Annotated in this window: 58 protein-coding genes, 1 other RNA gene and 2 pseudogenes (1 of these 61 only partly in view); 44 read left to right on the top strand and 17 right to left on the bottom strand. The window is 41.7% G+C overall.

Annotated features, from left to right (window positions below; translation table 11 throughout):
* Positions 1–445: the 3' portion of a CPBP family intramembrane metalloprotease gene (locus tag EEL30_24220; protein QDX95124.1), read on the top strand. The gene continues 272 nt to the left of window position 1, outside the view; 445 of the gene's 717 nt are visible here — the last part of the coding sequence; its start codon lies beyond the left edge, outside the window; the stop codon is at positions 443–445.
* 76 nt (positions 446–521) lie between these two features.
* Here EEL30_24220 and EEL30_24215 read toward each other — a convergent pair whose 3' ends face one another.
* Positions 522–1,055: a DUF309 domain-containing protein gene (locus EEL30_24215; GenBank protein QDX95123.1), complete on the bottom strand. Its 534-nt coding sequence runs from the start codon at positions 1,053–1,055 to the stop codon at positions 522–524.
* A 99-nt stretch (positions 1,056–1,154) separates the two neighbouring features.
* On the opposite strand from EEL30_24215, the gene EEL30_24210 reads away from it, so the two are divergent.
* A complete protein-coding gene (locus EEL30_24210) occupies positions 1,155–1,394 on the top strand; it encodes a hypothetical protein (GenBank protein ID QDX95122.1) in 240 nt (79 codons plus the stop codon).
* Between the two features lie 109 nt (positions 1,395–1,503).
* On the opposite strand, the gene EEL30_24205 is transcribed toward EEL30_24210, so the two are convergent.
* Positions 1,504–1,674: a YjzC family protein gene (locus tag EEL30_24205; GenBank protein ID QDX95121.1), complete on the bottom strand. Its 171-nt coding sequence runs from the start codon at positions 1,672–1,674 to the stop codon at positions 1,504–1,506.
* 190 nt (positions 1,675–1,864) lie between these two features.
* Between EEL30_24205 and EEL30_24200 the strand changes: the two genes are divergently transcribed.
* Together EEL30_24200 and ssrS are read left to right on the top strand one after the other, a co-directional pair.
* Positions 1,865–2,104, top strand: a complete 240-nt coding sequence (locus EEL30_24200) for a hypothetical protein (protein ID QDX95120.1) — start codon at positions 1,865–1,867, stop codon at positions 2,102–2,104.
* Between the two features lie 248 nt (positions 2,105–2,352).
* Positions 2,353–2,544: non-coding RNA, 6S RNA (gene ssrS / locus EEL30_24195), on the top strand.
* Between the two features lie 67 nt (positions 2,545–2,611).
* Here the strand turns inward: ssrS and EEL30_24190 are convergent.
* Together EEL30_24190 and EEL30_24185 are read right to left on the bottom strand one after the other, a co-directional pair.
* The gene (locus EEL30_24190; protein ID QDX95119.1) at positions 2,612–3,112 is read right to left on the bottom strand and encodes a hypothetical protein; all 501 of its coding nucleotides are present in this window, start codon (positions 3,110–3,112) and stop codon (positions 2,612–2,614) included.
* Positions 3,113–3,238: 126 nt separating this feature from the next.
* On the bottom strand, positions 3,239–4,969 hold the full coding sequence (locus tag EEL30_24185) for a fibronectin/fibrinogen-binding protein (GenBank protein ID QDX95118.1): 1,731 nt from the start codon (positions 4,967–4,969) through the stop codon (positions 3,239–3,241).
* 171 nt (positions 4,970–5,140) lie between these two features.
* Between EEL30_24185 and EEL30_24180 the strand changes: the two genes are divergently transcribed.
* From EEL30_24180 to spoVM, 19 genes are all read left to right on the top strand, one after another.
* The gene (locus EEL30_24180) at positions 5,141–6,019 is read left to right on the top strand and encodes a YicC family protein (protein ID QDX95117.1); all 879 of its coding nucleotides are present in this window, start codon (positions 5,141–5,143) and stop codon (positions 6,017–6,019) included.
* Positions 6,020–6,037: 18 nt separating this feature from the next.
* Positions 6,038–6,298: a DUF370 domain-containing protein gene (locus EEL30_24175; protein ID QDX95116.1), complete on the top strand. Its 261-nt coding sequence runs from the start codon at positions 6,038–6,040 to the stop codon at positions 6,296–6,298.
* 22 nt (positions 6,299–6,320) lie between these two features.
* The gene (locus EEL30_24170; GenBank protein QDX95873.1) at positions 6,321–6,935 is read left to right on the top strand and encodes a guanylate kinase; all 615 of its coding nucleotides are present in this window, start codon (positions 6,321–6,323) and stop codon (positions 6,933–6,935) included.
* Positions 6,936–6,938: 3 nt separating this feature from the next.
* Positions 6,939–7,142: a DNA-directed RNA polymerase subunit omega gene (locus EEL30_24165; GenBank protein ID QDX95115.1), complete on the top strand. Its 204-nt coding sequence runs from the start codon at positions 6,939–6,941 to the stop codon at positions 7,140–7,142.
* 331 nt (positions 7,143–7,473) lie between these two features.
* Positions 7,474–8,730, top strand: a complete 1,257-nt coding sequence (gene coaBC, locus EEL30_24160) for a bifunctional phosphopantothenoylcysteine decarboxylase/phosphopantothenate--cysteine ligase CoaBC (GenBank protein QDX95114.1) — start codon at positions 7,474–7,476, stop codon at positions 8,728–8,730.
* A 6-nt stretch (positions 8,731–8,736) separates the two neighbouring features.
* Positions 8,737–11,205, top strand: a complete 2,469-nt coding sequence (priA, locus tag EEL30_24155) for a primosomal protein N' (protein QDX95113.1) — start codon at positions 8,737–8,739, stop codon at positions 11,203–11,205.
* Between the two features lie 49 nt (positions 11,206–11,254).
* Positions 11,255–11,734 carry a peptide deformylase gene (gene def, locus EEL30_24150; protein ID QDX95112.1) on the top strand — a complete coding sequence of 160 codons (480 nt, stop codon included), beginning with the start codon at positions 11,255–11,257 and terminating at the stop codon, positions 11,732–11,734.
* Between the two features lie 4 nt (positions 11,735–11,738).
* Positions 11,739–12,692, top strand: a complete 954-nt coding sequence (locus EEL30_24145) for a methionyl-tRNA formyltransferase (protein ID QDX95111.1) — start codon at positions 11,739–11,741, stop codon at positions 12,690–12,692.
* Positions 12,693–12,696: 4 nt separating this feature from the next.
* Entirely contained in the window at positions 12,697–14,058 is a 1,362-nt protein-coding gene (gene rsmB, locus EEL30_24140) for a 16S rRNA (cytosine(967)-C(5))-methyltransferase RsmB (protein ID QDX95110.1), read from the top strand.
* A 199-nt stretch (positions 14,059–14,257) separates the two neighbouring features.
* Positions 14,258–15,328, top strand: coding sequence for a 23S rRNA (adenine(2503)-C(2))-methyltransferase RlmN (rlmN, locus tag EEL30_24135; GenBank protein QDX95109.1), 1,071 nt, complete (start codon positions 14,258–14,260; stop codon positions 15,326–15,328).
* A gap of 7 nt (positions 15,329–15,335) precedes the next feature.
* The gene (locus tag EEL30_24130) at positions 15,336–16,124 is read left to right on the top strand and encodes a Stp1/IreP family PP2C-type Ser/Thr phosphatase (GenBank protein ID QDX95108.1); all 789 of its coding nucleotides are present in this window, start codon (positions 15,336–15,338) and stop codon (positions 16,122–16,124) included.
* Positions 16,106–18,118 (top strand): Stk1 family PASTA domain-containing Ser/Thr kinase, encoded by a 2,013-nt coding sequence (gene pknB / locus EEL30_24125; protein QDX95107.1) that lies wholly within the window; start codon positions 16,106–16,108, stop codon positions 18,116–18,118. The genes EEL30_24130 and pknB overlap by 19 nt, the downstream gene beginning before the upstream one ends.
* Positions 18,119–18,136: 18 nt before the next feature.
* Positions 18,137–19,036 (top strand): ribosome small subunit-dependent GTPase A, encoded by a 900-nt coding sequence (gene rsgA, locus EEL30_24120; protein QDX95106.1) that lies wholly within the window; start codon positions 18,137–18,139, stop codon positions 19,034–19,036.
* On the top strand, positions 19,030–19,677 hold the full coding sequence (locus EEL30_24115) for a ribulose-phosphate 3-epimerase (protein QDX95105.1): 648 nt from the start codon (positions 19,030–19,032) through the stop codon (positions 19,675–19,677). The genes rsgA and EEL30_24115 overlap by 7 nt, the downstream gene beginning before the upstream one ends.
* Positions 19,678–20,463: 786 nt before the next feature.
* Complete coding sequence (locus EEL30_24110) at positions 20,464–21,276, top strand: ABC transporter substrate-binding protein (GenBank protein ID QDX95104.1); 813 nt, start codon at positions 20,464–20,466, stop codon at positions 21,274–21,276.
* A gap of 65 nt (positions 21,277–21,341) precedes the next feature.
* Complete coding sequence (locus tag EEL30_24105) at positions 21,342–22,013, top strand: amino acid ABC transporter permease (protein ID QDX95103.1); 672 nt, start codon at positions 21,342–21,344, stop codon at positions 22,011–22,013.
* The gene (locus EEL30_24100; protein ID QDX95102.1) at positions 22,006–22,728 is read left to right on the top strand and encodes an amino acid ABC transporter ATP-binding protein; all 723 of its coding nucleotides are present in this window, start codon (positions 22,006–22,008) and stop codon (positions 22,726–22,728) included. The genes EEL30_24105 and EEL30_24100 overlap by 8 nt, the downstream gene beginning before the upstream one ends.
* 280 nt (positions 22,729–23,008) lie before the next feature.
* Complete coding sequence (locus tag EEL30_24095; protein QDX95101.1) at positions 23,009–23,725, top strand: thiamine diphosphokinase; 717 nt, start codon at positions 23,009–23,011, stop codon at positions 23,723–23,725.
* 423 nt (positions 23,726–24,148) lie between these two features.
* A complete protein-coding gene (spoVM, locus tag EEL30_24090) occupies positions 24,149–24,235 on the top strand; it encodes a stage V sporulation protein SpoVM (GenBank protein QDX95100.1) in 87 nt (28 codons plus the stop codon).
* Between the two features lie 280 nt (positions 24,236–24,515).
* On the opposite strand, the gene EEL30_24085 is transcribed toward spoVM, so the two are convergent.
* Complete coding sequence (locus EEL30_24085) at positions 24,516–24,704, bottom strand: 50S ribosomal protein L28 (GenBank protein ID QDX95099.1); 189 nt, start codon at positions 24,702–24,704, stop codon at positions 24,516–24,518.
* Between the two features lie 229 nt (positions 24,705–24,933).
* Between EEL30_24085 and EEL30_24080 the strand changes: the two genes are divergently transcribed.
* From EEL30_24080 to recG, 9 genes are all read left to right on the top strand, one after another.
* On the top strand, positions 24,934–25,299 hold the full coding sequence (locus EEL30_24080; GenBank protein QDX95098.1) for an Asp23/Gls24 family envelope stress response protein: 366 nt from the start codon (positions 24,934–24,936) through the stop codon (positions 25,297–25,299).
* Between the two features lie 12 nt (positions 25,300–25,311).
* Positions 25,312–27,030, top strand: a complete 1,719-nt coding sequence (locus EEL30_24075) for a DAK2 domain-containing protein (protein ID QDX95097.1) — start codon at positions 25,312–25,314, stop codon at positions 27,028–27,030.
* An 18-nt stretch (positions 27,031–27,048) separates the two neighbouring features.
* Positions 27,049–27,906 carry a DegV family protein gene (locus tag EEL30_24070; GenBank protein ID QDX95096.1) on the top strand — a complete coding sequence of 286 codons (858 nt, stop codon included), beginning with the start codon at positions 27,049–27,051 and terminating at the stop codon, positions 27,904–27,906.
* Positions 27,907–28,281: 375 nt separating this feature from the next.
* Positions 28,282–29,832, top strand: a complete 1,551-nt coding sequence (locus EEL30_24065) for a spore germination protein (GenBank protein ID QDX95095.1) — start codon at positions 28,282–28,284, stop codon at positions 29,830–29,832.
* Positions 29,816–30,925, top strand: a complete 1,110-nt coding sequence (locus tag EEL30_24060) for a spore gernimation protein (GenBank protein QDX95094.1) — start codon at positions 29,816–29,818, stop codon at positions 30,923–30,925. The genes EEL30_24065 and EEL30_24060 overlap by 17 nt, the downstream gene beginning before the upstream one ends.
* The gene (locus tag EEL30_24055) at positions 30,909–32,069 is read left to right on the top strand and encodes a Ger(x)C family spore germination protein (protein QDX95093.1); all 1,161 of its coding nucleotides are present in this window, start codon (positions 30,909–30,911) and stop codon (positions 32,067–32,069) included. Before EEL30_24060 ends, EEL30_24055 begins: the two co-directional genes overlap by 17 nt.
* A gap of 93 nt (positions 32,070–32,162) precedes the next feature.
* Positions 32,163–32,828 (top strand): L-serine ammonia-lyase, iron-sulfur-dependent, subunit beta, encoded by a 666-nt coding sequence (sdaAB, locus tag EEL30_24050; GenBank protein QDX95872.1) that lies wholly within the window; start codon positions 32,163–32,165, stop codon positions 32,826–32,828.
* A 103-nt stretch (positions 32,829–32,931) separates the two neighbouring features.
* On the top strand, positions 32,932–33,822 hold the full coding sequence (gene sdaAA, locus EEL30_24045) for an L-serine ammonia-lyase, iron-sulfur-dependent, subunit alpha (protein ID QDX95092.1): 891 nt from the start codon (positions 32,932–32,934) through the stop codon (positions 33,820–33,822).
* Positions 33,815–35,869: an ATP-dependent DNA helicase RecG gene (gene recG, locus EEL30_24040; GenBank protein QDX95091.1), complete on the top strand. Its 2,055-nt coding sequence runs from the start codon at positions 33,815–33,817 to the stop codon at positions 35,867–35,869. Before sdaAA ends, recG begins: the two co-directional genes overlap by 8 nt.
* Positions 35,870–36,047: 178 nt before the next feature.
* Here the strand turns inward: recG and EEL30_24035 are convergent, their stop codons facing one another.
* Both EEL30_24035 and EEL30_24030 read right to left on the bottom strand, forming a co-directional pair.
* Positions 36,048–37,334, bottom strand: a complete 1,287-nt coding sequence (locus EEL30_24035) for a hypothetical protein (GenBank protein ID QDX95090.1) — start codon at positions 37,332–37,334, stop codon at positions 36,048–36,050.
* 157 nt (positions 37,335–37,491) lie between these two features.
* Complete coding sequence (locus tag EEL30_24030; protein QDX95089.1) at positions 37,492–39,000, bottom strand: hypothetical protein; 1,509 nt, start codon at positions 38,998–39,000, stop codon at positions 37,492–37,494.
* Between the two features lie 221 nt (positions 39,001–39,221).
* Here EEL30_24030 and EEL30_24025 point away from each other — a divergent pair, with 221 nt between their 5' ends.
* Positions 39,222–39,656: a hypothetical protein gene (locus EEL30_24025; GenBank protein ID QDX95088.1), complete on the top strand. Its 435-nt coding sequence runs from the start codon at positions 39,222–39,224 to the stop codon at positions 39,654–39,656.
* A gap of 136 nt (positions 39,657–39,792) precedes the next feature.
* Here the strand turns inward: EEL30_24025 and EEL30_24020 are convergent, their stop codons facing one another.
* Positions 39,793–40,707 (bottom strand): hypothetical protein, encoded by a 915-nt coding sequence (locus EEL30_24020; protein QDX95087.1) that lies wholly within the window; start codon positions 40,705–40,707, stop codon positions 39,793–39,795.
* A gap of 1,067 nt (positions 40,708–41,774) precedes the next feature.
* Here EEL30_24020 and EEL30_24015 point away from each other — a divergent pair.
* The 6 genes from EEL30_24015 (at position 41,775) to EEL30_23990 (ending at position 46,281) form a co-directional block, all read left to right on the top strand.
* Positions 41,775–41,960: a hypothetical protein gene (locus EEL30_24015; GenBank protein ID QDX95086.1), complete on the top strand. Its 186-nt coding sequence runs from the start codon at positions 41,775–41,777 to the stop codon at positions 41,958–41,960.
* Between the two features lie 55 nt (positions 41,961–42,015).
* On the top strand, positions 42,016–43,236 hold the full coding sequence (locus EEL30_24010; protein QDX95085.1) for a hypothetical protein: 1,221 nt from the start codon (positions 42,016–42,018) through the stop codon (positions 43,234–43,236).
* A 66-nt stretch (positions 43,237–43,302) separates the two neighbouring features.
* The gene (locus EEL30_24005; protein ID QDX95084.1) at positions 43,303–43,809 is read left to right on the top strand and encodes a hypothetical protein; all 507 of its coding nucleotides are present in this window, start codon (positions 43,303–43,305) and stop codon (positions 43,807–43,809) included.
* 170 nt (positions 43,810–43,979) lie between these two features.
* A complete protein-coding gene (locus EEL30_24000) occupies positions 43,980–44,429 on the top strand; it encodes a GNAT family N-acetyltransferase (GenBank protein ID QDX95083.1) in 450 nt (149 codons plus the stop codon).
* A 79-nt stretch (positions 44,430–44,508) separates the two neighbouring features.
* Positions 44,509–44,691, top strand: a complete 183-nt coding sequence (locus EEL30_23995) for a hypothetical protein (protein QDX95082.1) — start codon at positions 44,509–44,511, stop codon at positions 44,689–44,691.
* 519 nt (positions 44,692–45,210) lie between these two features.
* Complete coding sequence (locus EEL30_23990) at positions 45,211–46,281, top strand: hypothetical protein (GenBank protein ID QDX95081.1); 1,071 nt, start codon at positions 45,211–45,213, stop codon at positions 46,279–46,281.
* A 413-nt stretch (positions 46,282–46,694) separates the two neighbouring features.
* Here the strand turns inward: EEL30_23990 and EEL30_23985 are convergent.
* Positions 46,695–47,097, bottom strand: a pseudogene (locus EEL30_23985) (MarR family transcriptional regulator).
* Between the two features lie 157 nt (positions 47,098–47,254).
* Here EEL30_23985 and EEL30_23980 point away from each other — a divergent pair.
* Positions 47,255–48,490, top strand: coding sequence for a DNA polymerase IV (locus tag EEL30_23980; GenBank protein ID QDX95080.1), 1,236 nt, complete (start codon positions 47,255–47,257; stop codon positions 48,488–48,490).
* Positions 48,487–48,885, top strand: coding sequence for a hypothetical protein (locus tag EEL30_23975; GenBank protein ID QDX95079.1), 399 nt, complete (start codon positions 48,487–48,489; stop codon positions 48,883–48,885). The genes EEL30_23980 and EEL30_23975 overlap by 4 nt, the downstream gene beginning before the upstream one ends.
* Positions 48,886–48,951: 66 nt before the next feature.
* Here EEL30_23975 and EEL30_23970 read toward each other — a convergent pair whose 3' ends face one another.
* Positions 48,952–50,217, bottom strand: coding sequence for an MFS transporter (locus EEL30_23970; GenBank protein QDX95078.1), 1,266 nt, complete (start codon positions 50,215–50,217; stop codon positions 48,952–48,954).
* A gap of 12 nt (positions 50,218–50,229) precedes the next feature.
* Positions 50,230–50,676 (bottom strand): MarR family transcriptional regulator, encoded by a 447-nt coding sequence (locus tag EEL30_23965; protein ID QDX95077.1) that lies wholly within the window; start codon positions 50,674–50,676, stop codon positions 50,230–50,232.
* Positions 50,677–50,812: 136 nt separating this feature from the next.
* On the opposite strand from EEL30_23965, the pseudogene EEL30_23960 reads away from it, so the two are divergent.
* Together EEL30_23960 and EEL30_23955 are read left to right on the top strand one after the other, a co-directional pair.
* Positions 50,813–50,971: pseudogene (locus EEL30_23960) on the top strand (YolD-like family protein).
* 308 nt (positions 50,972–51,279) lie between these two features.
* Entirely contained in the window at positions 51,280–51,561 is a 282-nt protein-coding gene (locus EEL30_23955; GenBank protein ID QDX95076.1) for a hypothetical protein, read from the top strand.
* Between the two features lie 471 nt (positions 51,562–52,032).
* Here the strand turns inward: EEL30_23955 and EEL30_23950 are convergent, their stop codons facing one another.
* The 6 genes from EEL30_23950 to EEL30_23925 form a co-directional block, all read right to left on the bottom strand.
* Positions 52,033–52,650, bottom strand: coding sequence for an ImmA/IrrE family metallo-endopeptidase (locus EEL30_23950; GenBank protein QDX95075.1), 618 nt, complete (start codon positions 52,648–52,650; stop codon positions 52,033–52,035).
* A gap of 172 nt (positions 52,651–52,822) precedes the next feature.
* Complete coding sequence (locus EEL30_23945; GenBank protein ID QDX95074.1) at positions 52,823–53,464, bottom strand: GTP pyrophosphokinase family protein; 642 nt, start codon at positions 53,462–53,464, stop codon at positions 52,823–52,825.
* Between the two features lie 196 nt (positions 53,465–53,660).
* Positions 53,661–54,011, bottom strand: a complete 351-nt coding sequence (locus tag EEL30_23940) for a DUF2500 domain-containing protein (GenBank protein QDX95871.1) — start codon at positions 54,009–54,011, stop codon at positions 53,661–53,663.
* A gap of 108 nt (positions 54,012–54,119) precedes the next feature.
* Complete coding sequence (locus EEL30_23935; protein QDX95073.1) at positions 54,120–54,746, bottom strand: stage II sporulation protein M; 627 nt, start codon at positions 54,744–54,746, stop codon at positions 54,120–54,122.
* A 339-nt stretch (positions 54,747–55,085) separates the two neighbouring features.
* Positions 55,086–55,268 (bottom strand): hypothetical protein, encoded by a 183-nt coding sequence (locus EEL30_23930; GenBank protein QDX95072.1) that lies wholly within the window; start codon positions 55,266–55,268, stop codon positions 55,086–55,088.
* A complete protein-coding gene (locus EEL30_23925) occupies positions 55,268–55,720 on the bottom strand; it encodes an SRPBCC domain-containing protein (GenBank protein ID QDX95071.1) in 453 nt (150 codons plus the stop codon). The genes EEL30_23930 and EEL30_23925 overlap by 1 nt, the downstream gene beginning before the upstream one ends.
* A gap of 374 nt (positions 55,721–56,094) precedes the next feature.
* On the opposite strand from EEL30_23925, the gene EEL30_23920 reads away from it, so the two are divergent.
* Positions 56,095–57,129 (top strand): hypothetical protein, encoded by a 1,035-nt coding sequence (locus tag EEL30_23920; protein ID QDX95070.1) that lies wholly within the window; start codon positions 56,095–56,097, stop codon positions 57,127–57,129.
* Positions 57,130–57,671 lie beyond the last annotated feature (542 nt).

Raw genomic sequence — 57,671 nt, 5'->3', positions numbered from 1 at the left:
GGGAATTCTGTTGTTTATGCTCATTTGCTTTGGCTTCCATCTATTACTGTTGTCAGGGATGTCTACAGAGTGGATGCGCCTCAAGCTGTTTTCCTGGGGATTAACTGATGGGTCCAAATGGTGGTTTGCCCTATATATGACAGTCGGCAACTCGCTTTTGGAAGAGTTGTTATGGAGAGGCTTTCTGCTAGAACGTTTGCTTTATAATATGTCCCTATCTAAGGCTATTTTACTTAGTAGTTTTTTTTATGCGTTGTATCATTTTATCATTGGTGCTACTTTATTTGGTGCTCAGATAGGATTGCTTGCTACTTTCTTGGTTTTTGTGACCGGGATGTTTTGGGGATGGTTGAGGAGAACGTATCAAAGTATCTACCCGACGTGGATCAGTCATTTATTTGCGGATTGGGCTTTAATGTATATGATGCTTCGCTATGTATTGTAAAACAGGATTCCCCTAGCCAGAAGTGAGCAAAACCACTCCTAGCTAAGGAAACTGTCTTACAATAGGTACAAGTTCTTTACAATGGTTTTTCGTCCTGTCCTTTCTTTTGCATAAGTCTATGGTTGCGTTCCAAAATAACCTCGCTACGATCACGTAGGGTGTGCTTGTGTAAGAGATAGTCATCGGCAAGGTTGCTGATGCTACCAAAAACTAATCCGCGGCTACTAGCAAGCTCCCTACACTGCTGTAGAAGGCTTTCACTGGTTAAGGGAAGATTCATGCTGTGATACGCTTTTTGCTCCATAACGACCTGCAAACGTTCCTTAAGTAGATGTTTGAAGGAATCCACGTCAATGCCTAAGTGATGAAGCTCCTCTTTGTTCGAAATCGCCAACTTGGAGGCATTGTGAAGTAATTTTGTTGCCCCGCTAAAGTTACCACGACGGTGATGATAAAGAGCGACAGCTACTTGAATAAGACATACCCATGTAGACGTACGTATTTCTGGAGGGAGTGACTTCCAGTATTCCTCTAAAATCTCGTGACATTCAAAGTAATCTCGATCCGTATGAAAATGAAGTAAAAATTCTACATAAGCAGAAGGATACATATGATTCGCTCCTGTTAATCCATGTTTTTCTCTATTATAATGGATGGACGACCCCGATGTAGAGCGGGAATACAATTCATTAGATAAAGGTGGATAAAAATGACCCAACAAGAGATAATAGATACGCTAAAAGAGAAACGGATGACGGAAATCCTTGAACTTATTTATGATGCAAAGTCAGGTGATCTAGAGGAATTGGAATTGGTGGAAAGCCTTGGACTATTGGCAGATGAAACACTAAATAAAGAAGTAATTCGTTTGTTGGAGGAGCTTGGAGTGACCATGATCTATCTAAGCGGTGATGAAGAAGACAACGACGAGGAAGATGAAGAAGTATAAGTATTAGATAAGAAGAATAATGAAGTAAAAAGCTGATAAAAAGGTTACATAAAAAAGTCACAGCCCAAGCAAGGGCTGTGACTTTTTTATATTGTACAGTAAGAAAAGCTTACTTTTGAGTCCACACTCGATTTTTATTTCGTGTAGCTGGGAATTTTTCCCCCTTTTTTAGGTCAATGATCATTGGGTCCTCTACACCAGAGCCTGTTTCTCCGATTTCGATATAGACTTGATTCTTTGGTGATTTCTCTCCCTCGCGAAAACGGCTATGTTCGCCCATGCTTACGTCACCCCTTTTTCGTGTGTTATTTATAGTATCTCCTAGTCCAAGTAGGCTCATGTACGAAAAAAAGCGATAAAAATAGACGGATGTCTCCGGTACATTAGCTGATTTTGTTTGCACTAGACAGCTGTACCAATCACAAACATCAATCTGTACATAATTTGGTAACGTATCAGACAAAGAAAGGATGATGAGTTCATGGGTTGTGGATGCAGAAGAAGAAGAAGAAGATCAAGTTGTTGTCATATGGGAGGTCATGGTGGCTTCGAAAATTGCCATACTACGAAACATTGGAGAAAAGTTTGCAAATGTGTACCTTTCCACAGAACAGTTTGTGAAGCACCAGCTTTTGATGGAGATGGAGACAGCTGCGAACACGGACATCGCCATCGACACCATCACCACTGTCATAAAAAATGCTAGTTAATTTTGGGGAAGAGAGGCGCTTTTTAGGCGCTTCTCTTGCTTTGTTCGATGTTATTGATGACAGAGATCCCCTCATGATATAGAATCCCTGTCCATCATCTACTATGCATCTGAAATATCCGTAACAGAAGCCTTGTCCAGCAAAAGCAGAAGTGATATGATATACATAAATCCTTAGGTAACATTTCTATAAAAAGTTGATTCCGATCACCATTTGTGATAGGATTTCAAATACAACCGATGTATAGCATATTCCTGCGATGTGCGTTGAGCTAATATGTTTTTAACCTTAAGTGTTTCTAGGGAGACAGAACGCTGTTACCTACTGCCAGGCCCACCTCCTGTATGGGACGCTGGGAAGGCAAACGGGCGGCTGAGTCACCCACCTGGTCTTTCAGGTTAAAAGAAACATGTATAGCAAGACGGCAGAGCGGGGCGTTCTACATACGAAACAAAAACCTGGAGCAATTGCTCCAGGTTTTTGTTGTGTAATAAGCTTTTATTCTCATTAATTTTGAGATTGCTGTTTGTTTTTGCTTTGTTGTTTGTTGTTTTGATCTTTAGATGACTTTTTCTTAGTGTTATCCTGTTGTTGCTGATTTTGATTCCCTTGTTGATTTTGCTGACCGCTGTTATCTTCAATACTTACGATCGTTAGCTGTTGCTCCAAATCGGTTTGTTGCTGCGCATCCGTTACGATCTGGTACATTTGCAAAAATGTCGCTTTTTGCCCCTCAGGGATTCCCTTAATTCGGACAACCATTTCCTGTGGCTCGCTTTGTTGCTGATTTGATTGATTTTTTCTAGAATTACCTGTTTCTTGTAAAATATCCCCACCAAGAAAATTGAAAAAATCGCTGTCGTCATCTTGGCTATGATCCTGTTGACCCTGCTGATTTTGTCCAGATTCACTCTGCTTTCCTTGTTGGTTTTGCTGTTTGTTTTTATCTGGTTCAAATAGAATACTGAACTCATTCACGTCTGTTTGTACTATCCCAATTACTTCCATGTCTTCACCCTCGTTCGCTACGATATCTACCGCTTGAGTCACATATATGGGTAGTATGAAACGGAAGCGTTATAGATATGCAATAGGTAAAGATAAGTGGAGGAGGATTGACTGTAACTTCCTAATTTACTTTAGTTCTGCTGCCGGATTGTTTTTCATCTGGGCAACTAGGGTAGCATCTGGAGTAACAAATAACGTTTTTTGTTGTTCATATGTTACATAGCCAGGTTTAGCGCCATTTGGTTTTTTTACATGGCGGATCAAGGTGTAATCGACTGGAACTTTACTACCTTGTTGAGCTTTGCTGAAATACGCAGCTAGTATGGCTGCTTCATATAAAGCTTGATCACTTACCGTGCGGGATCTGATGACCACATGAGAACCGGGGATGTCTTTGGTGTGCAACCATGTCTCAAAGCTAGCTGCCAGTTTATTAGTCAGATATTCATTTTGTTTGTTATTCTTACCGACCAGTAACGTGATGCCATCTGATGAATAGTAGGCATCAAGTGTTGGGGTAGTCTCCTTTTTCTTTTTGGAGCCGCGTTTATTGCGATTGCGCAGATAGCCTTGTTCCACCAGCTCATCACGAATCTCTTCTGCTTCTACTAAGGTAGCGTGTGCCAATTGCACAAGTATGCCATCTAGATAGATGACTTCCTGTTTAGCTAAGCTAATCTGCTCTTCAATGAATGCTAGGCTGGCCTTCGCTTTGTTATATTTTTTATAGTAAGCTTGCATGTTTTCCGACGGTGTTTTTAAAATGTCTAGCGGAATAGTGATTGTCTCAGCATTTTCACTGTACCAGTTGGTAGCAATAAGCTCCGTATCTCCCTTTTTTGCTTGATGCATATGAGAAAGGATCAGTTCACCGAAAAGGCGATAGCGTTCAGCCTCGTGTGCGTCTTCAATGGAATGACGCAACTTTTCAATTTTCTTCTCGTTTTTGTTCTTTTCATTTGTTACCAATCGCAATAAATCTTGTACCTTTTGCTTAACCACGTCTCGCATTGCTTTATGCTCATAAAAGCGTTGCAAGCATTCGCTGATTGATGGGAAAGCCTCGCTTTCTCTCTCTCCCAAATGAGTAAGAGAAGTAATGGAGAAGGCTGCTTTTTCCGCAGTGGTCTCAATCACAGGCTTGTAGCGATGAAGATTCATTTGTTGCATAAAGGTCGAGAATTCGTTCCAAAGCGCGTCACGCGTTGGTAGTGCTGTTCGTGAAACAAGCTCTCTTGCTATCAGGGGACTAAGCCCACTAAAACGATCGACCAGTTGTTTGTCCAGTTTTCCTTCGTTCCATTGGAGCGTCATTACAAAATCCTGTTCACTTGCGGTTAATGGATTCTGCTTATTTTGGGCAGGGGGAGCCACATAGGTTCGACCTGGCAATACTTGTCGATACTGGCTAATCCCATGAGAAACATGGTGAATCCCATCTAGAATCATATCAGTCTTAATGTCTAGCAAAATGATATTGCTATGGCGCCCCATGATCTCAATCACAATACGTTTTCTAGTGGTATCTCCAAGTTCATCGCGGGATTTTAGATCAATGTAGATAACCCGTTCCATTTCATCTTGTGTGATGGCTTCAATGACGCCGTTTTCACAATGCTTTCGTAACAACATACAAAACATCGGAGCTTCTTTTGGATTCGTAAATTCTTCTGAAGTCAAATGCATGCGTGGATAAGTTGGATTTGCTGATAGTAATAATTTTAAGGTACCTTGAGTTGAACGCACCTGCATAACGATATCGCTCGGATGCGGTTGATGTATACGCGTAATACGGGCTCCTACGAGCATGGATAGCTCATGGACAACCGCTCTAGTTACTAATCCGTCAAAAGCCACATTCTTCACCTCTTGCTTCCTCTACCTAGCAGTAGCTATTTCCTCAGTGTAGCATACAGGGGAGATCAACCCAAGTAGTAACAGCAATTTTGTAGCTGGAAGTCAAGTTGACACTAGGCTGTATTCTCTCCTATAATAAATTAACGATTTTATGTCTGTGGGTGGAACCAGATGATTTCTATGACAGGCTACGGCCGAAAAGAAATAGAACGTGGATCTATGCGTTTGACGGTGGAAATGCGCACGGTCAATCATCGTTTTTGTGAGATCATTGTTCGTTTGCCCAAAGTCTGGACCATGCACGAAGAACGAGTGAAAAAACGGATTGCAACGAAAGTGCGCCGTGGGCGAGTAGATGTAACCGTCTCGCTAGAAGCCGTTCGGGACGAGTCCTCTGGGGTTCAAATTGATTGGAGCACAGCGCAATACTATGTCACGGCAGCCAAACAGCTAGTGGAACGCTTTGGTCTGCCTGAAACCCTTCACGTAAAAGATCTCATGCGTATGCCTGGTGTTTTGGTAGAAGCCAGTATACCTGAGCTATCTGATGAAGAGGTGGAACAGCTATTAGATGAGGCAACAGATGCTGCATTAGCTGAACTTTATGTCATGAAGAGTACAGAAGGGAATCGCTTGCAGCTTGATCTGAAACAACGCCTCGCTTACATTAAGTCAACGACCCACACTTTGCAAGATATTGCTCCAGAAGTAAGAGAGCAGTATCGCAATCGCCTGAAAAATCGCCTTGATGAAATCATGGAAGATCCTATGCTAGATGAATCTAAAATCTTTCAAGAGGTGGCATTATTTGCTGAAAAGGCCGATATCTCCGAGGAAATTACGCGTTTGTTAAGTCATTGTGAGCAATTGTTAGAGCAAATACATAGCTCGGAGATTATTGGACGCAAAATGGACTTTCTGTTGCAAGAGATGAACAGAGAGGCTAATACCATCGCGTCAAAAGCGAATCATTTACAGATTCAGCGCTTGGCAGTTGAAGTGAAGACCGAACTGGAAAAAATGAGGGAACAAGTGCAGAACGTTGAGTGAGGAAGGGTGCCAGTCTCTATGGGGATTAAGTTGATAAATATCGGATTTGGAAATATCGTGAATGCAACTCGTATCATCTCGATTGTAAGTCCTGAATCCGCACCAATTAAACGAATTATACAAGAGGCAAGGGATCGCAACATGCTTGTGGATGCTACATACGGACGTAGAACGCGCGCTGTGATTATCACAGATAGTGATCATGTCATCTTATCAGCGGTACAACCAGAAACGGTTGCCCAACGTCTAACCAATAAAGATGACGAGTCTGATGAATAAGGTAGGAGTTGAAACAAAGATTATGGATAAGGACCACGGCCTTCTGTTAGTTTTGTCGGGGCCATCAGGAGTGGGTAAAGGAACGGTTTGTAAGGCACTTCGAGAATATATGCCGCAACTTGTCTACTCTGTATCTGCGACAACCAGACAACCACGTATGAATGAAGTGGATGGGGTAAACTATTTCTTTAAAGAAAAAGAAGAGTTTAAGCGTATGATGGAAGAAGATGACCTTCTTGAATGGGCAGAGTATGTCGGTAACTACTATGGAACGCCTAGACGTTTTGTAGAAGACACGCTCGCTACTGGTCGAGATGTCATCCTAGAAATTGAAGTGCAAGGCGCCATGCAGGTAAAAGAAAAGTTCCCACAAGGCATTTTCTTATTCTTAGCACCTCCTGATCTGGAAGAGTTACAAAACCGCATTGTTGGACGTGGAACGGAAACGGAAGAATCCATTAAGAATCGGATGGCGATGGCGCGTACTGAGATTGAGATGATGAATCAATATGATTATGTTGTCGTTAATGATGAGATCTCTCACGCTTGTGAAAAGATTAAATCCATCGTAACAGCCGAGCATTTGAAAAAAGATCGTCAGGTTCATAAATTTTTGAAATGGCTTAAGGAGGTATAATACATGTTATATCCATCTATTGATAAACTTGTAGATAAAGTAGGTAGCAAATACACATTGGTGACACTTGCATCTAAGCGTGCGCGTCAACTTCGTGAAGAAAATGATATGCAGATTGAAAAACCTTTCTCTAAAAAATTTGTAGGGCAATCTTTAGAAGAGATCATCTCTGACAGATTACCGTACGAGACTCCAGCAGTAAAATAATACAAGAAAAAACAACCTCTAGAAGATTGCTTTAAACTGTAGACAAACTCTCTTTATGTCATTGACATGATGGGGGTTTGTTTTGTTTAAAGAGGATGATGGAGTAATCGATATCGCCTAATCATCTTGGGAAGGCCCATTTATAAATGGGACAAATTTAAGACCAAAATAGGTAAAAGAGGTTACAAAAGGTTATAAAAAATATATACTCGATAGCAGAGAAAGCCAATATAACAATAAAACATGATACGATAACTGAATGAATGCAAAACACTCAACCACTTATTGAAGGTTGTTTTTTTGCGTAGGATGGCGAGAAAGGAGCTGTACCATGAGTATCTTACAACATAAACAGATTGTTCTCGGTGTGTCCGGTGGAATTGCCGCCTATAAAGCAGCAGCCTTAACAAGTAAATTGACGCAGGCTGGAGCTAATGTAAACGTCGTATTGACGGCTAATGCTTGTCGATTCGTACAACCTATTACATTTGAAGCATTATCGCATCAACCCGTATATACGGATACGTTTGCCGAACCGGTTCCAGGAGTAATCTCACATATAGACGTAGCGGACCGAGCTGACCTGGTCATTCTGGCTCCCGCTACAGCTAACATCATCGGAAAATATGCAAACGGAATTGCTGATGATATGCTCTCCACCATGTTATTGGCTACGACTGCTCCAGTAATGGTAGCACCAGCCATGAATGTAAATATGTATAACCATCCGGCTGTACAAGCTAATATGCAGCGCTTGCTTTCCTATGGGGTTACGATGGTAGAGCCTAATGAAGGAATGCTGGCTTGTGGATGGGTAGGCAAAGGGCGCTTAGCAGAACCTGAACAAATTGTGGAGGCGGTTATTCGCTTTTTTGAACAGAAAGAGCTTACGAGCAAATCATTACATTCTTCAACGCATCAGGATTTACAAGGGCAAAAAATTGTTGTGACAGCAGGACCTACACGCGAAAAAATTGATCCGGTTCGTTATATTTCCAATTATTCGAGCGGTAAAATGGGTTATGCGATTGCAGAAGCAGCTCGTGACCGTGGTGCGGAGGTAACCTTAGTTAGTGGGCCCACTGCACTCTCTATTCCCACTGGAGTTACTTTTGTTCCAGTAGAATCGGTGCAAGAGATGTTGGAAGCCGTTTTACAAGTTTATCCACAGACGGATGTTGTGATTAAGTCAGCTGCTGTTTCTGATTATCGCCCTGAACAGGTGTATACCCATAAGGTAAAGAAAACAGCGAGGGAAGATTTTACACTCTCTCTTGTAAAGGCTCCAGATATCCTGCGAACGTTAGGAGAACAGAAAACACATCAGCTGTTAGTCGGATTTGCAGCGGAGACGCAAGAGATCGAGAAGCATGCACTAGACAAAATGCTCCGTAAAAACCTGGACATGATTGTAGCTAATGATGTGTTACAAGACGGAGCAGGCATGGGCGTTGATACCAATATTGTAACGATATATCAACAAGATCAAGAACCTATTCATCTCGATAAGATGAGTAAACGGGATGTAGCGGAACGACTTTTAGATGTAATGAAGCATAGCTTGAAAGCATCGGTTCAAGAGTCGTGATGCCACATGAGTAACCAGCAAACGAGAGCAAAAGTCATTGTAGATGTCCCGACAACACGTACCAATCGACCGTATGACTATGCTGTTCCACTGTGGTTACAGCCGTTGATTGCGGTGGGAAGCCGAGTCATTGTGCCATTTGGCCCTCGGAAGGTTCAAGGGTATGTCATTGGTCTGATACAGGGGCAAGAGTTAGATCATGACGCCGATGGTCCGGGCATTTTGAAAATAAAAGAAATTGAAAAGGTATTAGATGATGTTCCTCCTCTTTCCCTTGAATTGATTCATTTGGCAGAATGGATGAGCCATCGCTATTTATGCCCACTCACTATGTCTATTGCAGCAATGCTGCCTGCTGTTTTAAAAGGTAAAACAGAAAAATGGTACATGCTCGCAGATGAAGTAGATGAAGAACTGTTAGCGCAACATCCTTTGTTACGCTATTTATTGCATCAAGGAAGTCTGTTACAAACAGAAGCAGACAAGCAATTCCCGACCGATAGCAAACTAGTTCCCAAATGGATTAAAAGTGGATTAATCGTCAGTGAATATCAGGTGAAAGATCGGCTTACACATAAAAAAGTAGCGCATGTACAGCTTGCAATGGATGAGGAACGGGCATGGGAGCTTATGGAGAGCATGCCGAAGCGTTCCTGGCGTATGCGAAATGTACTTGAATTTTTGTTGAATCTGGGGCAACAAGAGTCATATCCAATCAAGGATATATTGGAAAAACTATCTATTACACGCTCTACACTTACAACTATGCAACAAAAAGGCTGGATAGCCATAGAACAGAAGGAAGTAGGGCGAGATCCATATGCCAACCGTACTTTTTCACCCCCGCCTAAGCATATATTAACGGAGGAACAACAGCATAATTTGACAGCAATTTTGCGTTCCATTGAGCAAGAAGAATATCACTCTTATCTGCTGCATGGCGTAACTGGTAGCGGTAAAACAGAAGTATATATGGAAGCAATCGAACAAACGTTAGCAAAAGGTCGAGAAGCAATCTTCTTGGTGCCTGAAATTTCGCTGACACCGCAGATGGTAGAGCGAATAAAAGGGCGTTTTGGTGATAATGTAGCTGTATTACACAGTGCGTTGTCTCAAGGAGAGCGTTATGATGAGTGGCGTAAAATCTTGCGGCAACAGGTACAGGTGGTAGTTGGGGCGCGTTCGGCAATTTTTGCTCCGTTTCGCAATCTTGGCCTCATCATCATGGATGAGGAGCATGAGGGTTCCTATAAACAAGAAGAGACTCCACGATACCATGCTAGGGATGTGGCAATATGGAGAGCGCAGACCAATGGAAGTGTGCTTATTATGGGCAGTGCAACACCTGCTCTAGAAACCTATGCATTGGCAACACGTGGACGCTATGATTTGTTAACAATGAAGGCCCGAGTTGGGAACCGACCACTCCCGAAAGTACACGTGGTTGATATGCGAGAAGAGATGAGAGATCAGAATCGCTCCATGTTTAGTAGAACCTTGCATCAGATGATTGAGGATCGCCTTCAAAAGCAACAGCAGATCGTCATTTTCTTAAATCGTAGAGGTTTCTCAACTTTTGTCATGTGCCGTTCCTGTGGATATACATTGGCTTGTCCGCATTGCGACATCTCACTTACTTATCATCGAACAAATCATACAGCTCGTTGTCATTATTGTGGATACACAATTTCTCAACCAAAGCATTGTCCAGAATGTCAAAGCGATCACATTCGGTTTTTTGGCACAGGTACGCAAAAAGTGGAGGAAGAATTGGCCAAATTATTCCCCGGTGTTCGCGTTATTCGCATGGATGTGGACACTACTTCAAAAAAGGGAGCGCACGAGACGTTACTCACCAAGTTTCGTACAGGTCAAGGTGACATTTTATTAGGCACACAAATGATTGCAAAAGGTCTTGATTTCCCACTTGTAACTTTAGTAGGAGTAATTGCTGCTGACACGTCTTTGTACCTGCCAGATTTTCGCGCGGCAGAAAAAACGTTTCAACTTTTAACCCAGGTAGGGGGGCGAGCGGGTCGTCATGAGCTTTCTGGAGATGTTGTTGTCCAAACGTATACACCTGAACATTACAGCATTCAGCATGCTACTCATCATGACTATGAAGCCTTTTATCAAGATGAGATGATCCATCGTAAAAAAACGGGATACCCGCCATTTTATCGTTTAGTATTACTTACGTTCTCACATGAAGACGTTCCTATGGTGATTCGGGCAGCAGAACAGCACGCTACTTATCTGCGACCACGCCTTGCGCAAACAACGGTTGTATTGGGTCCTGTCGCTTCGCCCGTTGCCCGGATCAAAGATAGATTTAGGTTTCAGATCATGTTAAAATATCGGGATGAACCGAAAATATTTGATCTGTTGGCGCAAACGACGCTACATTTTGATGATTGGATGAAACAAAACAAAGTGCTGTCCACGATAGATGTCGACCCACAGATGTTACTCTAACCAGATCAAATGCGACTTATGTTGGATATAGATTAAAGGAGGCCTTTTTATGGCAATTCGCAACATCGTAAATCATCCAGACCCTGTTTTAAGAGAAAAAACAATACAAGTAACGAAATTTAACAGTAATCTGCACAAGTTGCTTGATGATATGAAAGACACCATGTACGCGGCAAATGGCGTAGGTATAGCGGCTCCCCAAGTAGGTATTTCTAAACGTGTATTCGTGATGGATTGCGGTGATTTCTATGTAGAAGCTATCAACCCTGAAATCATTGAGTTTAGTGGAGAGCAGTATGACAATTATCCAGAAGGCTGCTTAAGCATTCCAGGTCTAAATGGTGATGTTCGTCGTCACATGTTGGTAAAAATGCGTGCGCAAGACCGTGACGGTAACTTCTATGAACTAGAAGTAGACGACTTAGAAGCTCGTTGCATTCAGCATGAGCTGGATCATTTGAACGGTGTTCTATTCATTGACATTGCTGAAAAAGTATACCCTGCAAAAGAGGGCGAGGAAGGGGTTTAGGGCCTTGAAAGATACTCGCATTCTTTTCATGGGAACACCTGATTTTTCTACACAAAGCTTGGAAGCCTTGCTTACCCATGGCTATCAGGTTGTAGGAGTAGTGACTCAACCGGATCGTCCGGTCGGCCGCAAACGCGTGCTGACCCCTCCTCCGGTGAAAGAGCTGGCACTACGTCACGGTTTACCTGTATATCAACCGGAAAAAATTAGGGAGAGCGAGGCTGTTCAGAGCGTGCTGGATGCTACTCGTCCCGATTTAATTGTAACAGCAGCGTATGGTCAAATTTTGCCTAACTCATTGTTAGAGGCTCCTAAACATGGTTGCATTAACGTACATGCCTCCCTATTGCCAAAATATCGTGGTGGTGCGCCAATTCATGCCAGCATTATTAATGGTGAGAAAGAGTCAGGCGTTACCATCATGTATATGGTGCAGGCGTTGGATGCAGGTGATATGATTTCTAAAGTGGTCGTACCGATTGAAGAGCGCGATACAGCAGGTAGTTTGTTTGAAAAGCTAGGAGCGGCTGGGGCAGATTTATTGATCGATACGTTACCAAAGCTTTTAAAGGGTGAGATTACACCAGAACCTCAAAACCATGAGGAAGCCACCTTTGCGCCTAACATTAAGCGTGAAAACGAGCGCCTCGACTGGAACAAGTCGGCTCGGGAAATTTACAATCAGGTGCGTGGTATGAACTCCTGGCCTGTTGCCTTTACGACTTTTGAAGAAAAAGTGTGGAAAATTTGGTGGGCGGAAGTGGTTGAGCAAACTGGACAATTGGCTACGCCCGGGACCATCATTGATCGTACAGAAGATGGTCTAATCATTGCTTGTGGAGCAGGTAGTGTTATATTGAAAGAAATCCAACCAGAAGGCAAAAAGCGTATGAGCGTGTATGATTTCTTACGCGGAGCAGGCGCCTCTATTGCTATAGGTTCGAAAGTAGGAGAATAAATTCGTGTCAAAAACGAGAAGTACAACAGCGCGTGAAGTTGCCCTAGATGTTCTGGTTCGAGTAGAAGAGAACCATTCCTATAGCAACCTAGAATTGAAATATGCTCTAGATGGAGCAGGTCTTTCTAAAGCGGATGCAGGATTGGTGACGGAGCTTGTTTATGGAACAATTCAGCGACGAATGACGTTAGATGAAGTGATTGGCCAATTTGTAAAGGGCGGCACAAAAAAACTACAAGGCTGGGTTCTGCAATTATTGCGGATGAGCTTGTATCAGGTTCGTTTTTTGGATCGTGTACCGGAGCGAGCGGCCGTACATGAAGCGGTTGAAATTGCTAAAAAACGCGGACACAAAGGCATTTCTTCATTGGTAAATGGTGTGCTGCGCAATATCCTGCGCCAACCAGAGGCTTGGGAGAAGCTGCCTAAAGGTATAACGAAACAGATTGCGGTAACGCAGTCACATCCAGAGTGGCTGGTAAAGCGTTGGGTTAAGCAATATGGTGAAGAGATCACTAGAGCAATTTGTGAGAGTAACAATCAAGCGCCTATGCCAACCATTCGAGTTAATCGATTGCAAACATCTGCTGATGAGTTGTTACAAGAAATGAAAGAGGCATTCCCAGAGGCTATTCAATCTGAGCTTACGCCGGATGCTTTGTTGTTGCAAAGTGGACATGCAGCAGGATCTTCTTGGTTTCGGGAAGGACTTTGTACCATTCAAGACGAAAGCTCTATGCTAGTAGCCCCTGCATTGCATCTTGCTCCAGATTTGCGTGTTCTGGATGCTTGCGCGGCACCGGGTGGGAAAACGACGCATATTGCCGAGCTAATGGGTAATCAAGGGGAGATTCTAGCCTGCGATGTGCATCCACATAAACGCGAGCTAATTGAACAAAATGCAAAACGCCTAGGCATTGACATTATTACAACAATGGTAGTGGATGCGGCTGATTTGCCAGATCATAACGTAGGGCAATTTGATCGCATTTTGCTAGATGCACCTTGCACTGGATTTGGTGTAATTCGACGCAAACCGGACCTGAAATGGAATAAGACGGCGGAAGATGTGCGAGCGATTTCCGAGCTTCAGTATGAGTTGCTAGAACGCATTGCTCCTTTACTAAAGCCAGATGGTTATCTTGTTTATAGTACATGCACTATCGATTCTCAAGAAAACCAAGAAGTTGTGGAGCGTTTTATTGCTCAATATCCAGAGTTTGAGCTGGACAAGGCTCTGGTAGAGGATTTACCTGTAGGCGTAACCGAAAAAGTGGATGCGAAGAACGGCTATGTGCAAATTTTGCCACATCATTTTAACACCGACGGCTTCTTTATTGCGAGATTAAAGCGTGTTAGTTCTTAAATAAATAACGAGCTGGTTTACTAGGCTGTATTAAGTGGCAGGAATCAAGTCTCTTTAGTGAAAAAAAGTCAAGTGGAAATCTGCAATTGCGGCTTTCCACTTTTCCTTTTCCCTCACAAAGGGTACAATGAGTGAATGGGGTTTGTTTCTAACCCCCAAATACATTTAGTTATTACTAGTAAAAAAGGTGAACCTTACAATGAAAATTACATCATTTACAGACAATAAACCCTTAATCTATAGCTTGCGTCTTGAAGAAATGAAGCAATGGCTGGAAGAGAACGGGGAAAAAGCATTTCGTGCTACACAAATTTTTGACTGGTTATATGTGAAACGCGTAACAGAGTTTGAAGAGATGAGCAACCTGTCTAAAGCCTTACGTGATAAATTAGAGGAGCAGTTCCGTATCAAGGCCCTGACCGAGATCACACATCAAGAATCAGCGGATGGAACAATTAAGTTCTTGTTCCAATTGGTAGACGGTCATGCCATTGAAACAGTGATCATGCGCCACAATTATGGGAATAGCGTTTGTGTAACAACACAGGTAGGCTGTCGCATTGGCTGTACGTTTTGTGCATCCACGCTGGGTGGACTAAAGCGCAACTTGGATGCAGGTGAAATTGTGGCTCAGGTTTTGCAAGCCCAACGCGCTCTAGATGCCGATGAGGGACGTGCAAGTCATGTGGTTGTAATGGGGATTGGCGAACCATTCGAGAATTTTGAACCACTGTTATCTTTCTTGAACATCATTAATGACAACCGTGGGTTGAATATTGGTCAACGTCATATTACTGTTTCTACCAGCGGAATCGTGCCTAAGATTTATGAATTTGCCGAGCGTGGTGGGCAAGTGAATTTAGCTATTTCACTTCATGCTCCTAACACCGAGTTGAGAAGCAAGCTTATGCCGATCAATCGTGGATTCCCATTGGAAAAATTAATGGAGGCTTGTCGTCACTATGTAGCTAGAACCGGACGCCGTATCTCGTTTGAGTATGGTCTGTTTGGTGGACAAAATGATCAACCACATCATGCGGAAGAATTGGCTGACCTGATTGGTGATATGCTTTGTCACATTAACCTAATACCTGTGAACTACGTACCTGAGAGGGACTATGTTCGTACAGCTAAAAATGATATTTTCACCTTTAAACGCATTTTAGACGATCGCGGTTTAAACGTTACAATCAGACGAGAGCATGGCAGCGATATTGCGGCTGCTTGCGGTCAATTGCGTGCGCAACACGCGAAAGAAACGGCAGGGTGATAAACGTATGGAAATAGCGATGAAATCGCATGTAGGATGCGTCCGACAAGTAAATGAAGATTTTTATGCTTGCGCAGTTGACCTAGCTGGACGTGTGCTTGCAGTTGTCGCAGATGGCATGGGCGGTCATCAGGCTGGCGATGTCGCGAGCAAGATGGCGGTTGAACGCATTTTAAAAGAGATGAAAAAAATTGAGCATAACATGGCTCCTTTAGATGAGCGCGAATTATTGATGGATGCATTGATTCGCGCTAATCAGGAGGTGTACGAGTATGCAGAGGCACATCCTGAGTGTAACGGGATGGGAACTACAGTCGTTGCTACATTAGTGGGGAATGATGCTGGTGTCACAGCACACATTGGCGATAGCAGATTGTACCTTTATAAGGAAAATGAGCTGATTCAACATACGGAAGACCATTCACTTGTACAGGAATTGTTAAAGAGTGGGCAAATCAACCAAATGGAGGCTTCTTCACATCCTCAGCGCAATGTATTGATGAGAGCGTTAGGAACGGAGGATCATGTTCGGATTGATTTGGGACAGTTTGAGTGGTCAGACGCAGAGATTGTGTTGCTCTGCTCAGATGGGTTATCCAATAAGGTACCAGAAGAGATTATGGGGGAATGGTTAGCAAAACCGGTACCCCTTCAACAAAGCGTTGATGCGCTCGTTCAATATGCGTTGGACGCCGGGGGAGAAGATAATATTACTTGTGTGGCCATACGTAATAAAACGAAGCCTTCGCAAGTCTGTGAGAAAGAGGGGGGAGGAGAATGCAAGGTCAGCGACTAGGAGGGCGCTATCAGCTTGAGGAAGTGATTGGTGGCGGCGGAATGGCTATTGTTTACAAAGCCAGAGATCTTGTATTAAATCGAATTGTTGCCGTCAAATTGCTAAGACCCCAATTTGGCACGGACGAAGACTTTGTAGAGAGATTTCGTAGAGAGGCGCAAGCGGTAGCAAGTCTTTCACATCATAATATCGTAAATGTTTATGATGTTGGGCAAGATGATAATATTCATTACATGGTGATGGAATATATCGAGGGCTCGACATTAAAAGAGATCATTACATCCCAAGGCGGCATGCTGATGAGTGAATCAGTTCGGATTGCGATGCAGGTGTGTGATGCATTAGAACATGCCCATCAAAACCAGATTATTCATCGCGATATAAAGCCGCATAATATCATGATTGGAACGAATGGGCGTGTGAAAGTAACGGACTTCGGGATTGCTCGTGCTGTGACATCACAGACGATTACGCAAACGGGCTCCGTACTTGGTTCGGTCCACTATTTTTCTCCAGAACAGGCCCGTGGAGGAATTACAGCGGAGAAATCCGATATTTATTCACTCGGAATTGTGCTGTATGAAATGGTTACAGGTTCGTTGCCGTTCTCAGGAGATTCACCGATTACCGTGGCGCTCAAGCATTTACAAGATCCTTTGCCTGAGCCGCGCAAAATCAACCCAGCTATCCCACAAAGCTTGGAGAATGTTATTATTCGTGCTTTGGCCAAGGATCCATTCCAGCGCTATAAATCTGCTCGGGATATGTATGAAGACTTGGAAACGTGCTTATCAACAGAGAGGCGCCATGAAGCAAAGCTTACATTTGCAAGCGATATAAATGATGAAGAAACACGAGTCATTTCCGCAATCACGCCTGAGATGCTGGAGAAGACTAAACAAAATAGCTATCAACCGAGAACATATCCTACCCGTACTCCTCAAAAAGTTGCAAGCACAGAGGATCGATATGAAGACGAGGAGGAAGAGGAGGAAGATAACTTGGCTAGCAAGAAAAAGGGCACCTGGTGGAAACGAAGCCTTCTTTGGTCTGGTATCGCTGTTCTATTCGTTGTTTTGACTATTTTAGGTTTTAACCTTGCAATGAAGTTACTTACGGTTCCAGAAACTGATGTACCTTCCGTGATAGGGATGACGAGGGAGCAAGCGGAAACTGCTTTGAAAAATGTGGGCCTAAGTGCTACGTTTGCTGAAGCCTTTAACACCGCTGAGAAGGGCAAGGTTTTTGAACAAGACCCAGCCGCCACAAGGCGTGTCAAAGAAAATAGCACTGTAAACGTAACTATTAGTAAAGGTAAAGAGCAACTTCCGACACCAAACTATGTGGGTATGTCTCAACAAGAAGCGGAGAAAGCAGCGCGTCTAGCTAACTTTAAGGAAGTAAAAGTTGTTACGGAAGAAAGCAGTGTGGTCCCAGTTGGTGAGGTTATTAGTCAGGATCCGATGAAAGATACTAATGTTGCCCCTGTGGATACTATTATGACCTTAACGGTTAGTGAAGGAAAAAAACGAACAAAGGTACCAAATGATTTAGTGGGTAATCATTGGGATTTAGGTAGAGCTTCTCTCAATAATGCAAAACTAGAGCAGGGAGAATTAAAGCAGCAAGGTTCTTATGAATATCGGGAAACAGGTATTGTCCTTTCTACAAGTCCGCCTGCTGGCTCTGTAGTCGAAGAAGGCACAAAGATTAATATGGTGATAAGTAATGGACAGTGGCCTGCTGATGCCAAGATTGTAAGTGTTCCTGTTTATGTAGAGCATGATTCAACAGATGTTCCTTCAGCAGAGATTGAAGTAGTTGTGAAAGATGCTCGTAAAAAAGAACAAAAACCAGTTCATCAAACCATATCGGAAAGCACCAACTTTAACGTTGAAGTAGTCTTATCACCAGAGACGAATGCAAAAATCGAGGTCAAAAAGAATGGTGAGCCCATCAATACCATGGAAGTTGATTATCAATCGTATCCGTAAAACGTTGGAGGTACCTGCATGCCAGAAGGGCGCATTGTAAAAGCATTAAGTGGATTTTATTACGTAGCCGATCAAGCGAATCCAGAGCGAATCGTCCAATGTCGTGCGCGTGGCTTGTTTAAAAAGAAAGGATCAAAAATTACCCCTTTAGTTGGTGATTGGGTGGTATTTGAAGCCCCAAATGATCGAGACGGCTATGTGATGGAGATAGGAGAGCGAACAAGTGAATTGGTTCGCCCTTCTATTGCCAATGTAGATTTAGCGGTCTTGGTGTTCTCTGCTAAAGAACCTGACATGAGCCCGTTGTTGTTGGATAAATTCCTAGTGCATACGGAGCATGCTGGCATTGAGGCGATCATCGTTATTACGAAAGCGGATTTGTTAGAAGAGGAAGAATGTCAAAAAATTGTAGCGCAATATGAAAAGGTGGGGTATCGAGTGATTCCCACCTCCATTCATGATCAGCGTGGTGTAGAAGAAGTACGTGAAGAATTAATCGGTAAGTTAGCAGTGTTCGCCGGACAATCGGGTGTAGGTAAATCATCCCTATTAAATGAAATTTTTCCAGGCATAAGCTTGCAAACAGGGGAAATCAGCCAAAAGCTGGGGCGTGGTCGACATACTACTCGCCACGTAGAGCTACTACCGCTTCGAGAAGGTGGTTATGTGGCCGATACACCTGGATTTAGTTCATTAGATTTTATGAACATGACCGAGCTAGATTTGGCGCAAGCATTCCGTGATTTTGAGCAACAAAGCGATGGATGTAAATTTCGGGGGTGCTTGCATATAACAGAGCCAAGCTGTGCTGTTCAAGCGGCTTTGAAAGCTGATGAAATAGTTGTACATCGCTATAAACATTATCTACAGTTCATGGAAGAGTTGAGAGAATACCTGAGGAGGAACAAACAATGGTAAAAATCGCACCATCTATCCTATCAGCTGATTTTGCTCGCTTGGGAGAAGAGATTAAAGATGTGGAGCGTGGAGGTGCCGACTGGATTCACGTAGATGTGATGGATGGCCATTTTGTACCTAATATTACGATAGGACCACTGATCGTTGATGCGATCCGTCCAATTACACAGCTCCCCCTGGATGTACATCTAATGATTGAGGAACCCGATAGCTATATCGCTCAATTTGCTAAAAGTGGTGCAGATTATATCACGGTCCACCAAGAAGCATGTCGACATCTACATCGGACTATTCATCACATTAAGGAACAAGGTGTAAAAGCAGGAGTCGTGCTAAATCCCGCAACGCCTATCAGCACGATTCAACATGTGTTGGAGGATTTGGATCTGGTATTATTGATGACTGTAAACCCAGGATTCGGTGGACAGAAATTTATACATAGCGTATTACCAAAAGTGCGTGATCTACGCCATTTGTTAAATGAACGTGGGCTATCCCATGTTGATATTGAAATTGATGGTGGCGTAAATGCCGAAACAGCTCGCTTATGTGAAGATGCTGGAGCGACTGTACTTGTTGCTGGTTCTGCTGTTTATAATCAAGCAGATCGTGCGAAGGCGATCGCTGAGATTCGCGGGTAACGAAAGAAGGATGTTCTCTTATTTTGTATAGAGAGCATCCTTTTTTATGTTATAAAACGTTTTAAACACAGGGATCAGAATGTAAGAAATGTGGAAGGAAATGTATTCAATTAATACTAGATTGTATGATGATTACATAAGAGCTTAGATGATGGGAGCTATATGTATATAGGGGTGAATGATGTGAAAGGAGGGGAAAATTGTTACATTTAATAACCACGGATGACTATCAGCATTATATTTTTTTGGAGGTTTTTTATGAAGCTTACGGTTATGTATGACTTGCTAAGAAAGAACAAAGTTGTATATACAATCATTGAAGCATATACAACTTTATGTGTTGATCATTTCCAACTGTAATAGAATGGGTATGATGTTTAACCCACAAATGTATCAAACATCATCTTAACGAGAAAAATGCATAAAAAAATCAATGAACTGCATAAATAGAGTTTATAAGTAGGCTATATGAGTGGCCTATTAATGAATAGATGACCCTTTATGATCACAAACTATACATATATTTTAGGCATAAACGAATTTGGTACGATAAGATACATGAAAAATAACAGCAAATAAGACTGATTTCTTACGTTTATACTTATCATTTTCATTTTAATTAAATAAACACCACGATTTTTATAAAAATTTAATAAATATTATTAAATTTTACTTTCTTATTTTTATACATATGGTATTATAAATATAAGTTTTCGGTGTTTAGTAAATAATTTGGAATAAATACATCGTAGATAATCGATGTTTCATACAGGAGGGTTTTACCACATGACAAAACATACAAAAGCATTTGTAACACTTGCATTATCATCTCTTCTATCTATTTCCTTATTAACAGGATGTGGCACAGCGAGTAAAGACAGTGGAAATGCAGCTGGGGGGAGCACAGATAAAGCAGCAGCTAAAACCCTAACCATGTTCACTTCAGCCGACTACTATCCTTATGAATTCCACGAAACGAAGGATGGTAATGATCAGATTGTAGGAATGGACATTGATATCGCTACTTACATCGCTAAAGAGCTTGGGTATGAGCTGAAAGTAGTGGATACTGACTTTAATGGTCTAGTCCCTGCTTTGCAATCCAAACGGGCAGATTTCGTAATGGCGGGTATGTCCACTTCACCTGAGCGTAAAAAGAACGTAGACTTTTCTAATAACTATTATGAAGCAAAAAATACATTAGTAAGTAAAAAGGACTCGCCAATTACCCAGCCTGAACAATTGGCAGGCAAACGGGTAGCCGCTCAAATTGGGTCTATGCAAGAAACTGCTGCTCAAGCTATTGCTAAAGAGGTACAGGGTGTTGAGGTGGTTTCCTTAAATAAAATGGGTGAAATCATTCAGGAAGTAATTACCGGACGATCTGGGGCAGCGGTTGTGGAAAATACTGTCGCACAAGGCTTCCTGGATAAGAATCCCAATTTACAATCTACCGTTATGACAACAAATAATACAGAAGGCTATGCGATTGCGTTCCCAAAAGGATCAGAACATGTAGAGAAGTTTAATGAAGTCTTGAAGAAGATGGAAGAGAACGGCGAAATGGACAAACTGATTAAAAAGTGGCTGGGACAATAATCCCAGTCTGCTTTTTTTACAGAATTAATAAGATTTCATGATTAAATAGAGGTGAGCAAAAAAACATGACTACTACCATACCAATAGATTTTTCATTGCTTGAACCACATCTCCCATACATGTTAGCAGGTATGGGAATTACCTTACAGTTTACTGTTTTGTCCGTTTTCTTTGGATTTATTTTAGGAACGATTTTAACCTTATGTAAAATATCCAACAGCAAATTTTTACATGTGTTTGCTGCTTTTTATACAAGCATTTTCCGCGGTACACCTTTGTTGGTACAGCTCTTATTAATTTATTATGCAATTCCGCAATTAACGGGTTATCAAATTCCAGCCTTGTTTGCAGGAGTGCTTGCATTTAGCTTGAACTCTGCTGCATATTTGTCAGAAACGATGCGCGCGGGAATTTTGGCTGTAGATAAGGGGCAGTGGGAGGCGGCCAAAGCATTGGGTGTTCCTTACTCACGTATGATGAAAGACATTATTTTCCCTCAGGCGATTCGCAACATTTTGCCTGCCATTATGAATGAATTTATTACATTACTAAAGGATTCCTCGTTAGTATCAGTTATAGGTGTGGCAGAGATTTTGCGCCGTGCAGATATCGTTAAAGGTCAGTTGTACATTTATTTTGAGCCACTTGTTTTTGCTGGCTTACAGTACTATATTTTGGTCATGATTTTAACTCTATTGTCTACATGGTTAGAACGGAGGTTGCGTCGTAATGGTTAAAATTGAGAATCTGCATAAAGCGTACGGCAAACTGGAGGTTCTGAAAGGAATCAATACCAATATTAATAAAGGGGACGTAGTGGCAATCATTGGCCCATCTGGTTCGGGGAAATCTACGTTCCTGCGTTGTATTAATATGCTGGAAGAGCCCACAAAGGGACAAGTAATTATCAATGGAGTAGATATTACCACCTCCAAAAGCAACATTAATGTCATTCGGCAGAAGGTAGGAATGGTGTTTCAGCATTTTCATTTATTTCCTCATATGACGGTACTGCAAAACCTGACCTACGCACCGATCAAGGTAAAAAGAATGGCAAAGGCGGTTGCGGAGAAAAAGGGAATGGAGCTATTGAAACGTGTTGGACTATCTGATAAGGCAGGTGTCTATCCAAGTAGCTTATCTGGTGGACAAAAGCAACGTGTGGCGATTGCACGGGCATTAGCGATGGAGCCAGAGATTATGTTATTCGACGAACCAACATCCGCTCTTGACCCCGAGATGGTAAAAGAGGTACTGGAAGTAATGAAAAGTTTAGCGCATTCTGGTATGACGATGGCGATCGTTACGCATGAGATGGGCTTTGCTCGGGAAGTGGCGGATCGCGTACTGTTTCTAGACGGAGGTTTGCTGGTGGAAGATGCTCCACCGAAAGAATTTTTTACGCAGCCAACAAGCGAGCGTGCCCGTCAGTTTTTGGAAAAAGTATTATAGAAGACAAGGTAAGAATCATATATTCCTGAAAAAGGAAGCTTTTTTCTTCTGAAATTTTTAAAAAATATTGTTTTGACAGACCTCTGTCTATTTCTTTTTTCTTAGAATAGATAGGGGGTTTTTCGGTTTTTTTATATTGTTTTAGCACCGCTTACGTTTACTTCCCCAAGCGCCGACCGTACAATAAAGGGTAGCTTACTGAAAGTGCTAGCTAAACAGATATATCAAAAGCAAAAAATAACTGCTAAGAGACACATACTAGAAAGGAATGTAAAAAAATATGATCGATTTTACCATACATATTTGCACGGGCGGAGATCTTGATATGTTGCCGCAGGTGGAAAGAGAGGACTTATTGATTGGCGTAGATGGAGGAGCGATTGCCTTATTGGAAGGGGGAATGATCCCGCATATAGCTGTAGGGGATTTCGACACCATTCAGGACGAGGGGCTTAGACTGCTTCAAGATGCTGGTATTGCTATTAAAAAGTTCTCAGCTATGAAAAATGCAACAGACACAGAAATTGCTGTAGAGATCGCTGTAGAGGCTGCTCGTGAACATTTGCGAGAGTTAGGTTCCGCACTAGATAACGAAGACGGTGTGGTTCATTTGTATCCAGATCATCGCTATAAAATTGTAATGTATGGGGCGGTAGGTAGTAGATTAGATCATTCGCTTGCCAATTTGTCTCTGCTAAAAAAAGCGCATTTGGTAGGTGTATGGATGGAGATCGTTAATCGCCAAAATCGTGTCATGCTGTTATCGGATCATTTTCCGAGCTTGGATCTTCGGGGGCACTCAGGTGAGTTCCTTTCTTTAGTGCCAGCTTCACTTGAAGTGACAGGCATCAATCTAACAGGATTTGCCTATCCGTTAACCGACGCCACTATTCCGTTTGGTTCCTCGATTGGTGTTAGTAATGAATGGGTGGATGAATATGGAAAAATAGAACGGGCATCTGGGGATTTATTTGTTATTGCGGCTAGAGATCACTAAATGCATTGCACAAGTCCTGTTCTAAAAAGGTGCTACAACTTTTTCTGGAAAAACCAGCAACAAATGAAAATGGGCGCATATACATATCAGGTAGGTAGATATTCTTCTTGTGTAAGAAGTTTTTCTGTTTTTCCCCGGCATACTGGACATATGTTTGACCCTCTTCGGAATATGTATGTAATAGCTTTGTTACGGACTAAGCCCAAGGGGGGTGCGACATGGTATGAGTTTTCGCTCGTTTCACGTGAAGCAGGGGATGGCAATCAAACGCGTTCTCGGAGTCATTTTTGGAGTGGGTGGACTTATCCTCATTTTGAATACAATGCCCCTCTGGGTGTGGTATGCCATTCTGGGAGCAGCACTCATAGCAGCAGGCTGGTTTTTATTTCATCACAAGTAATTCCGGAGTAAGGAGGGGTCAAAATGCGTTTCTATACGATCAAGTTGCCGAAAATTCTAGGTGGTATGGTTCGCGCCATGATTGAAGCTTTCAATAAGAAAGCCAAGTAAACGCTGAGGATGTGGCTCAGATGAGAAGCGACATTCGATTGCCCATCAGCATGTTAATCAGGCATTCACCCTGTAATTGTGGTAGGTGGATGCCTTGGCACTTATGATGATTCCCTTATTAGGGGATATTAATAGCAAATAAAAAAAGCACCCACGAAAGGTGCTTTTTCTACATGTTCCATGTAAGTGCAACGTTGTCTTGTCCAGTCAAATACTAAACAGACCCCATTCTATGACGAATCACAAAAAGCGATTCGCTTCTAGCTCAGCTGGGCTGAGGTTATACGCGAGTTACAAGACCAGATTTCAAAGCTCTAGTGCTTACATAAACGCGTTTTGGTTTCCCGTTAACAAGGATGCGCACTTTTTGAACGTTAACACCCCAAGTACGGCGACTAGCACGCATAGAGTGAGAACGTGCATTACCAGCTTTCGCTGTTTTTCCAGTAACAAAACATTTACGTGACATTTACATCCACCTCCCTTGAAGCCTATTAAACAAGCCCATTACGGGCATAAGAACAGCTTGAATCATAGTATCATAGCAAGCTGTCAATTGCAATACTTGACAGGAAATTCCCTGTGGCTATTTCGTCAAATGAAAAAACCTTCAAATCACACTTTACTTATAGTAGAATGGGATGAAGCACAAGATATACCATTATGCGGATTGGTCTGTGTAAAAGGAGGAACCTTGAATGTCAGTGGAAATGAATACACCTCTTGGAAAAATTGACGTCAGCGAAGAAGTAATTGCTCGTATTGCTGGCGGGGCTGCCATGGAAGTATTTGGTCTTGTGGGTATGGCTTCGCGTAAAGCATTAAAAGACGGTATTGCCGAACTTCTGAAAAAAGATAATTTAAGCAAAGGGGTCGTTGTTCGCAATGAGAATAACGAAGTCAACCTAGATTTGCATATCATTGTGAGCTATGGTACAAAGATTTCTGAAGTGGCCGGCAATGTGCAGAGCCGTGTGCGATATACACTCGAGCAAACACTGGGAGTTGAGGTATCGGCGATTAATATATATGTCCAAGGGGTCAGAACAGACCGTGAACTGTAAGGAGGAAATGTAGTGGTACAAAAGCGTCTTGATGGCGTGCAGTTTAGTCAGATGGTTTATCTAGGCGCCAATAACCTGCATACGAACTACAAAATAGTAGATGCTTTAAACGTGTTCCCTGTTCCAGATGGTGATACAGGTACAAATATGAATCTTACGTTTACGGCTGGTGTAGAGGAGCTTTCCCGTAAAGAGTCTGCACATATCGGTAATTCAGCTCAGGCGTTGGCAAAAGGACTATTAATGGGGGCCCGCGGAAATTCAGGCGTTATATTGTCTCAATTATTCCGTGGATTTAGCAAGGTGGTAGCAGGTAAGGAATCCATCGATGCTCGCACGTTTGCAGATGCATTAAAAATGGGGGTGGATACAGCCTATCAGGCGGTAATGAAACCGGTTGAAGGTACTGTTCTTACGGTAGCACGTGAAGCAGCTGAGATGGCGGTTAAAATTTCTCGCACAACGGATGATATCCTGACTGTGATGGACAAGACCTATGAACAGGCGAAGCTTACGTTGAGCCAAACCCCTGAATATCTACCTGTATTAAAAGAAGTAGGCGTTGTTGATTCAGGTGGACAAGGATTAGTTTATATCTATGAAGGATTTATTCGTACCCTTCATGGAGAAAATGTTGTAGAACAAAAACAGATGCCAGGCGCAACATCTATGACACAGAACATGAATGACTTGGTAGAAGAAAAGCACAGCGCTCAATCTCAATTGAAAACGGAAGATATTCTGTATGGATATTGCACGGAGTTCATGGTTTATCTGACAGGAAGCACAGAGGCGAGCAAAAAGCCTTATGTAGAAGCAGCTTTCCGTGCTCAATTAGATACAATGGGAGATTCGTTGCTAGTTGTATCCGACGAGGACGTTGTGAAAGTACATATTCACGCAGAACACCCAGGAAATGTACTTAACTATGCACAGCAATTCGGTTCCCTACATCGAATTAAAATTGATAACATGCGTGAGCAACATTCTAATATCTTGCGTGAAGAAACCGCAGCTGTGACTCCGATAGAGGCTACACCTGTGTTAACCCAAGAAGAAGAGGTAGCTGCTCCAGTACCTTATGGCATTATTGCGGTAGCAGCAGGTGATGGCATCGCGGAGATTTTCCAAAGCTTAGGAGTACAAGTAGTGGTACAAGGTGGACAAACCATGAATCCGAGTACGGAAGACTTCATAAAAGCTATTGAAGAACTTCACGCTGAAAAAATTATTATTTTACCAAACAACAAAAACATCATCATGGCGGCTCAACAGGCAGCTGTATTAGCTAGTATGCCAGTGGCTGTTGTGCCGACGAAGAGTGTGCCACAGGGTATGGCTGCGTTGGTAGCATTTAATGGCGGAGAAGATTTAGAGAACAATAAAGAAACGATGACAAAAGCACTGGAACAGGTAAAAACAGGGCTGGTTACTCATGCAGTACGCGACACCAAAATGGGAGATGTCGAGATTGCTGAAGGTGACTTTATTGGGATCAACGAAGGAACCATTATCACAGCACAGTCAGACATGATGGCAAGCGCACAGGAACTTTTGAACCAAATGGTGGATGAAGAGACGGGGCTGGTCACGATTATTTATGGCGAAGATGCTTCCGAAGAACAAGGGGCTCTGCTAGAAGAAATGTTAGCGGACGCATTCGAGGATGTGGAAGTTGAGATCCTTTCTGGTAGACAACCACTTTATCCTTTTATTTTTGCTGTCGAGTAAGAGAGGAGTAATGTTACGTTGTCACCTATTGTAATTGTTACGGATAGTGCGTCAGATATTGACCCAGCTCTGATTTCACAGTTGGGTATTGAGATTGTTCCATTGAAGGTGAGCTTTGGTGACGAAACGTTTTTGGACGGAATCACTATACGTTCTACCGAGTTTTTTGAGCGTTTACGTACATCAGATGTGTTTCCAAGAACATCCCAGCCATCACCAGCAGAGTTCTCCCAAAAATTTAAGGACATTAGCGAAAAGCATGGTGCGGATGTGTGCATCATTGCTATTTTGTTGTCCAGTCAGCTATCAGGCACCTATCAATCTGCTGTTATTGGAAAGAGTATGCTGGAACAAGAACTGGATTTGACGATTATTGATTCCAAGAAAGGCGCTATGTTTGAAGGACTCCTTGCTATAGAAGCTGCAAAAATGGCTCGTGCAGGTCGATCCAAACAACAAATTCTGGATGAAGTAGACCGGATGATTCAGCATATGCAAAATTTCTTTATACTCGATACACTTGAATTTCTGCAAAAAGGTGGTCGTATCGGTCGTGCTTCCGCATTTATTGGTTCGCTATTAAACATTAAGCCTATCCTGTCGCTCGATGCTAACGGCGCTGTGTACGCTTTTGATAAGGTGCGTGGCAATAAAAAAGCAGTAGCTCGGATGGTGGACGAACTGAAAACCTATGCTGCAGATGCGAGAGTAAAGGTAGCGATCATGCATGCAAATGCACTAGAAGAAGCGAAGGCGTTAAAAGAGCGGGTTAACCAGGAATTTCAGGTAATCGAGACCTATATATCCGAAATTGGTCCTGTAATCGGAGCACACATTGGTCCAGGTGGTATTGCCTGCGCCATGGTAAAAGAGTAAGGACAAAGCTACCTTTTTAGCTAGCAATTACGGAGAACAGCACATTTTCAGCTTAAAATGTGACATCTAAAACAAGAAAATAAGAGAAGCACCTTGCTTGAATCGTGTTGGTTGCGATTAAGTAAGGTGTTTTTTGTTGTGGTAATATATGGGATCTGGGTCAATAGACTTGATGGCAGATGGAAAGGCTACATATGGGGATATTCACCGTTCATGAACGTGACAAAAATGAGTTCTATCGTTGTCCAGAATATTCGAACATTCTTTTTTCCCTTGATAAGAGAATCTCTACTCCCTTTTTGGCAAATCATACACATACAGATTTCAATATCAAGATGGAACGTAGAGGTTCACATTGAATAAAAAGGTGAGGTCATGTCATTCTTCCAACGATATTGGACAACTAGACAGGGAAGTCAGACAAGAGGCAGCGGATCTACAGATTCTAACTGTATCCACTCTTCTATGTATACCAATCTGACGAAATTGGAAACGATATTCTCTGGAATTCCGGAGCTAACCATGCGTGAGCTCCCTTTAAAATCAGGGGAGAAGGCACTGCTGGTCTATTTAGATGGCTTGGTAGATAAAACCATTGTAAATCGCGATATTGTTCATCCCCTATTGGTTACGGAATCTTTATATCCCGAAAAAATAGAATCCGTATTATGCGTAGGCAAAATCAAAAAAATTACTTTATGGGCTGAGATTGAGGAATCCTTGTTTCATGGTTGCTGCATTATATTTATGGATGGGTTTTCTTATGCTTTTCTTATTGAAGCACAAGGATGGCCACAACGTGCTATTCAGGAACCTCAGATCGAATCTGCTATTAAAAGTGCTCATCAGGGATTTATCGAGACAGCAAATGCCAATATTGCTATGATTCGACGCTATATCCCTAGTAGTGAGCTGAAGGTGAAGGAGCATACCATTGGGGAACGTGGTGGGGTCAAAGTGTCGCTCTTGTATTTGGAAGACGTGACGAATCCTGGTATTTTGGAAGAGCTTGAAACAAGATTGGAATCGCTTAACGTTGATATCATTTTAAATACAGGGGAACTAGAGGGATATTTAGAGGATCAGGCATTCACTCCCTTTCCTCAATTTTCCATGACAGAGCGTCCCGATACAGCCGCTTCACACATCTTACAAGGTAGAGTAGTCATTATAATGGATCGCTCGCCAGGCGTGCTAGTGGCTCCGATGACCTTCTTTTCTTATTTTCAAACCGTGGATGATTACAGCGTTCGCTGGATCGTTGCTTCCTTTATCCGCTTGTTGCGCTTTCTTGCCTTTTTTATCGCGATTTTAGCTCCTGCGACTTATATTGCTACCGTATCATTTCATTACGAATTAATACCACTCTCTTTGCTGTTAACGATTGGAGAATCGCGTGAAAGAGTTCCACTACCCCCGATTCTGGAAGCATTTATTATGGAACTGGTACTTGAGATGTTACGAGAAGCTGGCTTACGTTTACCGGCCCCCATTGGTCAAACCATTGGTATCGTAGGCGGTATTGTTATTGGTCAAGCTGCTGTATCGGCTGGATTGGTTAGTAATATCATGGTGATTGTAGTGGCTCTGACAGCAATTGCCTCGTTTATTATTCCGAATTTGGAAATGTCGGCTGGAATTCGTATGATTCGCTTTCCCATGATGCTGGTTGCTTCCTTATTCGGCATGGTGGGCATCATTTGGGGGCTTATTCTTCTCATTTTGCATCTACTCTCTCTAGAATCGCTTGGCACTCCATACGGAGCTTCTTTTTCACCCATGCATTTTTCCGAACTAAAGGATACCTTCGTCCGTTTACCCATGTGGATGATGAAGAAACGGCCAGTAGAGCTCAAGCCCAAGCAAGTTGATCGACATGGAGACAACGACGGAGGGGAGGGTGGGCATCATGAAAAAATTGATTGATCGAAAAATCTCTTTACTGCAATTTATTTTGACCATCAGTGGAATCGAGGTAGGTAGTAGTATTTTGACTCTACCTGCTGACCTGGCTCGTGTAACTGGTACCGACGGCTGGATTTCTATTATTATCGGATACTTGTTAACGATTCTAATTAGTCTTTGCATTATCGGTATCATGTCTAAACACCCACATAAAACGATGCTCGAGGTGTTGAATCACTATTTAGGTTCTTTTTTAGGTAAATCAGTCATGGTGGTATGGATTCTATATTCATTACTTGGAGCTATCACGATCTTTTATACCAGCATCTATATTATCAAAGAATGGGTATTACCCAATACAATGACATTTCTCATTGTAGTCCTCTTCCTTCTTTGCACGTACACGGCTTTACGGGGGGGCGTTCGACTGATTTGTCGATATCAGGTGTTCGTTTTCTTCTTTACACTGTGGATGCCCCTGATTTTGCTGTTTTCACTAAAGAATGGCCATCTTACGTTCTTGCTACCTGTGATTAAAGAGGGATGGATGCCTGTTCTACATGGGGTGAAGGTAACGGTATTAGCGTTTTTAGGTTTTGAGTGGATATTTTTGTTTTATCCTTATTTAGAGAATAAGAAGCATGCGGTCAAAGGAGTTATCATTGCAAATACCATCACACTGTTGGTATATTTGCAAATTACGTTGAGCTGTTTTTCCTTTTTTAGTCCAGATGAAATCACAAAGTTTATTTGGCCTACACTTACCTTGGTCAAACCGATTAAGTTTTCCTTTTTGGAACGCTTTGAGATCATCTATCTATCCTTCTATATTTTCACTTTTTCCACGTCTGTGATTCCTTACTTTTTCTTTGCAATAGAGAATATTGCCCAACTGTTTCATAAGCAGGACTGGCAAGTACCATACGTTATCTTGCTGGTATATGCGATCAGTTATCTGTTTTATCAGCCTTCGTATACAGATATTACGTATTGGAAAGAGGCGTGGCAATGGATGGGCTATTTTGTCGTATATACGTTTCCAGTGCTCTTTTTGCTGTATACCATGCTGGTTGGTCGATGGAGGGGGCGACAGTTGAATGAAAAAGCGGGATAAAGGTAAAGTTTTTCAGTTACTTAGCTTCATGGGTGCCTGTTGCTGTCTAATTAGTTTGAGTGGCTGTGGGGATCAGCTTCTCGTGGAAGATATTAATTTAGCTCTGATTTATGCGATGGATAGGACGCCTGACAATCAGCTAGTGGTGTATGAAATGAACCCTATCTTTGATAAAGATGCTAAAAAAAAATTCGCAGTCTATGGGGCAAAAGCACATACGATTCGGCAAGCGAAAGAAGTGTTTAACAGTGTGGCACAGGGACAGGTAGTTGTAGGAAAATTGCAAGTCGTGATGTTTGGTGAAGCGCTTTTGAAGCAGGAGGGAGGTATTGCTCCTTATCTGGATGTGGTGTATCGTGATTCTAAAAATGTAGGAAATCTCCTGCTCGCGTCGGTAAAAGGATCAATGTCTGATCTCGTACATAGTAACTTTCCTGATAAATCTATCTTGCCGCGCTATATTACGGATGCCCTTCAAAATAGCTCCAAACTTAATCAAGGAATAGCAACCACGCTTCAAGAATTTCATACGTTACTTTACGACAAGGGGATTACGCCAGCTATCATGGAGGTAAAAAAAGATAAGGATGGGGTCGTGGTAGTAGGAACTGCCTTATTGGACAAAACAGGCAGGCAGCAATTATCTTTGAACCGTCGAGAGAATCTATATCTGCTCATGTTGAAACGGAAAGCTAGAACTCCGATCTCTTATACAATATCAGTTCCGTCAGCTCTGTTTTCGCAAGGTCAGTCGGGTAAACAGAAAAAGGAAGGCTTTGTTACGATGAACATTCAAGAAATACGGCCAAGGATTTTGACCTCTTATCAAGATAATCAATTCGTCTTTACGGTCAACCTAGAATTTGTCGTACGTGTCATTGAGCGAACGATCTTTATTGATTTGGAGAAGGAAAAGGATAAGCTGGAACATATAATTGGCAACAAAATGAAGGCGGAAATAGAGTCACTAGTTACAAAGGTACAGCAGAAAGCGTTGGATCCATTTGGTTTTGGATGGTATGCAAGAGCTTATGAGTATCCTCATTGGAAGAAGGTTCAAGATCAGTGGCCTGCTCACTTTTCAAAAGCACGGGTGAATATCATACCTACTATTCAGATAGAAAGCCGAGGAGTGATTCAGTAGGTGGTGCAACGTGTGCTTTTGGAAGTAGCCGATTTCCCTAACCTGCGATACAATAAGGTGTACGAGATTTTTGGGAGAGCGAGGGCTGCTCAAATGAAATTTAAAAGCGTTTTCGATATTATTGGACCCGTGATGGTTGGTCCATCCAGTTCACATACAGCCGGAGCGGCTCGAATTGGACGCGTTGCTCGCACTTTGTTTGGTAAACAACCAAAAAAGGCGGAAATCACGTTTTATGGTTCCTTTGCAAAAACCTATCAAGGGCATGGCTCAGATGTAGCGACTGTGGCAGGTATCCTTGATTTCGATACAAGTGATTTACGATTGAAAGATTCTATACAGATAGCAAAAGACTTGGGAATTGAAGTTATTCTTACTACCTCGGAGCTACAGACGGAGCATCCTAACACGTCCCGGATTAAGCTCTCAGATGAGCATGATAGTGTGGAGATCGTTGGAATTTCTATTGGCGGCGGTAAGATGCTGATTACAGAAATTAACGGTTTCCAATTAACGTTGTCAGCCAGTGCACCTACGTTATTGGTGTTTCATGAAGATCGCTTTGGCATGATTGCCAAGGTATCTGAGATTTTGGCCGAACATCGTGTCAATATTGGCTTTATGGAAGTATCTCGACAGGTGCGCGGGAGTCTAGCTCTCATGATTATTGAGCTAGATACGCTTGTTGATCAGGTGACGATTCAGGAGATGGAAAGCTTGGCGTCCATTGAGCGTGTATTATTGTTGCCCACTGTATAAGCCTAGAGCTGTCGCAATTGGGTACTTTTATAAAAAAAACAGAGTCCCGTATATGGGAGTGGAGATAGAACTGGAAGGCAAGTGCTAAAAGGAGTTGAGGTCCATGTTTCGCAATGTAGCAGAGCTAGTGGAACTGGCGGAATCACAAGGAAAGCCCATTTCTCAAATCATGATTGATGCAGAGATGAACTTTTCTGAGCGGTCTCGTGAGTCTATTATGGAAGAGATGTATCGCAATCTGGATGTGATGGAAAAAGCGGTGCAACGGGGATTGACCGAAGATATTCGTTCGCATAGTGGTCTGACTGGTGGAGACGCTAAAAGGTTGCAACAATATATGAAGGAAAAACCGTTTTTATCAGGTAAAACGTTGTTAAATGCTGTAAGTATGTCTGTCGCTGTGAATGAAGTGAACGCGGCGATGGGGACGATTGTTGCCACACCAACAGCAGGTGCCTGTGGAATTGTACCTGGAACATTGTTTGCTGTATCAGGAAAGCTGAACCCGACGCGCGAGGAGATGGTGAATTATCTTTTTGCAGCGGGGGCGATTGGATATTGCATTGCCAACAATGCTTTTATTTCGGGAGCGGCTGGTGGTTGTCAAGCGGAGGTAGGATCTGCGACAGCGATGGCAGCAGCAGCGATCGTTGAAATGGCTGGAGGTACACCAAAGGAATCAGCACAAGCGGTGGCAATAGCTTTGAAGAATATGCTTGGTTTGGTCTGTGATCCGGTAGCTGGTTTGGTTGAGGTTCCTTGTGTGAAACGTAATGCGATGGGAGCAGCCATTGCAACAGTGGCTGCCGATATGGCGATGGCGGGAATTAAGAGTGTGATCCCTGCTGATGAAGTAATTTTAGCGATGTATCGTATTGGATGCAGTATGCCTAATACCCTGAAGGAAACGGCACAAGGCGGGTTGGCGGATACGAAAACAGGTCGTGCAATTGAGGCAAAAATCTTTGGTGTGCCGGTGAATCAGCATGATTGATTTGTTAGCTGGTCCTGTTAGCAACCTGCACGGAATTGGGGAAGAGAGGGCCAAAGATTTAGAGGCGTTGGGCATCTACAGCATCAAGGATTTAGTAGAGTATTTTCCGTCGCGCTATGAAGATTATCGCATTCGCGATTTAACTGAAGTGAAACATGAGGAGAGGGTTACTCTTGTAGGCACAGTCTACGGCGAACCCTCTGTTCGCTTTTTTGGCAAAAAAAAATCACGGATCAGCGTCAAAATTGTCATGGATCGCGTAGTGGTTACGGCTGTTTGGTTTAACCAAATGTATGTTAAAACGCAGTTATCTCCAGGTAAAGAGATCGTGGTGACAGGTAAGTGGGACAAGCATAAATTACAAATTACCGTGAGTGAAATGACACAAAAGGATTCACCGCGGGCGCAAAAACGCAATGATCTAGTCCCTGTTTACCCTTTAAGTGCGGGCATCAATCTTTTATTTTTACGAAAAACCATCCAGCGTGCTCTTGAGAAATACGGTAAGCTGATTCCGGAAATTTTGCCTCAGGAACTTCTGGAACGCTACCGCTTGTTGCCACGTCATGAGGCGATAGAGTTGATCCATTTTCCGGGGGATGCACAAGAAGGGCATCAAGCTCGTCGGCGAATTATGTTTGAAGAGCTATTTTTGTTTCAAGTGAAAATGCAGGCTTTTCGCCGTATAACACGCCAGCAGACCGAGGGGATTACCCAAGCCATTCCATTGGAGTTAGTGCGAAAATTCGTGTGTTCCCTACCGTTTCCGTTAACGGGAGCTCAGAAACGTGTGGTAAAAGAGGTGCTAGACGATATGCAGGCACCCTATGCGATGAATCGTTTATTGCAAGGAGACGTAGGCTCAGGTAAAACAGTAGTAGCAGCCATTGCCCTGTATGCCACAGTTAAGGCTGGCTACCAAGGGGCTTTAATGGTGCCGACAGAAATTTTGGCCGAACAGCATCTGCATTCATTAAAAAATTTATTAGAACCATTGGGGCTACAGATTGCATTGTTATCAGGCTCTGTTACAGGCAAAAGACGTCGAGAGCTTCTTGAGGCTTTGCAAACAGGTACTCTAGATGTAGTAGTTGGTACGCACGCACTTATTCAGGACGATGTATTTTTCTCCAAGCTGGGTCTGGTGATAACAGATGAGCAGCATCGTTTTGGAGTAGAACAAAGGCGTGTGTTACGTAACAAGGGACTCTATCCAGATGTTTTGTTCATGACAGCCACACCGATCCCACGTACGTTGGCAATCACGGCTTTTGGCGATATGGATGTCTCTGTAATCGATGAGATGCCTGCCGGACGTAAACCAGTAGAGACTTCATGGGCTAAGCATGAGCAGTTTCATCAGGTGTTAGAACGGATGCGGGCAGAATTATCACAAGGTCGCCAAGCTTATGTAATCTGTCCCTTGATTGAAGAATCGGACAAGCTGGATGTGCAAAATGCGATTGATGTGCATGCGCAATTAAGTATGTATTTTCAGGAGTATCAAGTGGGCTTGATGCATGGTCGTTTACCGTCCAAGGAGAAGGATGCAGTCATGCAGTTGTTTGCTAGTGCAAAAACCCAAATTCTTGTTTCTACGACCGTTGTAGAGGTTGGGGTAAACGTGCCCAATGCAACCTTCATGGTCATTTATGATGCCGAGCGATTTGGTCTTGCCCAGTTGCATCAGTTGCGGGGGCGTGTTGGTCGTGGTGCAGATCAGTCGTATTGTGTGCTCATTGCCGATCCGAAATCGGAAGTTGGAAAAGAACGGATGCGTGTCATGTGTGAAACGAACGACGGTTTTGAATTATCTCAACGCGACTTGGAACTGCGAGGTCCGGGTGATTTCTTTGGAACCAAGCAGAGCGGGGTGCCTGACTTTAAGGTAGCAGATTTACTCAGTGACTATAAAGCATTGGAGGTAGCTCGCCAGGAAGCAGCGGTTATGGTTAACACAGATAAGTTTTGGTCAGAGCCTGCGTATGCATATTTGCGCGCATACTTGCGAGAGCAGGGAATTTTGGATGGTACAGTTCTAGATTAGGTGGACTGCCACCTTCGTCTAGGGATCCGTTCGAAAAACATATACCGAACAGGAACCTGTGCTTATTAGTGCATACATGGAAAACCCCCTTTTGCTTCTTTAATATAGAAGAAAGAGGGGGTTACTCTTATTTTTCCAGAAACTGGTTTAAATAACGTGAATCGAGGGTATCTTTCTACTACTCGATGGAATCTAACAAAATCACATCTCCGCTTGATGCTAGCACTCCATAGTCGCAATCTAGTTTTCCGCACAATACATAATGGGTTCCGTCTGGATGTAATACATACATAGGTGTTAAAGTGATATGCTGTTTCAGTTTCTCGAAGGCGATTTCTTTTTCAATTGTAATAGGTTCAGCTTGCTCTAGATTCTCGTATACCTCTTTCCAAAAAAACTGATTATCGAAATAGGAAACGATTTGTAGCTGTTTAGAATCTAGGAACACGACGATTTTACCTGATATCACTTTGGTGCTAGAAACAGGTCGGAGCACTGCTTGGATATAGTTATTTTGCCGATACAGATAGGTTAGTCTCCAGCGTCCAGACTCTGTTGGATAGATAGAACGTAAAAAGTCTGATATCGCATGAATGGCTTGTTGCTGCTCATCCAATGTGATTGGCAGCATATCTGGATGTGATTCGTTAGAGAAGGCTTGTTCAGCCGTCACTTCCTCTTGGTTCTGAAACAGGGAAAGTTTTTGTTCCTCATAGGTAAGCGTTAATGGTGTTTTCCATTGAAATATGTGATCGATATCCAATCGAAAACGATTATCTACTAAAAATTCAAAGGGATATGTTGCTGATAGATCATTAGTGATATAAATCTCTTCGAGTGCATATGCCGGCACCCATTTATTTTCCTCCGTTGAGGGGAACTCGATTAAGCTGATTTGTTCGTCTGCGATTCGTAGCACATCCGCATCTAGGGTAAGTGTATACGGTTCTTCTTTAATCGTTTCTTTTACAGGAAACGACCTACTTACTGAAAAATCAATAAGTTGCCCCGCATCATTATGTGCTACGGTGATCATTCCCCCTGGAGAAAGAGGAATTCCGTTATGGCAGGCGATAAAATTGTAGGTGGTAGATGGCTGTTTCCGTCCATTTAGAATGAACTGCTCTTTATGGCGAAGTCCTGTTTCTTTTTCTATCCACTCAATTACTTCTGAAATAGTAGCAAAGCGTGAGGAACTCGTTGCAAATGTTTCTCCCCCGACAAAAATGACACTATTATAGCGTTTGGAGCTAATATCATATTCAATTACGGCTGTACCAGATGGATTCAGGTCTTCCTCCGTACGTTCTGTCACCCCATTTACAAACCATTCCATGCTTAATTGATAGGTTGTACCACGAATAGTATCCACGGTTGTATATAAACGGCTGGTATGTAAGTGATATGCTTGCAGACCAAATTTTTCGCTTGTAGCATTAATAATTTCTTGCAATCGTTTATCCATAATTATCACCTCTATTGGAAGATACGAGATTTCGTCTGAAAAGGTTTCACGGGAAACGTCCAGGCTGTTTTCGGAATGATACAGAATTACTACCCGGTCTTATGTGTACGTGAAAATAGATTGTGGCTCTTTCTTGATGCTGAAGGCTCTGAAAGATTTACTTACGTCCCGCCATGTACACTTCTTTACCGTCAGGGCTAGCCTGGATTTGATGGGACAATTTGAAGCGTTCTGGCAGGGTAACACTCTTATTTTGATCGACGTCATGTAATACAACAGCATAGCTACTTTCTTTCTCCGTGTCCATATTGACATTGATTAAGAAAGCAAGAGTAGTTGTATTAGGTAGCCATATGGCGTGTTTTATTTTTTCTGGCAGGTTCTGTGCAAGTGGTTTATCATCTTTTGTCACACTGCTTGGATAATAGAAATACTTATACGTACCATCATCCGATACTTGGAAGGAGGGGAAGTCAACCTCTTCTGAAGTCATCCATGTATGAGTTTTTTGGGTTTTCCAGTCAAAGATTAAGGGGAGTTCCCGATACTCTTTATTGGGAGTCAATCCGTTCATATATACAAGAACGATATTTCCTAAGTCTTCAAAAGTGATGGGAAGATAACTATCTGAAACAGAGCTTATGGCAGGAGTTCCTAGAAGGGCTTTAGACTGTTTTGTTAGTTTCTTGGTTTTTAGATCATAGATTCCCAGATCGAAATTCTCTACTTGTCGTTCGGTTCCCAAAGCCAGCAAAATCTTTTGATAATCTTTAGTAAAACTAGCTCCGTGTACGTATTCTGGTAATTGAATGCGATGAGCAGTCATATTTTTGGGTACATATTTCTCTAAGGATGTTTTGGGTGTTTCATAAAAGAACCCGCGTGTATCTGCAATGAAGTCACCTTTTCCTATATAAGTAGTATCCAGAGGGATCGGGTATTGTTGCGTAGTTTTTGTATTGATATCGTAGATGGAGCCCAGTTTGCGAAGTGGACCGTCACAATAGCAATAGTCTAAAAATCGTTCTTTTAACAAAAATCTTTTTTCCAAGCCGATGAGTGTCATGCTAGCTGGAGCATCTGTAAACTCTGTTAGTACGGTCACTTTATTGTCAATAAGAGATAATTTATACATCTGTTCTGGAGATTTCAGGTGGAGCTTAAGAAATTGTTCGTTTGTTAACACGTGTCCGCTTTTCGTTTTAGCACCTACTGGTTGTAATTGATATTCAGCAAAGGCGTCGGATTTATCTAGCTCTTGCTCCTGCTTAGCCCCTACTTTTAGCTCAACATCGCTGACCCAACTAAAGGAAAGGCTAGTGGGTATGGCCTCCGTATCTGTCACCACATTTTTACGTAAAGCATCTTCTACAGATTGTCTTTCCATCGTTTCACGGAAAAACAGGGTGTATTCCTGCTCATTGGGCGAAACCAGGGATTGCAGCGGAGAGTGAATTCGTGGCTCGCTGTTGAGCTGAATCCATACGTCCTGTTTGCTTAGATCAGGCTTAGGCACGAAAGGATTATTCTGTTGCGTATTTGCATCGCTTGGTGCTTGTCTTGCAAGTATGGACGTGTTCATAGCTGTGTGGGCAAATATGGGTTGAACTAGGGAGAAACCACATAAGAACGTACTACTCATGAGTATGAAAAGCCATTTTTTCATGAAAAGAAAAACCCCCTGTTTGATAGGAAATTTGATGGTAAATGATTACATATATAAGACGAAATAGAAAAAGAATAGTTGCGCACTTACATTCACATGATGAAAGCGTTTTTAATTGTGGCAAAGTTGCGTCATTTAACGGAAGTAGTTGGCGAAAGATTCTTTTTTCACTATGATGATTCTTAGTATCTACAGCACGATGGAAAGAGGAGCAGGGCAACATGTCTTTTTTACGCATTATCACTGGCTTGTGGCGAACGCAGGAAGAAACATATGAACAGGCTTGGGACCCCATGTTAGCCACGCGTTATTACGAGATGGATCAGACTGAGCTAGTACTGATTGTACTTTGGACCGTGGAACATTATTTGCCTAAGTGGCAGATCATTCATTTAGATGCAGAACGAGGGGAAATCATGTTGGAGACAACCGAATGGTTTCACCAATATGATGTGGTTATCTCTGTCTACTCCTTGTTTACAGGCAAAAGTACCATTGATGTTTTATCAGCAAAACGCTCCTGTATGGGTGATCTTGGGGCCTGTTATCGGCATGTTTCTCATTTTTTTGGTGCCTTGCACGCATCGTTGTCCTCTCAAGTGGAAGATGAGTATCAGGCTCATGATCTGTTTCAAAAAAGATTGCTACAAACATAGAACCAGTCTAAACCCGTATAAGGGTAGACTGGTTCTTTTTTTTTATGAGCGGACCGTATAAAATTTTATGGACGGTTATTTTTCTGAAACGCGGGATTTGCCAACGCCAGAGGGTAGACATTCACAACGTTTTAATTTAAGACTTTTCTTCTGATGGAAGTACTCCGAGTGCTACTTGAGCCATCTCTATATCCTCTTTTTTTCCGGTCGTTAACGCAAACATGGCAATCAAGACAGGATAGGCTGCCCATTGTTCGATGATATGTTCACGCATTCGTGGCCAAATTCGCCCTCCCGCGGCATGGTATTTTTTGAGTAGGGCATCAAGCGCAATCTCTCCAAAAATGGCGTAATACAGTACAAAGTCTGTTGCTGGATTAGAAACCTCAGCCTCTGTCCAATCCAATAGACCACTTACACGGTTGTCAATGTCAATCAAAATATGTGGTGGGTGCAAATCTCCGTGTACGAGGACAGAATGCTGTGGCCAGTACGTATCGTCAGAAGTCCATTTTTGCCACCGCTCCCACAGAGCTTCGGAAACACCTAGCTCACATTGTATCTGATCCATTCTCTTGATCATTGATTCCCTTGCTTCGGATGGATTCTGAATACGTATGCCGGCTGACGATGCTTGTTCATGATCAATCCCATGTAAGGCGGCGAGTGTGCTGGCTAATGAATCGATGAAAGAAGCAGGGAGTGCTTGATGGTCGATTTGGAACTTATATGCTTTTGCTTCTATATCCATCGTAGCGGCTGGAATTCCACGCAATTTCGGATAGGCGATTATCTCCTCTGTGAAAATTCGCCAATTCGGTATCTCGACGGGAAGGTGGTTCTGTACCAGCTTCAAAACATGGTGTTCATTGACGGCACGTTTGTATACATCCTGACGTCTAGGTTGGCGTAACACCCATGAAATGCCTTCCTCATCTTTCGCGAATGCCACACGGAAGTCCATCCCTGATTCATTTATTTCCACCTGAGTATCCTGTAATATGAGACCATTTTTCCTGGCGATGGTTAGCATTTCTTGATCAGATGTCATAGATTATGCACCCTTTGTTTACATAGAATGGTGTTTCACTAGACTGGACAACAAAAAAACACAGACTCGTTGCCTGTGTTTCGATAATTGGAAAAGGAGATCGCAAAAAAATCCCTTGGTCATGGAATCGAAAATAGATAGATATGCGTAACGATTATTTGTCCATGATGAGCGACAGTAGAAAGAAGGCATACAAAAAAAGAGGGCAGATGCGTCCCTCCCTCTTTCAGCATATGACTAAATAGGGTTTTCTTGTAAGGCAGACCAATCCCGATTGCTCTACTCACAGGCAGAGGCTTTGAGCACTATTAAATTGTAGTGTACAAAATTCTCATTCGGATATATTGATTTGCCACACATAACCCTCCGTTCCTATAAAGTAACCCGATTTTAGCACAGTACCCAGTCGTTTACAATAAAATCAAAACAATATGTAAAAAAACAGGTAGCTAGTTGTCACATTTTAGTGGGGGTGATTCGTTTACATGGTGAAGGGGAGTGAGGGTTGGATGAGGCGAATCTTCGTCAGATTGTTACTGACTAATATAAAAGTAGGCGCAAACAGTAAAAGATTGATAGAAAAGGACTTCTACTTAATTCCACCAGGCACTAAATCCCCTAACGATGTATCTTGTATTAGTCGTTTTATACATGATTTCATCAGTTCATAGTTCATGATAGAAGCCTAGAAAGTCTGTGTTTTGAGATAGAGGGGAATTTTACCTTTCCCTACAGTATAATGAAGAACATATATTCCTTTAGTAGGGAAGGTGCACCCATTCGGAGTGGGAAACCATAAAACCTATCCTTTTTCGTAACAAGCTTTGAAGAAGTCAGGAAGTCATTGTAAGACCAATTTCTGACTTCTTTGCAACCCCCTCCTGCTTCCTAATATCAATTCCTTATATTTTATCTTAAATTCTATAGCAACAAAGGTCTTTTTACTTTCGGTGTGAATGATCTTTGGACTGTTTAGTTGCATAACCTGTTGAATCAAAAAATTATACAATACGAACATGGAGCAGGTGTGTTAATAATGGAGATAGGTAAAGAGGCTAGTGCAGTGATTGCATACAATCATGGAGCAGGAAGTTGAAATAAACCCAGCACTTTCTAAACGAGAGAGAGTGCTGTTTTTTACCGTTTTTCTAAGTATAGGTTTTTTTGTAGAATGGTTTATAGTAATAATTAGAATAATTATACATAAAAAGGAAGGTGATTGTTTTCAGAACGTCCAACTGTTATCAAAGTAGGACTGTTAAGGAGTTTAAAATTCAGAAAATAACAAATGTTTAAGGGGGATTTTTTATGAAGAAAAGTATTTTATTTCTTTCAGTTTTAGGACTTGCTCTATCTCCAGTCACGTCTCTAGCAAGTTCCAATAAGCAATCAGATGAAAATAAGATTACATCCCAATTACAATCTTATTTTGATACAGAGCTCTCCTCTATCGAAAATAAAGATAAAGACAGCCTACAAGACCTCCGAAATATGTTTGACAATGACAACAAAGAAGTGCAAGAAATAGTGGATTATGAAATCGAACGAGCAAAATTTTTGATCGACTCACATAATGAAGATGGTACTAAAATCAATGGCTTTAAAAATAAAATAGATATCAAAAATATTGAGGTTAAGGGGGATACAGCCAATGTCACATTGTCACTTACCCAAAATATTGAATACTCTTTTCTCAAGGATACTTTCGAAAATGAGATTGACCATAAGGTAGAATTGATAAATCAAAATGGTGAATGGCTCATTGTTAAGGACGAATATATGGATAACTTAAAAGAATTATTCGATGTCGGTACTGATTTCAAACGCCTAGGAAAGGAAACTGTTTCTTTAGAACAAACTAAGGAAGAGAATATTCCACAAACGTGGGCGGAAAAACGAGCAAAAATTGAACGAACAGGTGAGGTATCAATGTTTAAAATTCCTGGGGATAGATGGGACGGTTACAGCGCATCTGATCGAGAAGACGCTGTATACTATGCTAAAAAGTATACGGATAGTAGCAATACTACCTCAACGTCCAATTACAATAACAGCCAATTCAAAGCCTATGGAGACACAGATTGCCAAAACTTTGTTTCTCAAGCAATCTGGTATGGACTAGGTGGTAGAGATAGTTCTACAAAGGATTACCCTATGAGAAGCGATTGGTGGGCCAATAAAAAAGGAGAAACTTCTACTTGGAATTGGACAGGGACAAAATATTTTTATAAGTTTATTACTAGAAATGACAGCAATGATGATTATGGTATCCAAGGAGGCGCATCCTCTTCACCAAAGTTGATCGAGGCTGGAGACTTCATATATGTACCTGGACATGTGATGTTCGTAACACGAGTTGATGATGATAATAACAATGATAAAACAGATTATGAAGAAATCTACATCAGTGCACATACCAATAATCAAAAAAATAAGAATTTAAAGGCATTGTATGGGGGAGCAAGCCCATCAAAATTAGATATGGAATTCATGCTAATCTATGGTAACAAGTGGAATGAAGAAGAATAAAATAAATAAGAGGATAAGTAGTGTCAAGATTAATCTTGACACTATACTTCTTTAGGAGGATAGCAAATGAAAAAAATCGTAATCAGTTTTATAGTGGGTGCCTCAATCGTAGGTAGTACGTTTTATTTCTCGAATTCAAAAGAAACAAGTTCAGCCAATTCAACAGCTAAGATTGCCGAAATTGAAAACCCAAGCGAGACAGACGCGGAAGTAAGAAAGAACATCATGAAAAGATATGTAGATGATATTGACTCCATTTTCAAAGAGATTGGGCCAGCGCTACCAGTATTAAAAATTGAAGATAAGAATCAGGTAGAAAAAGTGAAAACAGCTCAAGAATGGATTATTAAGAATGGTGAATTGGATAAAGGAAATGAGATTGTTTTGAGTCTATCAGATGATGGTGAGGGACAAAATAACACCTTTATTGTAGGTGCGATGATATTTAAAAAACAGGCAGAGAGTGAACTAAATATGGAATCAATGAACATAGAAAGACTAAGATATGGTCAAATTATTTTAGTGAAAGAAAACGGCAAGTGGAAAGTAAAAGAATTTATACGCAAATTGTGATTTTTATAGAGGTGGCCACACTTGTCTCCTAAGCTCGCTATACCTCGGAAATCAGTGTCTGTATCCGTACATGCTACAATTACGACTAAGAAACTAATAAAAACCCTGCGCTTTCTTGAAGTGCACCCTCATATGGTACAATTTTTAAAAATTAGACAGGTGATATAGAGATGGATATAAAGGTAAGGGATTATTTGGATGCTGACTATAATGAATTTCTTGAAATGGTAAGTTCCCTCTATAGCAAAGATCTTGAAGGTCAACCAATGAACCGTACGAAAGTAAACGCTACTATTAACGAGTGTAAAAAAAATCCACAAAAGGTTCGGATTATCATTTTATTAAACAACAATGAAATTATCGGATATTCAATACTGGCTTACTTTTGGAGTAACGAGTATGGTGGAAACATTCTATTCATAGATGAGTTATACGTTAAAGAAGATTCTAGAAGTAGAGGGATAGGTGCTTATTTTCTTAATTGTATAGAGAAAATGGATAATATCGTAGCCCTTCAGCTAGAAACAAATCCTTCCAATAAGAGGGTGTTTAACTATTACACAAGATTAGGGTTTGAAGTTGTGGGAAATACTCAATTGATCAAAACTAAAGGATACTAATACGTCAATCTGAATAGCGTCACAAGTCAGAGATTGAGCGTATCTTTGAAAAGAAGGATGTTGAGTAAGAACGCGAGTTATGCAGTTTCACACTGAATTCCAGGACAAGCTACAGAAGGCAAATGAAGAATATACAGCTAAAATTCAATCTCTATATGAACGCATCGAACAGTTGCGAGAAGATCATGAGCAAGAGTTAAAACTACAAAGCGAATCTTATAATAAGCAAATTACAGAATTGAAAAAGCAAGGAAAATGTTGAGCTAACTGAAGGGGCGAAAAAGAAGAAATAGAAATATTTAGGTGCCGGTAATCTTCTGTGGATTGGAGATATCGGTATTCTTTATTTTTTATGGAGTTTTGAATCATTTATCCGATGAAATTTGAAAGGATGTATCCGCATTTAGGTATCTTTTTTATCTGAACTGTCTGTTTAAATTATTCTACTTAAGAAATAACAAATCGATAAAAACATTCTTAAATAACGATATTGTTGACTATGTATATAAGGCAGATGTTGGTGGCCTTCCTAATGCAGTCCTAGATATCATGCCTGAAAAAATGGAAGATGACTTTGATTCTCCCGTAGACAGAAAAAAAAATACTGGTCGATTTGAGGGAAGAACCTTCTACGAAAAGTAGACCTGATACTCCTCTAGAGCGTAACTCATACTTCAAAAAGTTATTCAACAATAACTGATTTGTGATAAGTGTCGAATTATTTCACGACACTTATCTCTTTTTCATGTATCTCACTTGTTATAAAGGAGGGTTCCCCCAGATGAAAAAAATCTTTAACATGTTCATTCTTATTGTATCTGTAGTGATCAATGCCTGTACACCAAATACAAGCACCACCAACACTACAACTGTTCCGCCCTCAGCCACAAATGCTGTAGAACATAACAATTCTGACTATTTTTCTCTCACCTTGACAAACAAACAAAGTGAAAACTATTTTTTTACATACGATATAGATACGAAAATCATAAAAGAAGTCGCTAAAACCCCTGATACCGCTCAATACCCTCTTGGAGCCGTTGACCTAAATAATCAGTCACTCTATTATTCCGAACGTGATTCTACAGGGTCCGATCAACTGGTAAAACTTGATCTAGCTACGAAAAAGAAGGAGAAATTGACCACCAATTTATTTGCAATCAATTATATTATCCCAGTGGGAAATCAAATTATTGTAGCCGCTGCCGAAAAAACAAAATCCTCGGTCCAATTAGCTTCGTATGACTTACAAACAAAAAAACTATCATTTTGGGTTCCCCAAAATGATGACGATACCGCAGTAGAACATCTAATGTATAACCCATTTACAAAAAAGCTGTATGCTACTCTCTATTCTACTCAGGAACGCAGATCACTTTCCAGAAAAGCAGCGAAAGAACAAGCACCTGACGTAGATGCGGCCACTCATCGCGTCGTCGAATACGATATGAATCAAGGGGAACAAATAAAACAAAGAGAATTATACAAAGCAAAAGAAGTAATCAGATTATTCTCTGTCTCAACAAATACAGAAGTTGCACTGATAAAAAGTGGCTCTAAGGTTTTTAAAGAAAAACAATTGTATCTCTACTACTTTCATTCAGGCAAAAAAGAGCCACTTATTATTCCAGAACTAAATACAATCGAAGAGGCATATTTTGCTCCTGACAAACAAGGCCTTTTCATAAAAGGAAACCTTAAAACGACTCTGAAAAATAATGACGTAACAGTAGACGGGCCACCAAATGGATTATACTATTATGACTTCAAAACTCGTAAAATTACCAAAATATATTCAAAGTCCGACAGCTATATTAATAATTTCATACTGCTAGAGGATCCATCCAAATAACCAAGAAACCCCGTAATAAGCTACGGTATCCTTTGCATGCAACAATGGCAGTCCAGAACAAAAGTTCTAGACTGCCATTGTTTTATCTAATTCCTACTTGTTCGCTGGAAAGCTTTGATAGGTATTCCAAACTCCTAAAGTGGAGCTGTCTTTCATTTTAATGTCAGAGATGTACCATTTTTCTTTTCTCTTAGATCATGAGAAAAAACAGAAAATTGGATAGCTCCGTTGCGATCTGTAACGGCTTTACTCCATACTTCAGCTATTTCTTTAGAACTGGTTGGGGTAATTGTACCTTCTAACATCGCTATTCGTTTTAGATTGCGGTATAGTTCCCATAATGTTGAAGGTTATATTGGAGCTGATCTTTTTTCCAGGGGGTGCTGAATCGGTAACTTTTATGATCAACGTATTTATCTTTCTTTTTTCAGCTTCGATTTTGTTCTTTCATGCATTTTCGTTAATAATTTTTCTAAGACCTGACATTCTTCTTGAGTAAATTCTTCTAGTAAAGAGGCACAAGAGGACCAGAAAACCGGTAACGAGCGAAAAGTAATCTCTTTTCCTTTTTCTGTGATCTTGATGATTAATCTCCTACGATCTTGTGGGTGGCTGTATCGTATAATAAGCCCTCGTTTTTCCATCCAATCGAGTAGGCTTGTGACAGAAGCACGTTCAATACCTAACCGATCAGCTATAGCTGATGGACTCATATTAGTTTCTTCTTCACTGGCGCAAAATGAATAACAACAAGAAACCTAATTTACTTTCGGAGATTCCAAGAGATGCTAAGTCTATATCGACGGCATCTAACACATTATCGGAGACCCATTAAATAAAGGTTTATGTAAATGAATTGGTAGTCCGCGTATCTGTCGACTGTATAAAATTACCTCCGCGTTCATAGTATAAATAAGAACATGCGTTTGCTATACTGTTTAATGAGAATATATGTTCGATAGGAGTGTTCGATATGAACAAGAAGCGGGTGATTTTTCTAATCGATATGCAAAGCTTTTACGCAAGCGTTGAGAAAGCAGCCAATCCGGATCTTCGTGATCAAGCGGTCGTGGTGGCTGGTGATCCGAAGAGGCGGAGCGGTGTGATACTAGCTGCTTGTCCATTAGCAAAAGCATATGGCGTGACCACAGCAGAGCCTTTGTGGCAAGCCGAACAAAAATGCCGTCATCTTGTGGTAGTACGCCCCCGCATGCAACGTTATTTGGAGGTAGCGGCGCAGATTACGCTTATTTTTGAATCCTTTACCGATCTAGTGGAGCCCTTTTCGATTGACGAACAGTTCCTAGATATCACGGGCAGCTTGCGGTTATTTGGTACTGATCCGGAAGTGATTGCGACTAAGATTAGACAACGTGTTCTCATGGAGACGGGTGTAGTCTGTCGAGTGGGAATTGGCGAGAATAAGGCTTTGGCTAAAATGGCGTGCGATATGGCTAAAAAGCGAGAAAATGGTATTTTTTGTCTTAAAAAAGCGGAACTAGATGAAACGCTGTGGCAGTTACCCATTGAAAAGTTGTTTGGTGTGGGCTCACGGATGAAGCGTCATCTTCATCGTATGGGTCTGTACAAAATTGGTCAGCTAGCAGAAACATCACTTGAGGTCATGATTAAGCGCTTTGGAGTAAATGGAGAAGTGCTGTGGCGGACTGCACATGGCATTGATGAGTCACCTGTGTCGGTTAAGGCGCATGATGTTCAGAAAGGAATTGGTCACCATATGACATTGCCGCGTGACTATCATACAGCGGCAGAGATTAAGGTGGTTTTGTTGGAGCTATGTGAAGAAGTGTGTCGCAGGGCTAGAAGCAAAGAACGAATGGGCTGGGTCATATCTGTTGGATGTCGAGGGGCAGATTTTGATGTGCCGACAGGTTTTTCCCGCCAAATGAAAATGCTGGAGCCTACGAACGATGCGATGACGATTTATGCAGTTGTCTTGGAGTTATTTGAGCGTCATTGGGAGCATTCCCCGGTACGTAGCGTGGGCGTTCACATTGGACAATTGACACCAGATGATGTGTGTCAGCTTAGTTTATTTGAAGACAAAATGAAAAAGCGATCTCTTGCCTACACCATGGATGGCATTCGATCTCGCTTTGGCAATGATGCGATTATACGCGCAGTCTCGGTGCTCTCGGCCGGTCAAGTGAAGGAGAGAGCACACAAGATCGGGGGACACTATAAATGAGCCAGCCAGCCGTTCCTACCGAATGGCAGGAGCATGTGCGCGAATGTATCTTGTTTGATTTGTTGTTTAAAGTGGCAATGGTGGATCGGCAGACTTTGCGACAAATTCCATTGTCCCTCTCCTATATCAACTTATTAGAGCACCTGTCGCGTTGGGCAGAGCGTAGACATCATTATCTGCGCAGAGCCCTACTAGACAGAGGATGCGAAGTGATTGGCACACAGACCAAAGAGGGGTTGTATCGGGTGCAGGCCCGGCTCAATGGCTATGTACACGAACTACTCTACTCCCCCGAATTATTGCGGGCAGAATGTCAGGCGCGTGTCCAGCAATGGCTGACGGGAGAGGAGCAGCAGGATGGTGCAGGAAGTGGAGGCAAGCAGGGGATTGGTTGAAAACTAGAGATTTCCCAAAACCGAGTGTGCTGCTTAATATCTACGTCATGATCTCACTTTCTCATGCTACAGCTTTACGTTCTCAGCGTGTTTAGCTAGCTCTCGCTTCATGCGTCTCCCACGTGTCATTAAGAAGAACAGGTAAGCTAGCACATAGGTCACCATGGCTAAAGCGGAGATTCGATACATGATCGCATAATTGGCACTAGATGCTACTACGCCGAGCAACATAGAACCGATCGCAACTCCCAAGTCAATAGAGTTGAGAAAAGCAGCGTTAGCCATTCCTCGCTTATCGGGGCTCACTTCCTTAATGATCCAAGCTTGCATAGAAGGCTGCAAGGTTCCGTAGCCTAAACCATACAATACAGCCGAACAGATAAGACCTATCATACCAGTAGTGAAGGAGAGGGATAGTAGACCAGCGATGACTAGCAAAGCACCAGGAATCAGAACAGCTATATGTCCTTTTTGGTCAAAGATTTTGCCAGATAGCGGGCGAATGCACAGAATTGCTAGCGCGTTAAACAAAAAGAAGTTACCTACATTGTCGATCTGCATTTCTTTTCCGAATAAAGCTAAAAAGCTAAGTAAGCCGCCATAAGTAACTGACAGCAAGAGGTTTAAAAAGCAGGGAAGCAAGATGTTTTTATCCAGAAATGAAGCGCGGCTGGATGGTACAGATTCTAGTACTGATTGCGTGTTGAACGCCTTAACGTCTGTTTGCATAATGGGTTCGGTATTTGTAGTAGCTACATGATTTTCTTTTGGCAAAACTAGGTACAGCAAAGGGAAGATCAAGAAAATCAACAGAGTAGAAGAGGTAGTCAATGCTCCAAAGCCATACGTTGCTAATACCCATAGTCCAATCATCGGCGCAATAGACATGGCTAGGCTTGTAGATAAACCGAAGTAACCCATCCCTTCTCCAATACGGCGAATCGGAATGACGTGGGAAACCATCGTGGGGAAGGTTGTACTGGACATCCCAAAGCCGATTCCGTAGCAAACTCGCATAACAAGCAACATGGCTATGGTTCCACACCAATAGTAACCGGCTGTAGAGAGGGCGGCAATTGCTAATCCTGAGAATAGTAAGAAGGTCATCTTACCACGCTTCAGCAACTCACCTGCGAATAACCGTGTCACAATGGCAGACAAGGCAAAGAGACTTGTCACTAGACTGATCATAAAGTCATTAGCATGGAAGGTCTCTTTGACATAGGCCGGAAAAGCGGGGAGGATCATTTGTAAGTTAAGAAATAACAACAGATTACAGACAGTTAACAGTATAAATTTTTTAGACCAAAGTTTCTCTTGTTCTCCTAACAAAACGTACCACTCCTAAGACTCTATCTGTTTTTGAGCATTCTCACTCATTTGTTGTAAAAGCTGTTTCATAAACGCCAGATCAGCATCCGAAATGTGGTGAAGTGCTTCCTGAATGGTTTGCTGCTCGATGGGAAGTGTTTGTTTGACCATTTCTTTGCCAGCATCGGTTAAAAAAAGCAAAAAAGCGCGACGATCATTTTCGGACGTTTTTTTGTGAATCAATCCTTTTTTATAGAGTACATCCAAAATTCGGGTTGTAGTCGGTTGATCTTTGGATGTGCGATGTGCTAGTTCTTTTTGATTAATACCGTCTTGTTTATCCAATTGATACAAAAGTGAAAATTGCTCGGTAGTAATATCAAAGTCCTTTAAGCGCGAAGAGAGCAGATAAACGATTTTGCGGTAGGTCTGCCCCAGCATAAAGCCTATAGAATCCTCGGATACAATTTGTTTGGTCAAGGGAGTTCCTCCTTTCTAAGAAAATACTTGCTATGACAATTATATGTAAGACAATTATTTTTGTAAATATCTTTAGTTGAACGAACTTTTGATATGAGGGAACCCAGACTCGTCATAAAATGCCCGAATAGGATCGACCCTACGTTATTACGATGATGAGGGAGAACAGCGTATGGTAGGGCATGTGCTACATGTTGATCCTGTGTCACAACGACTTAAGCTACAGACGGAGAACGGAGTATCTTGGCTTAACTACCAAAGAAATTTGGCTGCTGAAGTGGAGGAGAGCTGGTGAAAGCTGGTGAAAGGATTAGCTACCAAGCAGTTATTCAAAAAAATTGTTGGTTTTGAAAAGAATGTGGATGATAAAAGGAAAAATAAACATGAGCAAATATCATGGAAATACAGAGAAAATGAGTAGTAACGTAAAAAATCAAGATTGGCAAAGATTGAACGATCTATTTTACGTTTCTAACTGAAATTATGTATTTTTCACTGGATTTTTGTGCGAAAATGCATTTTGCGTTGGGAACCCTTTTCGCTGTATTGTATGTAACGTGAGATTTATACCAAAACACGCATGAGCACAAAAGGGGATTACAAATGTTAGCACAAGAGATGGGCATGGTTTTAACCAAGCACGCGGAATTGATGGATGCAAAGCGTTGGGCGAATCTGATTGAACAAATGGAAAAGAAGGGTTTGTACGTCGTTATCGAGACAGACACCAACTGCCGCATGCTCAGTCCACTAGGTGGATTGATGCCGATGCCTTCGAAAAATCAACAGCTGACGGTTTTGACAGAAGAAGAATTGCTAGCAAAAGGCCTAGATGTTGGCCATCATATCGTAAAAAAGCAAGTAGATGTCACTAGCGGATCATAAAAGTCAAACGAAACGAAAACACTCAAACAACTAAACCTACTAAAATGAAACTAATTACACACGAATGCAACTGCTGCATGGCTCTCTTTCGCTTGGAAAGAGAGCTTTTTATTCCTTCTTTATTTTTTGCCCACCTTTTTCTTATTTTGAGATTAATAATGATTAGCTTACACACCCCTATAAAAACAAAACAGACTGCCTCAGATGAGCTAGCCTGTATGTTTTGGATGAGTGCATGTTACAAGAGCATATTCAAAAGGAAACAAGAAAGCTGAACTCAAGTGGCTGCTTATCCCATTTAAATGACGATTAGATACATATGTATGAAAAATATGAATGATAAAGTAAAATGGCGCTTGTTAGCAAAAAATAGTAGAACTTTCGATAGTAAACAAGACATAATGGTTAGCAACAGAGAAATTTGGATGAACATGTCCCAAAAAAATGCTTAAACCTTTTTCTAAAGCTAGCCTACTTTCGTTGTTTAGATAATTGTTGTTGCAATTGAATAAGCAAGCGTCTCGTTTCGGGAGTTTGGAGAGGAAGATCAGTAGCTTGTCTTCCTCTTTGCTGATAACCCGTCATATTCCATTTTTGTTCCTGTGCCAACCAGATGCGCCGCTTGATTTGTTCCCATCGACGGGAGGCCAATGAGATAGGTACGCGAAAAGCTAGAGCTAGCTGATTTAGCCAATCCCGCTCATATCTTGGCATGGTTAATGTCTGAAGTAAATAAAAGGGCATAGCTGCGTACAGTTGAAAGTGACCTGCCTGCATTTCCTGTAAGTCGCGCAGAGCAGGTGGCAAAGAAAGCTGGTTGCCAGAGTGACGCAATGGATGACATAATTCATGAAAAAATTCTGCTCGTCGTTGGGTTTCTGATAAATGCTGGTGTAAAAAAATGAGAAAGTCTCCGCTTTTCTCGCACCATCTTACGTGGGATGGTAGCCTTGTAAAAGCAATTTCGCCTCCAAACAACTCGGCAATCTCTTCTAGATGCAATTCCTCAGGGGCTAGAAAGCCATGTCTTTGATAGCTAGCGGAAATCCAGTCTTCTAAAGGTGTCATTTGATATAATTCGAGATTCATGAAAACCCCCTCCCTCCTAAATTATAACCTAAAAATACGAATATTTGTTCTGCTTTTTTAGGATGCCCCCTCATATCTTTATATTCTCGTTGTTCATAACAAAAAAAGGATAGTTGTAAGCGTACGGGACACTTACAATTATCCTTTATCTTTTTTACATGATAGAAGCAAACTACACCTTGGCTCCTGCAATTACTTTGAATTCTTTTCCATTTAGGATTTCCTTGCGCAATCGTAGCATTTTTTGATCCAAACTATTGGCTGCCTCAGCCGCTTCTGTTAATTCATGTAACACATAGGATGGTACTTGTTTATCGTATTTGTAAAACAAAATATGCTCGAGACTAGCCCAGAAATCCATGGCTAGGGTCCGTAGTTGAATTTCTGCGTTTACCCATTGAGTTCCTTCATTTAGCACGAGAGGCACTTGGACGATGAGGTGCAAGCTCTGATAACCATTTGGCTTTGGAGAGGCTATGTAATCTTTAATATCTACAAGGCGCAAATCTTCTCGCTGTTTAAAATGGTCCGCAATACGATAAATGTCTTCCACAAAGGCGCAAACGATACGAACACCAGCTACATCAAACAGCTTGTCTCGCACACTTTCCAACGTCTTGGGCAATCGTTTACGCTCCAGCTTATTCATGATACTAGCTGGTTCTTTTAAACGTGTTTTTATATGTTCAATGGGGGAATACCCGTCTTGCAATTTCCATTCTGTATTCACAATCATGATCTTCGTTTCCAATTCACGTAAGGCGAACTGGTAATGAAAGGCCATGTTTTTCCAGACTTCCATATTTTCTAGCATAGGTACGCTCCTTGTATCTTTTGTGACTTTTACGGCAAGCCATTGAATGCAGTTCATAGGCATGGTGAGCACAACAATGTTTATTATAACGGATGGTTGTGGGAGAAATATGTAAGCGGCGAAAAAGGACGTTGCCGATAGAACAGCAACGTCAGATAAGGATATATGTCATAATGTCCCTCAATTTTTTATGCTTTTAAACCGAAGCAGTTTGACGCTGAAAGCCTTTAAACCGTGTTCCTTGATAAGAGATAATACCGCGATCTCCTTCTACTAACAATCCATATTGCGGTCCAGTCAATTGAAATTCTTTGCGATCACCATCTGCAAATTCAAATGTGACATAATAAGAGGTGTGAGTAGAATGATTTTCAGAACCTCCAGACACTTGAAGACGTTTTGAAATAATGTGAGCTTGCTTATTTTCGAGAGGAGAATTGTTGTTTTTCGTCCAAATAAATAGGGAGAAACCAATAACAAAAACAAAACCACCAATTACAATAACAGGAATAACGGTAGACATAAAAGAGAGCATAGAATCAAGCATAGATGGTTCAGGATCGAACGTATTAGTAAAAAACAAAATGGAATCCTCCTAGTACAAAAATAGGGAATATTCACATGTATTATATCATAAGAAGTAGTTGTTTACAGTTTATACCACCTTGTGAATCAAAATAGGTGTCACATAGCCTTCTATAAGTGCCGCAAGTAGCACCAACGGTAAAATGACCAAAATATAGGTTTTAAGCGATTGGAATCCAGCTTTTCGGATGGAATAACGATGTCGATTAGGGGAAAAGAGGCGGCGAAACACAGTAATGCTTAGAAAAATGCCGACACTTCCACTTAAAAAGATCGCAATCATCTCGATAATGCCATGGGGAAGAATTCCGTAAACTAAGATATCTACCCAGGGTTTGTTCTGAATGGCAACCGACGCGAGCAGAATACTGATGGTGCTAATTGTCACTATAGCTGAGAAGGCAGGTAATATAATAAGTGGAATAATCCCTATTAACACGGAAAGAAAGGTCGCTTGTGCGTTATTTTTAAAAATAGACCAAAAAAAGTGTGTGGATGTACCGTCTGACTTGATACCTTTTGCATCAAAGGCTTGAGCAAGTGTTGTAAACAGTTCTTTGACCATCTGTGGATTTTGTACAATGAGTAAATAAAACACAATAGCGATCAACAAGGATACCACCATAATGATCCAAAAACTTTTCTTGTAATCATGCCTGAAGTGTTCCCATTCCTGAGCATATAAATCTCGTAGCATATCACTCACGCTCCTTATCGTCTAAAAGTAGTGGTATTTCTACCTAGATATGTATTCATAAAGGATTATTTTCATCCCATTTAGTGTAAATGATAAGGTATTAAAGCGTCACATGGCGAACCTCCATTCTCTAAATGTTACGATTACTTTTTAACAAAGATTCAAGCTCTAAATCATTCATTGGTTTGGGGATTTTTTCTTTTAATAAAGACCTGTGACCATATTTATATTTATACTTATATTTATATTATCCTTCAAGGAAATGTAAGAACCTGTTAGCGCATGAATGGTGATAGCGTGCGACGTTTGTAGAAAAAGAAAATGGAGTAGTTATTATAACTAAGTCAACTTATTGACTATATAAATGCCAAGTGGCAGTCTTGGAACATGACAAATTTGTTCCGGACTGCCACCTTTTATGAAACTATTGATTCCCGATAGTGCAACAATCGACCTCCGAATGTCGGACTGAATAAAACCCTCAGAGGGGAAAAAAGTGGTTTTCATTCCTGGGTTGTTCATTAGGTACTTGACATCATCCTCTTGTTGAGCTGTTCAAGCACAATTGGCCACGCCTGTTCATGCTGGTTCCTCGGCTCCTCTTCTGGAAACCCTGCGTGGGTAAGACGAAGTTGTGTACCCGCGCTGTGCGGTTCAAGCTCAACCGTGACAACCGTTTCAGCCCCCTTTGTTCCCCCAGCCCCAGTAACCCACGTTAATTCGACGAGACAATCTTGCTCAAGCCTCAGAAATCGTCCGTAATGCGGATGACGCTTCCCTTCAAAATGCGTCTCGAAAAAGAAAACCGTGTTGACTTCACCCTTCATTAACACCGATCCAGGAGCTGCAAACCAATGGTCGAACTGCTTCGTCCACGCTTGGAATAGTACGCCGGGCGATGAATCCATCAGGCGTTCCACCGTCAGACTAAACTGCCTTGTTGAAAGGTCAGGCATGGTAATAGGTATTGTCATCAAATATCAATCCTTTCGTTGAGTGGCGTTACAATAGTGCATAACTTAAGGGGTAAACAACTGATGCTGGTAAGGTGCGTCTTGTTTCGAGCAAGCTAAATACCTGAAGCCTATCTTCTCGTTAGAAGGATGGCGGCTCCTTTATAATCTCCATATCACGCCAAGCTATGACCTTATCAAAAAACTACTAGGTTGTCTTTTGAGGATATGAAATTAGTAAAAGGTTTCCAACAGAGATGTAAAATCTAAACTGTTGGAAACCTTTTTCATAGCCTGCGTGAAATCTTGTACTTCTGCTCATTTTTAAAAGAGGAATAGCGAGTTAATCATTTCTTACATAATGTGGTATATCAAATATTCGGAGGTGTGTTTTTGTGTTATACGATAACTACGATGATCTACAGAAGATTAGAGATGAAATGACGGAACCTGAATTGTTTGATTTTATGAGACGAAATCCAACAGACAATCACCGATTATATGCACGACGTTGTACATCTAGCTCTTCGTCGTCTTTCACCACTTTTTGCCCAATTACAGGTATAACCGGTCCAACCGGAGGAACAGGAGCAACGGGAGGAACAGGAGCGAACGGAGCAACGGGAGGAACAGGAGCAACGGGAGGAACAGGAGCAACGGGAGGAACAGGAGCAACGGGAGGAACAGGAGCGAACGGAGCAACGGGAGGAACAGGAGCGAACGGAGCAACGGGAGGAACAGGGGCGAACGGAGCAACGGGAGGAACAGGAGCGAACGGAGCAACGGGAGGAACAGGAGCAACGGGAGGAACAGGAGCAACGGGAGGAACAGGAGCAACGGGAGGAACAGGAGCGAACGGAGCAACGGGAGGAACAGGAGCGAACGGAGCAACGGGAGGAACAGGGGCGAACGGAGCAACGGGAGGAACAGGAGCGAACGGAGCAACGGGAGGAACAGGAGCGAACGGAGCAACGGGAGGAACAGGGGCGAACGGAGCAACGGGGGGAACAGGAGCAACCGGAGTTGGTTTGAATAGTTTTATTAGTGTATTCAGAAGTTTTTCTGGAACTGGAACCGATACAGTAGCTGCTTTTACTCCGATAACTTTCACAAACTTAAGTAGCAATGTTGGCAGTGCAATTCTTTTTACAGCCCCATCTGATACAATTACAATTTCACAATCAGGTTTTTATCTGTTTGATTTTGTCATTCATAATCAAGGAAGCGCAATTTTTAACTTGGAAATTGGGGGTGTTCCTGTAACACCAACACCTTTCACTGGGGATGGAGGGGGTCCAATTGCTGGTAGTATAATTTTAAATATTACTACTGTTCCGACTACTGTGCAGCTCGTGAATGCAAATAATTCGCCAGCACAGCTTCATAATAATACAAACACCACACTTACTATTTTAAAACTAACTCCCTAAATATAAGCATATACTGAAGTTCAGAATGGTTTACATCTTGGTTAGAGAAATTGAATTGAAAGACAACAGATTATATAGAATTGTACAAAATGGTCTGGCTTATACTTTTTGAAATAGATGGACCATTCGCTAGGTACAACTTCAAGAATCTAACAAATAAGGGGGCGCATAAAAGTGCTCCTTTTGTCTTACTCAAGCTCAACCTTAAAAACGTCAAACGCTGTTCCTGTATCAGAATAAAAAACGCACTAGAACTGGAACAACATCAGGAACTTTTGTAAATAACACGAAACAGTAATTATAGTAATAAAGCAATTGCAACTTTCAGATCAGCTGGAGGCACAGCTTTCATTAATATTATCTGGGAAGAACAAATAAGAGAGTGATAAAGTACGACCACCTACCCGTATAATAAAAAAATATAGGTCGTCACAACCTTGATGAGCTGGCTGATAGGATAAGGATTGCTAGTGGTCAGGAGCCGCGAAACCGATAGGAAGAATCCAAAACCTTCTGACAGATAATTGTTAAATATTATCACT

Origin of the sequence: Brevibacillus laterosporus, from assembly GCA_007833815.1 — a bacterium.
Lineage (GTDB): Bacteria > Bacillota > Bacilli > Brevibacillales > Brevibacillaceae > Brevibacillus_B > Brevibacillus_B laterosporus_D.
Note: the sequence above shows the minus strand (reverse complement) of the source record. Positions and strands in the feature narration are given on the sequence as shown.

Coding starts and splice junctions, on each gene's coding strand:
- sdaAB (QDX95872.1), top strand. CDS start 32,163: ATGAAATTTAAAAGCGTTTTCGATATTATTGGACCCGTGATGGTTGGT.
- EEL30_24170 (QDX95873.1), top strand. CDS start 6,321: ATGGATAAGGACCACGGCCTTCTGTTAGTTTTGTCGGGGCCATCAGGA.
- EEL30_24005 (QDX95084.1), top strand. CDS start 43,303: ATGAAAAAAATCGTAATCAGTTTTATAGTGGGTGCCTCAATCGTAGGT.
- EEL30_24190 (QDX95119.1), bottom strand. CDS start 3,112: ATGGAAGTAATTGGGATAGTACAAACAGACGTGAATGAGTTCAGTATT.
- EEL30_24030 (QDX95089.1), bottom strand. CDS start 39,000: ATGAAAAAATGGCTTTTCATACTCATGAGTAGTACGTTCTTATGTGGT.
- spoVM (QDX95100.1), top strand. CDS start 24,149: ATGCGTTTCTATACGATCAAGTTGCCGAAAATTCTAGGTGGTATGGTT.
- EEL30_23990 (QDX95081.1), top strand. CDS start 45,211: ATGAAAAAAATCTTTAACATGTTCATTCTTATTGTATCTGTAGTGATC.
- EEL30_24115 (QDX95105.1), top strand. CDS start 19,030: ATGGTAAAAATCGCACCATCTATCCTATCAGCTGATTTTGCTCGCTTG.
- rsgA (QDX95106.1), top strand. CDS start 18,137: ATGCCAGAAGGGCGCATTGTAAAAGCATTAAGTGGATTTTATTACGTA.
- EEL30_23975 (QDX95079.1), top strand. CDS start 48,487: ATGAGCCAGCCAGCCGTTCCTACCGAATGGCAGGAGCATGTGCGCGAA.
- def (QDX95112.1), top strand. CDS start 11,255: ATGGCAATTCGCAACATCGTAAATCATCCAGACCCTGTTTTAAGAGAA.
- EEL30_24020 (QDX95087.1), bottom strand. CDS start 40,707: ATGACATCTGATCAAGAAATGCTAACCATCGCCAGGAAAAATGGTCTC.
- EEL30_24035 (QDX95090.1), bottom strand. CDS start 37,334: ATGGATAAACGATTGCAAGAAATTATTAATGCTACAAGCGAAAAATTT.
- EEL30_23940 (QDX95871.1), bottom strand. CDS start 54,011: ATGCTTGATTCTATGCTCTCTTTTATGTCTACCGTTATTCCTGTTATT.
- EEL30_23945 (QDX95074.1), bottom strand. CDS start 53,464: ATGCTAGAAAATATGGAAGTCTGGAAAAACATGGCCTTTCATTACCAG.
- EEL30_23925 (QDX95071.1), bottom strand. CDS start 55,720: ATGACAATACCTATTACCATGCCTGACCTTTCAACAAGGCAGTTTAGT.
- rlmN (QDX95109.1), top strand. CDS start 14,258: ATGAAAATTACATCATTTACAGACAATAAACCCTTAATCTATAGCTTG.
- EEL30_24065 (QDX95095.1), top strand. CDS start 28,282: ATGTCATTCTTCCAACGATATTGGACAACTAGACAGGGAAGTCAGACA.
- EEL30_24010 (QDX95085.1), top strand. CDS start 42,016: ATGAAGAAAAGTATTTTATTTCTTTCAGTTTTAGGACTTGCTCTATCT.
- sdaAA (QDX95092.1), top strand. CDS start 32,932: ATGTTTCGCAATGTAGCAGAGCTAGTGGAACTGGCGGAATCACAAGGA.
- EEL30_23955 (QDX95076.1), top strand. CDS start 51,280: ATGTTAGCACAAGAGATGGGCATGGTTTTAACCAAGCACGCGGAATTG.
- EEL30_24215 (QDX95123.1), bottom strand. CDS start 1,055: ATGTATCCTTCTGCTTATGTAGAATTTTTACTTCATTTTCATACGGAT.
- EEL30_24080 (QDX95098.1), top strand. CDS start 24,934: ATGTCAGTGGAAATGAATACACCTCTTGGAAAAATTGACGTCAGCGAA.
- EEL30_24200 (QDX95120.1), top strand. CDS start 1,865: ATGATGAGTTCATGGGTTGTGGATGCAGAAGAAGAAGAAGAAGATCAA.
- priA (QDX95113.1), top strand. CDS start 8,737: ATGAGTAACCAGCAAACGAGAGCAAAAGTCATTGTAGATGTCCCGACA.
- EEL30_23950 (QDX95075.1), bottom strand. CDS start 52,650: ATGAATCTCGAATTATATCAAATGACACCTTTAGAAGACTGGATTTCC.
- EEL30_24180 (QDX95117.1), top strand. CDS start 5,141: ATGATTTCTATGACAGGCTACGGCCGAAAAGAAATAGAACGTGGATCT.
- EEL30_24105 (QDX95103.1), top strand. CDS start 21,342: ATGACTACTACCATACCAATAGATTTTTCATTGCTTGAACCACATCTC.
- EEL30_24205 (QDX95121.1), bottom strand. CDS start 1,674: ATGGGCGAACATAGCCGTTTTCGCGAGGGAGAGAAATCACCAAAGAAT.
- EEL30_23980 (QDX95080.1), top strand. CDS start 47,255: ATGAACAAGAAGCGGGTGATTTTTCTAATCGATATGCAAAGCTTTTAC.
- recG (QDX95091.1), top strand. CDS start 33,815: ATGATTGATTTGTTAGCTGGTCCTGTTAGCAACCTGCACGGAATTGGG.
- EEL30_24025 (QDX95088.1), top strand. CDS start 39,222: ATGTCTTTTTTACGCATTATCACTGGCTTGTGGCGAACGCAGGAAGAA.
- pknB (QDX95107.1), top strand. CDS start 16,106: ATGCAAGGTCAGCGACTAGGAGGGCGCTATCAGCTTGAGGAAGTGATT.
- EEL30_24165 (QDX95115.1), top strand. CDS start 6,939: ATGTTATATCCATCTATTGATAAACTTGTAGATAAAGTAGGTAGCAAA.
- EEL30_24060 (QDX95094.1), top strand. CDS start 29,816: ATGAAAAAATTGATTGATCGAAAAATCTCTTTACTGCAATTTATTTTG.
- EEL30_24110 (QDX95104.1), top strand. CDS start 20,464: ATGACAAAACATACAAAAGCATTTGTAACACTTGCATTATCATCTCTT.
- EEL30_24000 (QDX95083.1), top strand. CDS start 43,980: ATGGATATAAAGGTAAGGGATTATTTGGATGCTGACTATAATGAATTT.
- EEL30_24085 (QDX95099.1), bottom strand. CDS start 24,704: ATGTCACGTAAATGTTTTGTTACTGGAAAAACAGCGAAAGCTGGTAAT.
- EEL30_24100 (QDX95102.1), top strand. CDS start 22,006: ATGGTTAAAATTGAGAATCTGCATAAAGCGTACGGCAAACTGGAGGTT.
- coaBC (QDX95114.1), top strand. CDS start 7,474: ATGAGTATCTTACAACATAAACAGATTGTTCTCGGTGTGTCCGGTGGA.
- EEL30_23935 (QDX95073.1), bottom strand. CDS start 54,746: ATGCTACGAGATTTATATGCTCAGGAATGGGAACACTTCAGGCATGAT.
- EEL30_23995 (QDX95082.1), top strand. CDS start 44,509: ATGCAGTTTCACACTGAATTCCAGGACAAGCTACAGAAGGCAAATGAA.
- EEL30_24210 (QDX95122.1), top strand. CDS start 1,155: ATGACCCAACAAGAGATAATAGATACGCTAAAAGAGAAACGGATGACG.
- EEL30_23930 (QDX95072.1), bottom strand. CDS start 55,268: ATGAACAACCCAGGAATGAAAACCACTTTTTTCCCCTCTGAGGGTTTT.
- EEL30_24175 (QDX95116.1), top strand. CDS start 6,038: ATGGGGATTAAGTTGATAAATATCGGATTTGGAAATATCGTGAATGCA.
- EEL30_24130 (QDX95108.1), top strand. CDS start 15,336: ATGGAAATAGCGATGAAATCGCATGTAGGATGCGTCCGACAAGTAAAT.
- EEL30_24095 (QDX95101.1), top strand. CDS start 23,009: ATGATCGATTTTACCATACATATTTGCACGGGCGGAGATCTTGATATG.
- EEL30_24055 (QDX95093.1), top strand. CDS start 30,909: ATGAAAAAGCGGGATAAAGGTAAAGTTTTTCAGTTACTTAGCTTCATG.